At 60.6% G+C, this 57,671-nt stretch carries 40 protein-coding genes, 1 tRNA gene and 2 pseudogenes (2 of these 43 running past the window's edge); 21 read left to right on the top strand and 22 right to left on the bottom strand.

Going from position 1 to position 57,671, the window contains the following annotated elements:
- Nucleotides 1-443: the 3' portion of a hypothetical protein gene (locus AC56LV_RS17415; protein ID WP_499559457.1), read on the top strand. It extends 343 nt beyond the left edge of the window; only the last 443 of its 786 coding nucleotides appear in the window; its start codon lies beyond the left edge, outside the window; the stop codon is at nucleotides 441-443.
- 366 nt (nucleotides 444-809) lie between these two features.
- On the opposite strand, the gene AC56LV_RS17410 is transcribed toward AC56LV_RS17415, so the two are convergent.
- The 3 genes from AC56LV_RS17410 to pepN all read right to left on the bottom strand — a co-directional run bounded on the left by AC56LV_RS17410 (nucleotide 810) and on the right by pepN (nucleotide 4,733).
- Nucleotides 810-885, bottom strand: a tRNA-Thr gene (locus tag AC56LV_RS17410).
- A 161-nt stretch (nucleotides 886-1,046) separates the two neighbouring features.
- A complete protein-coding gene (locus AC56LV_RS17405; protein ID WP_499559456.1) occupies nucleotides 1,047-2,048 on the bottom strand; it encodes a class 1 fructose-bisphosphatase in 1,002 nt (333 codons plus the stop codon).
- A 27-nt stretch (nucleotides 2,049-2,075) separates the two neighbouring features.
- Entirely contained in the window at nucleotides 2,076-4,733 is a 2,658-nt protein-coding gene (gene pepN / locus AC56LV_RS17400) for an aminopeptidase N (RefSeq protein WP_499559454.1), read from the bottom strand.
- A gap of 188 nt (nucleotides 4,734-4,921) precedes the next feature.
- On the opposite strand from pepN, the gene AC56LV_RS17395 reads away from it, so the two are divergent.
- Nucleotides 4,922-5,575, top strand: a complete 654-nt coding sequence (locus AC56LV_RS17395; protein ID WP_499559452.1) for a DUF4136 domain-containing protein — start codon at nucleotides 4,922-4,924, stop codon at nucleotides 5,573-5,575.
- Nucleotides 5,576-5,645: 70 nt separating this feature from the next.
- On the opposite strand, the gene AC56LV_RS17390 is transcribed toward AC56LV_RS17395, so the two are convergent.
- Together AC56LV_RS17390 and AC56LV_RS17385 are read right to left on the bottom strand one after the other, a co-directional pair.
- Nucleotides 5,646-5,798, bottom strand: a complete 153-nt coding sequence (locus AC56LV_RS17390; RefSeq protein ID WP_499559450.1) for a hypothetical protein — start codon at nucleotides 5,796-5,798, stop codon at nucleotides 5,646-5,648.
- A complete protein-coding gene (locus AC56LV_RS17385) occupies nucleotides 5,795-6,772 on the bottom strand; it encodes a quinone oxidoreductase family protein (protein WP_499559448.1) in 978 nt (325 codons plus the stop codon). Before AC56LV_RS17385 ends, AC56LV_RS17390 begins: the two co-directional genes overlap by 4 nt.
- A 187-nt stretch (nucleotides 6,773-6,959) precedes the next feature.
- Here AC56LV_RS17385 and AC56LV_RS17380 point away from each other — a divergent pair, with 187 nt between their 5' ends.
- From AC56LV_RS17380 to rng, 8 genes are all read left to right on the top strand, one after another.
- Entirely contained in the window at nucleotides 6,960-7,685 is a 726-nt protein-coding gene (locus AC56LV_RS17380) for a YebC/PmpR family DNA-binding transcriptional regulator (RefSeq protein ID WP_183556443.1), read from the top strand.
- Nucleotides 7,686-7,698: 13 nt separating this feature from the next.
- Entirely contained in the window at nucleotides 7,699-8,964 is a 1,266-nt protein-coding gene (gene purD / locus AC56LV_RS17375) for a phosphoribosylamine--glycine ligase (RefSeq protein ID WP_183556442.1), read from the top strand.
- Nucleotides 8,965-9,045: 81 nt separating this feature from the next.
- Nucleotides 9,046-9,957 (top strand): oxygen-dependent coproporphyrinogen oxidase, encoded by a 912-nt coding sequence (gene hemF, locus AC56LV_RS17370; protein WP_499559446.1) that lies wholly within the window; start codon nucleotides 9,046-9,048, stop codon nucleotides 9,955-9,957.
- The gene (locus tag AC56LV_RS17365) at nucleotides 9,954-10,619 is read left to right on the top strand and encodes a nicotinate-nucleotide adenylyltransferase (RefSeq protein ID WP_499559444.1); all 666 of its coding nucleotides are present in this window, start codon (nucleotides 9,954-9,956) and stop codon (nucleotides 10,617-10,619) included. Before hemF ends, AC56LV_RS17365 begins: the two co-directional genes overlap by 4 nt.
- The gene (rsfS, locus tag AC56LV_RS17360) at nucleotides 10,619-11,347 is read left to right on the top strand and encodes a ribosome silencing factor (RefSeq protein ID WP_183556439.1); all 729 of its coding nucleotides are present in this window, start codon (nucleotides 10,619-10,621) and stop codon (nucleotides 11,345-11,347) included. The genes AC56LV_RS17365 and rsfS overlap by 1 nt, the downstream gene beginning before the upstream one ends.
- Nucleotides 11,348-11,353: 6 nt before the next feature.
- Nucleotides 11,354-11,824: a 23S rRNA (pseudouridine(1915)-N(3))-methyltransferase RlmH gene (rlmH, locus tag AC56LV_RS17355; protein ID WP_183556438.1), complete on the top strand. Its 471-nt coding sequence runs from the start codon at nucleotides 11,354-11,356 to the stop codon at nucleotides 11,822-11,824.
- Between the two features lie 59 nt (nucleotides 11,825-11,883).
- Nucleotides 11,884-12,501, top strand: coding sequence for a Maf family protein (locus AC56LV_RS17350; protein ID WP_499559442.1), 618 nt, complete (start codon nucleotides 11,884-11,886; stop codon nucleotides 12,499-12,501).
- A gap of 78 nt (nucleotides 12,502-12,579) precedes the next feature.
- The gene (rng, locus tag AC56LV_RS17345) at nucleotides 12,580-14,043 is read left to right on the top strand and encodes a ribonuclease G (protein WP_499559441.1); all 1,464 of its coding nucleotides are present in this window, start codon (nucleotides 12,580-12,582) and stop codon (nucleotides 14,041-14,043) included.
- Between the two features lie 226 nt (nucleotides 14,044-14,269).
- Here rng and AC56LV_RS17340 read toward each other — a convergent pair.
- Nucleotides 14,270-15,379, bottom strand: a pseudogene (locus AC56LV_RS17340) (IS3 family transposase).
- Nucleotides 15,380-15,947: 568 nt separating this feature from the next.
- On the opposite strand from AC56LV_RS17340, the gene AC56LV_RS17335 reads away from it, so the two are divergent.
- From AC56LV_RS17335 to AC56LV_RS17305, 7 genes and pseudogenes are all read left to right on the top strand, one after another.
- Nucleotides 15,948-17,396 (top strand): vanadium-dependent haloperoxidase, encoded by a 1,449-nt coding sequence (locus tag AC56LV_RS17335; RefSeq protein WP_499559439.1) that lies wholly within the window; start codon nucleotides 15,948-15,950, stop codon nucleotides 17,394-17,396.
- Between the two features lie 229 nt (nucleotides 17,397-17,625).
- Nucleotides 17,626-17,760 (top strand): annotated as a pseudogene (locus AC56LV_RS17330) (BPSL0067 family protein); the annotation flags it as partial.
- A 3-nt stretch (nucleotides 17,761-17,763) separates the two neighbouring features.
- Nucleotides 17,764-18,195, top strand: coding sequence for an STY0301 family protein (locus AC56LV_RS17325; protein WP_499559437.1), 432 nt, complete (start codon nucleotides 17,764-17,766; stop codon nucleotides 18,193-18,195).
- 50 nt (nucleotides 18,196-18,245) lie between these two features.
- Entirely contained in the window at nucleotides 18,246-18,866 is a 621-nt protein-coding gene (locus tag AC56LV_RS17320) for an HD domain-containing protein (protein WP_499559435.1), read from the top strand.
- A gap of 272 nt (nucleotides 18,867-19,138) precedes the next feature.
- A complete protein-coding gene (locus AC56LV_RS17315) occupies nucleotides 19,139-20,038 on the top strand; it encodes a sensor histidine kinase (RefSeq protein ID WP_499559433.1) in 900 nt (299 codons plus the stop codon).
- A 228-nt stretch (nucleotides 20,039-20,266) separates the two neighbouring features.
- A complete protein-coding gene (locus AC56LV_RS17310) occupies nucleotides 20,267-22,678 on the top strand; it encodes a catalase (protein WP_499559431.1) in 2,412 nt (803 codons plus the stop codon).
- 264 nt (nucleotides 22,679-22,942) lie between these two features.
- A complete protein-coding gene (locus tag AC56LV_RS17305) occupies nucleotides 22,943-23,893 on the top strand; it encodes a zinc ribbon domain-containing protein (RefSeq protein WP_499559429.1) in 951 nt (316 codons plus the stop codon).
- On the opposite strand, the gene AC56LV_RS17300 is transcribed toward AC56LV_RS17305, so the two are convergent.
- Complete coding sequence (locus tag AC56LV_RS17300; RefSeq protein WP_499559427.1) at nucleotides 23,890-24,126, bottom strand: hypothetical protein; 237 nt, start codon at nucleotides 24,124-24,126, stop codon at nucleotides 23,890-23,892. The two genes, AC56LV_RS17305 and AC56LV_RS17300, sit on opposite strands and share 4 nt — an antisense overlap.
- A gap of 196 nt (nucleotides 24,127-24,322) precedes the next feature.
- Between AC56LV_RS17300 and AC56LV_RS17295 the strand changes: the two genes are divergently transcribed.
- Nucleotides 24,323-26,575, top strand: a complete 2,253-nt coding sequence (locus AC56LV_RS17295) for a family 1 glycosylhydrolase (protein ID WP_499559426.1) — start codon at nucleotides 24,323-24,325, stop codon at nucleotides 26,573-26,575.
- 148 nt (nucleotides 26,576-26,723) lie between these two features.
- On the opposite strand, the gene msbA is transcribed toward AC56LV_RS17295, so the two are convergent.
- The 9 genes from msbA to AC56LV_RS17250 all read right to left on the bottom strand — a co-directional run bounded on the left by msbA (nucleotide 26,724) and on the right by AC56LV_RS17250 (nucleotide 42,832).
- Nucleotides 26,724-28,457, bottom strand: a complete 1,734-nt coding sequence (gene msbA / locus AC56LV_RS17290; RefSeq protein WP_499559424.1) for a lipid A export permease/ATP-binding protein MsbA — start codon at nucleotides 28,455-28,457, stop codon at nucleotides 26,724-26,726.
- 18 nt (nucleotides 28,458-28,475) lie between these two features.
- Nucleotides 28,476-29,483, bottom strand: coding sequence for a glycosyltransferase family 9 protein (locus AC56LV_RS17285; protein ID WP_499559422.1), 1,008 nt, complete (start codon nucleotides 29,481-29,483; stop codon nucleotides 28,476-28,478).
- Nucleotides 29,467-30,699, bottom strand: coding sequence for an O-antigen ligase family protein (locus AC56LV_RS17280; protein WP_499559420.1), 1,233 nt, complete (start codon nucleotides 30,697-30,699; stop codon nucleotides 29,467-29,469). The genes AC56LV_RS17285 and AC56LV_RS17280 overlap by 17 nt, the downstream gene beginning before the upstream one ends.
- A gap of 255 nt (nucleotides 30,700-30,954) precedes the next feature.
- Nucleotides 30,955-32,559, bottom strand: a complete 1,605-nt coding sequence (locus AC56LV_RS17275) for an alkaline phosphatase D family protein (protein WP_499559418.1) — start codon at nucleotides 32,557-32,559, stop codon at nucleotides 30,955-30,957.
- 126 nt (nucleotides 32,560-32,685) lie between these two features.
- Complete coding sequence (locus AC56LV_RS17270) at nucleotides 32,686-34,704, bottom strand: PAS domain-containing hybrid sensor histidine kinase/response regulator (protein ID WP_499559416.1); 2,019 nt, start codon at nucleotides 34,702-34,704, stop codon at nucleotides 32,686-32,688.
- On the bottom strand, nucleotides 34,673-35,203 hold the full coding sequence (locus AC56LV_RS17265) for a methanogen output domain 1-containing protein (protein WP_499559414.1): 531 nt from the start codon (nucleotides 35,201-35,203) through the stop codon (nucleotides 34,673-34,675). The genes AC56LV_RS17270 and AC56LV_RS17265 overlap by 32 nt, the downstream gene beginning before the upstream one ends.
- Nucleotides 35,204-35,965: 762 nt before the next feature.
- On the bottom strand, nucleotides 35,966-38,137 hold the full coding sequence (locus AC56LV_RS17260; RefSeq protein WP_499559413.1) for an NHL repeat-containing protein: 2,172 nt from the start codon (nucleotides 38,135-38,137) through the stop codon (nucleotides 35,966-35,968).
- A gap of 280 nt (nucleotides 38,138-38,417) precedes the next feature.
- Nucleotides 38,418-41,912: a DNA polymerase III subunit alpha gene (gene dnaE, locus AC56LV_RS17255; protein WP_499559411.1), complete on the bottom strand. Its 3,495-nt coding sequence runs from the start codon at nucleotides 41,910-41,912 to the stop codon at nucleotides 38,418-38,420.
- 233 nt (nucleotides 41,913-42,145) lie between these two features.
- Nucleotides 42,146-42,832 (bottom strand): PEP-CTERM sorting domain-containing protein, encoded by a 687-nt coding sequence (locus tag AC56LV_RS17250; RefSeq protein WP_499559409.1) that lies wholly within the window; start codon nucleotides 42,830-42,832, stop codon nucleotides 42,146-42,148.
- Between the two features lie 229 nt (nucleotides 42,833-43,061).
- Here AC56LV_RS17250 and AC56LV_RS17245 point away from each other — a divergent pair, with 229 nt between their 5' ends.
- Entirely contained in the window at nucleotides 43,062-43,955 is an 894-nt protein-coding gene (locus AC56LV_RS17245) for a sulfurtransferase (protein WP_499559407.1), read from the top strand.
- 80 nt (nucleotides 43,956-44,035) lie between these two features.
- Here AC56LV_RS17245 and AC56LV_RS17240 read toward each other — a convergent pair whose 3' ends face one another.
- The 6 genes from AC56LV_RS17240 to AC56LV_RS17215 form a co-directional block, all read right to left on the bottom strand.
- Complete coding sequence (locus AC56LV_RS17240) at nucleotides 44,036-45,364, bottom strand: TolC family outer membrane protein (RefSeq protein ID WP_499559405.1); 1,329 nt, start codon at nucleotides 45,362-45,364, stop codon at nucleotides 44,036-44,038.
- A complete protein-coding gene (locus AC56LV_RS17235; RefSeq protein ID WP_499559404.1) occupies nucleotides 45,364-46,728 on the bottom strand; it encodes an HlyD family type I secretion periplasmic adaptor subunit in 1,365 nt (454 codons plus the stop codon). Before AC56LV_RS17235 ends, AC56LV_RS17240 begins: the two co-directional genes overlap by 1 nt.
- Nucleotides 46,725-48,599, bottom strand: coding sequence for a type I secretion system permease/ATPase (locus tag AC56LV_RS17230; RefSeq protein ID WP_499559402.1), 1,875 nt, complete (start codon nucleotides 48,597-48,599; stop codon nucleotides 46,725-46,727). Before AC56LV_RS17230 ends, AC56LV_RS17235 begins: the two co-directional genes overlap by 4 nt.
- Nucleotides 48,600-48,859: 260 nt before the next feature.
- Complete coding sequence (locus tag AC56LV_RS17225; RefSeq protein ID WP_499559401.1) at nucleotides 48,860-50,395, bottom strand: class I SAM-dependent methyltransferase; 1,536 nt, start codon at nucleotides 50,393-50,395, stop codon at nucleotides 48,860-48,862.
- A gap of 228 nt (nucleotides 50,396-50,623) precedes the next feature.
- Entirely contained in the window at nucleotides 50,624-53,209 is a 2,586-nt protein-coding gene (locus AC56LV_RS17220) for a DUF4214 domain-containing protein (protein ID WP_499559399.1), read from the bottom strand.
- Nucleotides 53,210-53,621: 412 nt separating this feature from the next.
- Complete coding sequence (locus tag AC56LV_RS17215; RefSeq protein WP_499559397.1) at nucleotides 53,622-54,980, bottom strand: FecR family protein; 1,359 nt, start codon at nucleotides 54,978-54,980, stop codon at nucleotides 53,622-53,624.
- Between the two features lie 184 nt (nucleotides 54,981-55,164).
- On the opposite strand from AC56LV_RS17215, the gene AC56LV_RS17210 reads away from it, so the two are divergent.
- Together AC56LV_RS17210 and AC56LV_RS17205 are read left to right on the top strand one after the other, a co-directional pair.
- Complete coding sequence (locus AC56LV_RS17210; RefSeq protein WP_499559395.1) at nucleotides 55,165-56,997, top strand: CHASE2 domain-containing protein; 1,833 nt, start codon at nucleotides 55,165-55,167, stop codon at nucleotides 56,995-56,997.
- Nucleotides 56,994-57,671, top strand: the 5' portion of a protein-coding gene (locus AC56LV_RS17205; protein WP_499559393.1) for a tetratricopeptide repeat protein. It continues 606 nt past the right edge of the window; only the first 678 of its 1,284 coding nucleotides appear in the window; its start codon is at nucleotides 56,994-56,996; its stop codon lies beyond the right edge, outside the window. The genes AC56LV_RS17210 and AC56LV_RS17205 overlap by 4 nt, the downstream gene beginning before the upstream one ends.

Genomic DNA, 57,671 nt, shown 5'->3' with positions numbered 1-57,671 from the left:
CCAGCGGCGGTGAACGGCCGTTCCAGCTGATCGTAAATAGTGCCGGCGGCGGCAGCGCCATGTTTGGCGAGGGTGGACATGTAGCCCAATGCACCAATGTATCGTCGGCATCAAACCTTGCGGCCAAACCGCTGTATCCGGCGGTGGCGCAATACTTCACCGGCGCTGGCGCCACCATGTCATGCGTCGAGGGCGGCGCCCTGCGCAAAATGGTGGTCAAGCCAGCTTCGGCAGGTGTCGCTTTTGGAGAGCATCAGCTTGGGTTCGATGCCAACGTGGTCCAGGAATCGATCAGCGTCGAGGCGGATGACAGCTCCTTGCAATATGGTGCCAAATATGCCGACCAGAGCCATGTCGAACTGAGCGTGGATGCCGCAGGCAAACTGGTCATGGCTTCCTACACCATCAGTAGCGGCGTAGCGGTCATGTGCAGTCCCGGCTGAAGAATTGCCACCATTCTCGCCGTTGAGAGCGGTACGGATTGCCTGCGACGTGCCAGTCCAGAAAAATGCAAAGGCGGCAAGCGAGCTGACGACGAACAGGATGAGCGCCTGCCGCTGCGTCAATACCGGCATACGGTGATAAAGCCAGACACCAGGCAGCCAGAACGCTCACATTCCAGGGATTCGCCGTGCATCGTCTTTCCAGGGACTGGGCTCGACATGGCGGGGGTGCGGATGCTCAGGCTCAACGGGGAAGTTGACGAGGCAAGCCACTGGGGCAGCGGTCACATCGGGCAACGGTCACGCCAAAAAGAAAAAAGGGTTACCGGCCGAAGCCTGTAACCCTTTGATCTGACTAACTAATTTTGGTGCCGCTGACCGGAATCGAACTGGTGACCTTCGCATTACGAATGCGCTGCTCTACCGACTGAGCTACAGCGGCGAAACCTGTGCTTCGCCTTCCATCATGCCCGACAAACAAGCCGTCGCTCACGAAAGAGCCGTATTCTAGCAAACAAACCGGCAACCTTGCTAGTGTGTATCGCGTCACTTTCGCAAGATTTCCGGTTTGCCTAATTTATACGCAGGCGAGCAGGCGCGCCATCAGCCCGCGTGATAGCCCGTAACGACTTCCACTTCTTCCTTCGAACCCAAAAACACCGGCACGCGCTGATGCAGCTTGGTCGGTTGAATATCGAGGATGCGGCCCTGGCCGTCGGTCGCCGCGCCGCCGGCCTGCTCGACGATCATCGCCATTGGATTGGCTTCGTACATCAGGCGCAGCTTGCCTGGCATGCTGGTGTCGCGCAGGTCGGCCGGGTACATGAAGACGCCGCCGCGGGTCAGGATGCGGTGCACGTCGGCCACCATCGAGGCGACCCAGCGCATATTGAAGTCCTTGCCGCGCGGGCCAGTGGACCCTGCCAGCAGCTCGTCGACGTAACGCTGAACCGGCGGATGCCAGTGGCGCTGGTTCGACATATTGATCGCGAATTCCTTGGTTGCCGCCGGAATCTGCATATCGCTCTGGGTCAGCACCCACGAACCCTGCTCGCGGTCGAGCGTGAAGCAATGCACGCCGTTACCCGTGGTGAGCACCAGCATCGTCTGCGGGCCGTACACGGCGTAGCCGGCTGCCACCTGCGTGCTGCCGGCCTGCAGGAAGTCCTGCTCGGTCGGATCCTGCATGCCTTCCGGCGCCTTCAGCACCGAGAAGATCGTGCCGATCGACACGTTGACGTCGATGTTCGACGAGCCGTCCAGTGGATCGAACAGCAGCAGGAACTCGCCCTTCGGATAGCGGCTTGGGATCTGGCGGATGGTTTCCATTTCTTCGGACGCCATCGCGGCCAGGTGGCCGCCCCACTCGTTCGCTTCGAGCAGGATTTCGTTGGAGATCACGTCGAGCTTTTTCTGCACTTCGCCCTGGATGTTTTCGGTGTCGGCACTGCCGAGCACTTCGCCCAGCGCGCCCTTGCTCACCGAATAGCTGATGCGCTTGCAGGCGCGGGCCACGACTTCGATCAGCAGGCGCAACTCCGCATTGATGCTCTGGTGCTGGCGTTGCTCTTCCACCAGGTACTGCGTCAGACTTACGCGTTTCATGGGTTCCTCAGGTTGTGTTGAATGTGTTTAGTTGGCCAGCGCCTTGCCGACGATCTCGCGCACGTCGTTCGACAGCTTGACCTGCCCCGCCACCTTCTGCAAGGCTTCGCGCATCTGCCACTGCAGCGCTGGCGCGTAACGGCGCCAGCGGTCCATGGCGCGCGCCAGGCGGCTGGCCACTTGCGGGTTCAGTGCGTCGAGTGCGATGACCTGCTCGGCCCAGAAGGCGTAGCCGCTGCCGTCCGGCGCGTGGAACTGTACCGGATTGTTCACGCAGAACATCGCCACCAGGCTGCGCGCGCGGTTCGGGTTGCGCAGTGTGAAGGCCGGGTGCGTCATCAGCGCGCGCACGGCCGCCAGGTCGGTGGTGGGGCTTGACGCCTGCATCGCGAACCACTTGTCCACGACCAGCGCCTCGTTCTGGAATTCGTCATAGAACACGGCCAGCGCGTCGGCCGCCTGCGGCACGCACGCGGCGACCAGGGCAGAAAGCGCTGCGGCGCGGTCGGTCATGTTGTCGGCTTCGTCGAACTGGCGCTGGGCGAGCGCGACGCTGGCGGCGTCCGGCGCGGCGTTCAGGTAGGCCAGCGCCAGGTTCTTCAGTGCGCGCTTGCCGGCCGAGGCGGCGTCCGGGCTGTAGGGGCCGGGCGTGGCGTTGGCTTCGTACTGCGCCAGCAGCTCGCTGCGCAGGCGCGCGCCGAGGTCGGCGCGCACGAACTGGCGCGCGATGTGCACGGCCAGCGGATCGACGCACTCGAGCTGCTCGGCCACCATCGATTCGGACGGCAGCGTCAGGCACTGCTCGCGGAAGGCCGGATCGAGCGTGTCGTCGACCAGGATCTTGCGCAGCGCCTCGATGAAAGTTTCGTCCAGGTTCAGGCTGGCGGCGGCATCGTCTTGCGCGCCCGCTTCGCCGGTGAGTTTCAGCAGGCGTTCCATGGCCAGGCGCTGGCCCGCTTCCCAGCGGTTGACGGGGTCGCTGTCGTGGCTGAACAGGTGCAGCAGATCGGCATCGGTGTAGCCGCCCTGCAGGATGACCGGCGCCGAAAAATCGCGCAGCACCGAGGCCACCGGTTGCCCGGTCACGCCCGTGAAGACGAAGGTCTGCTCGGCTTCGGTCAGTTCGAGCACGGCGGTCGTGCCGCGCTGCTGGCCATCGACGACGAGCGGCATGTCGGCGCCGGCGGCGTCGAGCAGGCCAACGGCCACCGGAATATGGAACGGCAGCTTTTCGGACTGGCCGGGCGTTGCCGGGCACGACTGGAACAGCGTGAGCGTGTAGGTCTGCGCCGCTTCGTCCCAGCGGCCTTCGAAGCGCAGCACCGGCGTGCCGGCCTGGCTGTACCAGCGCTCGAACTGGGCCAGTTCGCGGTTGTTGGCGTCGGCCATCGCGCGGCGGAAGTCGTCGCACTCGACGGCTTGCTCGTCATGGCGCGCGAAATACAGGTCCATGCCCTTGCGGAAACCGTCGACGCCAAACAGCGTCTGGTACATGCGCACGACTTCGGCGCCCTTTTCGTACACCGTCACGGTATAGAAATTGTTGATCTCGACAAACGAGTCGGGCCGCACCGGATGCGCCATCGGGCCGGCGTCTTCCGGGAACTGGGCCTGGCGCAGCGTGCGCACCTGGTCGATGCGGGTGACGGCGCGCCCGGTGGCGGTGCCGATCATGTCGGCCGTGAATTCCTGGTCACGGAACACCGTCAGGCCTTCTTTCAGCGACAGCTGGAACCAGTCGCGGCACGTCACGCGGTTGCCGGTCCAGTTGTGGAAGTATTCGTGCGCCACCACCGCTTCGATGCCCTGGAAGTCGATGTCGGTGGCCACGCGCGGGTTGGCCAGCACGAACTTGGTGTTGAAGATGTTCAGGCCCTTGTTTTCCATCGCGCCCATATTGAAGTCGCTGGTGGCGACGATCATGAAGCGGTCCAGGTCGAGTTCGAGCCCGTATTTTTCTTCGTCCCAGCGGATGCTGTGCTTGAGCGACTGCATCGCGTAGTCAGTCTTGTCCAGGTTGCCGTCCTCGACCCACACCTGCAGCAGCGCGTCGCGGCCGTCGGCCAGGCGGAAGGTTTCTTCCTGGCAGACCAGTTGCGCGGCGACCAGGGCGAACAGGTACGACGGCTTCTTGAACGGGTCTTCCCACAGTGCATAGTGGCGGCCATCGTCCAGGTCGCCTTCTTCGATCAGATTGCCGTTGGACAGCAGCACCGGATAGCGGGCCTTGTCGGCGCGCAGCATCACGGTGAACTTGGCCATCACGTCCGGGCGGTCCGGGAAGAACGTGATGCGGCGGAAGCCCTCGGCTTCGCACTGCGTGAAGAAGTTGCCGTTGGACACGTACAAGCCGCTCAGCGTCGTGTTCTTGTCGGGTGCGCACAGCGTTTCGATCTCGAGCACCACGTCGTCGGGCGCCGAGCGGATCGTCAGCAGGTTGTTGGCCAGCGTGTAGTCGCGCTTGCCCAGCGGCTTGCCATTGAGGCGCAGCGCCACCAGCTCGATGTCTTCGCCGTGCAGTTCGATGCCACGCGTGGTGGCGGCCGGGTTGCGCCGCAGCGTCATGCGGCTGGCCACAACGGTGCGCGCCGGGTCCAGGTCGAAGCCCAGTTCGACGGTATCCACCAGATAGCTGGGCGGGGTATAGTCCTTGCGGAAGATGGTCTGGGGCGTATCGGTGCGCATGGTGGGCTCGGGCTGACACAGTGGATGAGGGGCTTATTTTACCAACAAGCTTTTGGATCGCCGCCGACGAATTGCCATGTATCGCTTTGTAGGCACGGTAACCGGGTGTAAAAGTGGCTCCCCTGAATCTGAACAAGGGGTAATCTTGAAGATCGGGGAAAGACCGACAAGACAAACGGGAGATTTGCATGAAACGCTTCATCACCATCGCTCTGGGTACCGCGTTCGCGTTGCTGCTGGGCGGCTGCGCGACGAGCATCCGCAGCGATGTCACCACGTTCCACCAATGGCCGGCGCAGATTGCCGACAAGACCTATGTGTTTGAAGTGCCGTCGCCGCAGGATGATACCCTCGAGTGGCGCAGCTACCAGGACCTGGTACGCGGCCAGTTGGCGCGCCAGGGCTTCCGCGATGCCAACGGCGCCACGCCGGCGCTGACCGTGGCGATGCGCTTTACCACCACCGACGTGCCGGTGCGCGTGATCGAACCCATGATGACGCCGTATTTCTATCCGAGCGCGCGCTTCGGCTACGGCGGCTACCGCGGCGGCTTCAACCGCCGCTACTGGGGCGGCTGGTACAGCCCGTTCTACGATCCGTTCTGGGGCCCGTACCCGTCGTACCAGACGTCGATCGAGCACCAGTACCGGCGCGAGCTGCAGGTGGCGATCAAATCGTCGCGCGACGGCAAGCGCCTGTTCGAAGTGACCGTGCACAACACGAGCCGCAATATGTCGACGCCTGAAGTCATGCCGGCGCTGGTGCAAAGCGCGTTCGAGGGCTTCCCTGGCCAGTCGGGCGTGGCGCGCCGCGTGGTGGTAACAAAAGAACCGGGCGCTTGACCATGTCTTGAAGACGGCCCCGAAAGCCAGGCAATGCTGCCTGGCTTTTTTTACGTCCGTCTATTGATCGCTAGCTGAAATACGCCTCCGACCCGAACGTGATGGCCACGACCAGCAGCAAGGCCAGCACCAGCACGATCAGCAGCCGCCCGAACTTCGGCGCGCCATCGCCCGTCGGCCGCGATGGCGGCGTGAACGGCGGCTCGTCCCGGGTATCCCTCATGGCAGCAGCACCGTCGAGCCGGTGGTGCGGCGCGATTCCAATGCCCGGTGCGCGTCGGCCGCCTGCGCCAGCGGGAAGGTCTGGTTGACGTTGATGGTCACCTTGCCGCTCGTGACCATCTCGAACAGCTCGGCCGACATTGCCTCGGCTTCCTGCTGGTTGGTCATGTAGTCGAACAGCGTCGGGCGCGTGATGTACAGCGAACCGCGCTTGGCCAGCTCGCTCGGGGTAAACGGTTCCACGGCGCCGGACGCATTGCCGAAGCTGACCATCAGGCCGCGCCGCTGCAGGCAGTCGAGCGACGCGGCAAACGTGTCCTTGCCCACCGAGTCGTAGACCACCGGCACGCCGGCCCCACCCGTGATCTCTTTGACACGCGCGACGATGTCTTCGTCGTTGTAGTTGATGACGTGCGCCGCGCCATGCGCCAGCGCCAGTTCGCCCTTTTCCTTCGAGCCGACGGTGCCGATCAACTGCACGCCAAGGGCGCGCGCCCACTGGCAGGCAATCAGGCCCACGCCGCCGGCCGCAGCGTGGAACAGGATCGTCTGGCCGGCCTGCAGCGGGTAGGTCGAGCGAAACAGATATTGCACCGTCAGGCCCTGCAGCATCATGGCGGCTGCCGTCTCGAACGAGATCGCGTCGGGCAGCTTGACGACAACTGCAGCCGGCATCACGCGCAGGTCGGCGTAGGCGCCGTTGGGCCCGCCCGCATACGCGACGCGGTCGCCCGGCTGCACATTGGTCACGCCCTCGCCCACCGCCTCGACCACGCCCGCGCCTTCCTTGCCCAGCCCGCCGGGCAGCGGCTGCGGATACAGGCCGGTGCGAAAGTACACGTCGATGAAGTTCAGGCCGATCGCGTGCTGACGCAGCAGGATCTCACCCGGGCCGGGCGCACCCACGTCGACATCGACATATTCCATCACCTCGGGGCCGCCATTGGCGGCGATGCGGATTGCTTTGGCGTGCATGCAGTTCTCCTTTATGTTCACCAAGAATACCGTATTCGTGCTCGCCGCCGGCGAACGCACTGGCGCGCAAGACTGTTGTTTCCATGCCGATTCGCGCCCCCGGCTTGATGGCCCTTGGACCTTTTTGCAAGGGGGCGCTATGCTAGAATGTCGGCCACTCTTGCATACCGTCTAAGGAATTCTCGACATGGCTGGACACAGCAAATGGGCCAATATCAAGCACAAAAAGGCCGCAACTGACGCCAAGCGCGGCAAGATCTGGACGCGCCTGATCAAGGAAATCACCGTCGCCGCGCGCATGGGCGGCAGCGACATCCCGTCCAATCCGCGCCTGCGCCTGGCAGTCGAGAAGGCGGCCGATGCGAACATGCCGAAAGATAACGTCACGCGCGCCATCCAGCGCGGTTCGGGCGAGCTCGAAGGCGTGAACTACGAAGAAGTGCGCTACGAAGGCTATGGCATCGGCGGCGCGGCGATCATCGTCGAATGCCTGACCGACAACCGCGTGCGGACCGTGGCCGAAGTGCGCCACGCGTTCAGCAAGAACGGCGGCAATATGGGCACCGAAGGTTCGGTCGCGTTCATGTTCCAGCACACAGGCCAGTTCCTGTTCGCACCGGGCGTCGACGAAGACAAGCTGATGGAAGCGGCGCTCGAAGCCGGCGCCGACGATGTCGCGGCCGACGACGAAGGCGGCTTCGAAGTGCTGTGCGATCCGCACGCCTTCGCGTCGGTGAAAGAAGCGCTCGAAGCGGCCGGCTTCAAGGCCGAAGTGGCCGAAGTCATCATGAAACCCGCCACCGAAACGGTGTTCACGGGCGACGACGCGATCAAGATGCAAAAGCTGCTCGATGCACTGGAAAACCTGGACGACGTCCAGGAAGTGTTCACCAACGCCGTGATCGACGAATAACCTGGTAGGCAATATGAAAATTCTCGTAGTCGGCTCGGGCGGCCGCGAACACGCTCTGGCGTGGAAACTGGCCCAATCGGAACGCGTGCAAACGGTCTTCGTCGCTCCCGGCAACGGCGGCACCGAGCTCGACACGCGCCTGGTGACGGTCGACCTGCACGAGCCGCAGGCGCTGGCCGACTTCGTCGTGGCCGAACACATCGCGCTGACGCTGGTCGGCCCCGAAGTACCGCTGGCCGCCGGCATCGTCAACCTGTTCCGCTCGCGCGGCCTGAAGATCTTCGGCCCCACCCGCGAAGCCGCGCAGCTCGAGAGCTCGAAGGATTTCGCCAAGTCGTTCATGCAGCGTCACGGCATCCCGACCGCGAAGTACGAAACCTTCTCGGACGCTGCTGCCGCCCACGCCTACATCGACGCCAACGGCGCCCCGATCGTCATCAAGGCTGACGGCCTGGCGGCCGGCAAGGGCGTCGTCGTGGCCATGACGCTGGAAGAAGCACACGGCGCCGTTGACCACATGCTGGCCGATAACGCCTTTGGCGACGCCGGTGCGCGCATCGTCATCGAAGAATTCCTGGCCGGCGAAGAAGCCAGCTTCATCGTCATGTGCGACGGCAAAAACGTGCTGGCACTGGCCACGAGCCAAGACCACAAGCGCCTGAAAGACCACGACCAGGGCCCGAACACGGGCGGCATGGGCGCGTACTCGCCGGCGCCGATCGTGACGCCATCGATGCATGCACGCGTGATGCGCGAAATCATCAACCCGACCATCCAGGGCATGGCGCGCGACGGCATTCCGTTCACGGGCTTCCTGTACGCCGGCCTGATGATCGATGCCGACGGCAATCCGCGCACACTGGAATTCAATTGCCGCATGGGCGACCCGGAAACCCAGCCGATCATGGCGCGCCTGAAAAGCGACTTCGCCACCGTGCTCGAACACGCCTGCAACGGCACGCTCGACACGGTCGAACTCGAATGGGACCGCCGCACCGCCGTGGGCGTCGTGATGGCCGCCGCCGGCTATCCCGACAGTCCGCGCAAGGGCGACGTGATTGACGGCATCCCGCCGGAAGCGCCGGAATGCGTCACCTTCCACGCCGGCACGCGCGTCGTGGGCGGCACGCTGCAAGCCAGTGGCGGCCGCGTGCTATGCGTCGTGGGTCTGGGCGACAGCGTCAAGATGGCGCAGAAGCGCGCCTACGAAACGGTCGAGAAGATCCACTTCAATGGCGCGCAGTACCGGCGCGACATCGGCTGGCGCGGCATTAAATAAGCACCACCGTCACAACGAGTGACCACCACGTGCGCAGGTGTACAATCTGCGCTCTTTTCATTTCCCGACCGCGATCGTTCCATGCCATCCCTTCATAGCGCAGCCATCAAGGCCTGGTTGCTCGACCTCCAGGCGCGTATTGTCCAGGACCTCGAACAGGTCGATGGCAAGCCATTCCTGCGCGACGCGTGGGAACGGCCCGAAGGCGGCGGCGGCATTTCGCGCCTGATCGAAGAAGGCAATGTATTCGAGCGCGGCGGCGTGAACTTCTCGCACGTGATGGGCGCCGCCCTGCCCCCGTCGGCCAGCGCCGTACGCCCTGAACTGGCGGGCCGCGCCTGGGAAGCAATGGGCGTGTCGCTGGTGCTGCATCCGCGCAATCCGTATGCGCCGACGGTGCACATGAACGTGCGGTTTTTCGAAGCGACCGCAGCCGGCGAAGAGCCGGTCTGGTGGTTCGGCGGCGGCATGGACCTCACGCCGTACTACGGCGACGAAGCCGACGCGCGCCACTTCCACCAGAGCTGCCACGACGCGCTGGCGCCGTTTGGCCCAACGCTGCATCCGCGCTTCAAGAACTGGTGCGACGAGTATTTTTATCTGAAGCACCGCAAGGAAGCGCGCGGCGTGGGCGGCATCTTTTTCGATGACCTGAACGAACTGGGGTTCGAGCAGTCGTGCGCGCTGATGCAAAGCGTCGGCAACAGCCTCACTACTGCCTACCTGCCGATCCTGGCGCGCCACAAGGACCGCCCGTACGGCGAGCGCGAGCGCGATTTCCAGGCCTACCGGCGCGGCCGCTATGTCGAGTTCAACCTGGTGTGGGACCGCGGCACGCTGTTCGGCCTGCAGTCGGGCGGGCGCACCGAGGCGATCCTGATGTCGATGCCACCGATCGTGAAGTGGCGCTACGACTGGCACCCCGAGCCGGGCAGCCCGGAAGCGCGCCTGGCGACCGACTTTTTGCCGCACCGGGACTGGCTCGCGCCGTGACGGCCTGCATCGCCGTGCTGGGCGGCAGCTTCGATCCGGTGCACCGGGGCCACGTCGCGCTGGGCCAATTGTTTTGCGGCTTGCTGCAGGCGGACGAATTGCGCATCCTGCCGGCCGGCCGGCCCTGGCAAAAGAATGGCATGGAAGCCGGTGACGCGCATCGCATCGCGATGCTCGAACTGGCGTTCAGGCCACTGAACAACGACCAGTTGCACGTCGTGTTCGACCTGCAGGAAATTGAACGCACGACACCAACCTACACGGTCGAGACCCTGCGCGCGCTGCGCCGGGAACTCGGCCCGCAGGCATCGATCGTATTCCTGATGGGCGCTGACCAGCTGCGCAATCTGGATACCTGGAATGAATGGCGCGAACTGTTCGCGCTGGCCAACCTGGGTGTGGCCACGCGCCCGGGGTACGACCTGGCGCAAGAAACCTTGCCGCCACCGGTGGCACAAGAATTGTCGACGCGCCTTGCGACGCCCGACACCGTGCGCGCAAGCAGCCACGGAAAAGTTTGCCTCGCACCGACGCTGGACGTCGACATTTCGTCAAGCCGCATTCGTGCGGCCTTGCACGCGGGCCTCGAAGCGGACGCAAACGCGCTCGCGATGGCGCAAGTGCTAGACTATATTCAACAACATAACCTGTACAAAAACTAATGGATCTCAAGAAACTTCAAACCCTCGTCGTTGACGCCTTGGAAGATGTCAAGGGCCAGGACATCGTCATGTTCGACACGACGCACCTGACCAGCTTGTTCGACCGCATCGCCGTCGTCTCGGGCACCTCGAATCGCCAGACCAAGTCGCTGGCCGCATCGGTGCGCGACAAGGTCAAGGCTGCCGGCGGCGACGTCATCGGCATGGAAGGCGAGGACACCGGTGAATGGGTGCTGGTCGACCTGGGCGACATCATCGTCCACATCATGCAGCCGGCCATTCGCCAGTACTATCGTCTCGAAGAAATCTGGGGCGAAAAGCCGGTCAAGCTGGGCGCCGCCAAGCGCAAGTCGACCGCCGAAGGCGCAGAAGCCGACGAAGCCAAGCCAAAGTCGAAGCACCTTGCCGCCAACCAGGACAAGGTCGAGGCCAAGCCGGTCAACGAACGCAAACCGGCCGCCAAGCGCGCCGCCACGGTCGCCAAGACCATCGCTGCCGAAGGTCCTGCTGCTGCCAAGAAGCCGGCTGCCAAGAAGGTTGCCGCCAAGGCCGTCCCAACCGGCAAGACCGTGAAGGTCAACCCGAGCAAGACCGAGACCGCCGCTGTTGAAGCGACCAAGGCCAAGCCGCCGAAGCGCGCCGTGAAAGCTGCCGCGCCGAAAGAAGCGCCAGCGGTCGAAGCGCCGGCCAAGAAAGTAATCCGTCGTATCAAGAAGGATGCCGAGTAAGCGTTCATGCAACTGATCATTGCCGCGGTCGGTCACAAGATGCCGGCCTGGATCGAGTCGGGTTTCACCGAGTACACGAAGCGCATGCCGCCCGAGCTGCGCATCGTGCTCAAGGAAATCAAGCCGGTCGAACGGTCGGGCAGCAAGACCGCTGCCACGGCGATGGCGCTCGAACGCGAGCGCATCGAAGCGGTCTTGCCCAAGGGCGTACGCATCATCGCGCTCGACGAGCGCGGCCGCGACCTGACGAGCGTCGGCCTGTCGCAGCAGCTGGAAACCTGGCAACGCGACGGGCGCGACACCGCGTTCCTGATCGGTGGCGCCGATGGCCTCGATCCCGAGCTCAAGGCGCGCGCCGAGGGCCTGATCCGTATTTCCAGCATGACGCTGCCGCACGGTATGGTGCGGGTGATGCTGGCCGAGCAGCTGTATCGTGCCTGGTCGATCACCCAGAACCACCCTTACCACCGGGTCTGAATTTTGCTTGTTCAGTAATTCTTTACCTGCCTGACTGCTTTGCCAGATCGTCCGAGTCGATGAGAAATAACCAGAACAAGATTTACCTCGCTTCGAAAAGCCCGCGCCGACGCGAATTGCTGCGCCAGATCGGCGTCGACTTCGAGCTGATGCTGCTGCGCAGTGATCCGGCCCGTGCGGTGGACATCAGCGAAGACGTGCTGGCGAATGAAGACGTGCACCATTATGTTGCGCGCGTTGCCAAGGAAAAAGGCGCGTTTGCCTTCAACCTGCTGCTGCAACGGCGCCAGCCGCTGCGCCCCGTACTCACGGCCGACACCACCGTCACGATCGATGGCGAGATTCTCGGCAAGCCGGCGGATAACCGAGAGGCGATCGCCATGCTCGAGCGCCTGTCGGGCCGCACGCACCAGGTGCTGACCTCGGTTGCCGTGCACGCCGAACGCGTGGCCGAGCAGGTCACGCAGGTATCGAACGTGCGCTTTGCGAAGCTCACCCCGGAACAGATCCGCGCCTATTGCGCCACGCCCGAACCGTACGACAAGGCCGGCGGCTACGGCATCCAGGGTCCGGCGGCGCTGTTCATCGAGCACATCGAAGGCAGCCACTCCGGCATCATGGGCCTGCCCCTGTTCGAGACCGCCAGTTTGCTACGCAAGGCGGGCCTGACGGTCTGAATTGATCGCCTTCCCGCCCCGGCGATGCCCCGTGAGCGTGTATCATGATCACCCTGAACAATACGTGCGGCTGGGTCCATGAACGAAGATATTCTCATCAACATCACGCCGCAGGAAACACGCGTCGCGCTGGTCTTGCAAGGCGCGGTGCAGGAACTGCACATCGAGCGCACGCTCACGCGTGGGTTGGCGGGAAATGTCTATCTGGGCAAGGTCGTGCGCGTGCTGCCAGGCATGCAGTCGGCCTTCATCGACATCGGCCTGGAGCGCGCCGCGTTCCTGCATGTGGCCGATATCTGGGAAGCGCGCAGCCACGACGGCGCCAACGTTCCCCCGACCGCGATTGAAAAGCTGCTGTTCGACGGCCAGGTACTGACCGTCCAGGTCATCAAGGATCCGATCGGCACCAAGGGTGCACGCCTGTCGACCCAGATTTCCATCGCCGGCCGCATGCTGGTCTACCTGCCGCAAGACCAGCACATCGGCATCTCGCAAAAAATCGAAAAGGAAAGCGAGCGCGAACGCCTGCGCACGCGCCTGCAAAACTTGCTGCCGCCCGACGAAAAAGGCGGCTACATCGTGCGCACGATGGCCGAAGAAGCGCCGGACGACGATCTGGCTGCCGACGTCGACTACCTGCGCAAGACCTGGGGCGCCATCAATCAGGGCGCCCGCACCCGGCCGCCGACCACCCTGCTCTATCAAGACCTCTCGCTGGCCCAGCGCGTGCTGCGCGACTTCGTGCACGACGAAACCGCCACCATCCAGGTCGACTCGCGCGAGAACTACCTGAAACTCGTCGAATTCGCGCAGGTCTACACGCCGAGCGTGCTGTCGCGCATGGCGCACTACACGGGCGAGCGGCCGCTGTTCGACCTGTATGGCGTCGAAGAAGAAATCCTGCGCGCACTCGGGCGCCGCGTCGATTTGAAGTCCGGCGGCTACCTGATCGTCGACCAGACCGAGGCCATGACGACCATCGACGTCAACACGGGCGGCTACGTCGGCGGGCGCAATTTCGCCGATACCATCTTCAAGACGAATCTGGAATCGGCGCACGCCATCGCGCGCCAGCTGCGCCTGCGCAACCTGGGCGGTATCATCATCCTCGACTTCATCGACATGGAGAACAACGAGCACCGCAACCAGGTGCTCGCCGAGCTGAAGAAAACACTGGCGCGCGACCGCACCAAGGTCTCCGTGAGCAACTTCTCGGCGCTGGGCCTGGTCGAAATGACGCGCAAGCGCACGCGCGAATCGCTGGCCCACATCCTGTGCGAACCCTGCCCGGCCTGCTCGGGCAAGGGCCAAGTGAAAACCAGCCGCACGATCTGCTATGAAATCTTGCGCGAACTGCTGCGCGAAGCCAAGCAGTTCAACCCGCGCGAGTTCCGCATCGTCGCTTCACAGGAAGTGATCGATTTGTTCCTGGAAGAAGAATCGCAGCACCTGGCCATGCTGGGCGACTTCATCGGCAAGCGCATTTCGCTGCAGGTCGAGAAGGGGTATCACCAGGAACAGTACGATGTGATTTTGATGTAGCCAAATAACCTTTAAGAATCAATCATTTTAGATTGCATTTCTGCATTATATAAACGTAGCTATACAGCTAGCCACGCGGAAAATCGGAGCTTTCAGTAGACAATTCGACGCCTCCACCTGATTAAAACAGATCAGCTATCATAATCCGAGTTTTTCTACGAAGCCGGCACCTTTGTACTCGTCATATGGTAATCCCCCCATTTTTAGAGCACGCTAAAAGTAGAGGTTAAGCGGCGAGCACCAGTTTCTGTTTTAGCGTAATTCCACCGAGCGCCACGTTGGGCCGGTCGTGATTGTAGGTCCCCAACCAGTTGGTGACAAATTCCTGGATTTCGTCGAGCGTCTCGAACAAGTGATAGGCGAGCCAGTCGTAACGAACCGTCATGTTGTAGCGCTCAACGTAGGCATTCTGTTGGGCTAGCCGGGCTGGATGGAATCGATGCGGATGCCGCGTTTTTGCAGCCCATGCCAAGATCACTGCGCGGATGTATTCAGGCCCGTTGTTGCATCGAACGGACCCCGGCTTGCCGAGCTATTCGATGATTCTGTCGAGTGACCGGATCACCCGCTCGGGCGACAGCGAGAAATCGACCTCGATCCCCAAGCCCTCGCGGTTGAAGTCATCCCCTCGTGGTTGAAGTCATCAATCACATTGAACAAATGGATGCTGCGCCCATCGGCAAGCTGGCCATGCATGAAGTCCATCGACCAGCCCTGATAGATCGCACTCGGCACTGCCAACGGCAGCGGTTTCTCCCGCGCCAGACGATGACACGGTTTGATCCGCAGGTTCAGTTCTATTTCGCATTTGCTTCTGTAGACACGCTTGTGGCGTATTTGAATCCTCTCACGTTGCGCAGGCTACATGACGCACAGGCCAAAGCCTCAGTTGCGCCGGTTGTTCGTCAGCCGTACCAGCCAGTCGGCAATGAAGTTGTTTTCCGCGTCCAGCTTCGCTTTGTATCGGTAGCAGGTCTGGCTAGTGCCAAATGCCTGGCACGCCAGCTTGACCGTGGCTGACCGCTCCAACACGGCCCACTGCGCCATCTCCCGCCGTTTGAGATGGCGCTACCATTTTTTTGTGAGTGCCTCCGCGACGATCTCGGCCTTGAGGCGCTCCTCGACATACATCGTCTTGAGGCGACGGTTTTCCTCTTCTAGCTCCTTCGTGCGTGCCATCAGCGATGGCATCCATCCCGCCGAATTTGGAGGGCCACTTGTAGAACGTAGCGTTGCTGATGCCATGCTCGCGGTACAGCTCTGATACAGGGCTGCCGGCTTCGGCTTGCTTGAGAATGGCGACGATCTGGCTGTCGGTAAAGCGGGAGGTCTTCATGCAGAGCTTTCTGTGTGTCAAGTAGAAAAGTCTATTTCTGATCGCGCTCTTTTCTGGGGGGACTACCGGAAGTCAGCTAGGCAAATCGCTCATCGAAAACGCTTACCGAGCGGCAGGATTGCTAGTCAGCGGTGAGATCAACTGCCGACTACATATCAGCGGCGCAATTTTACTTATACCGCGCAGAGAGACGACAGCGTCTGCATTGGCTGGCAAAGAGGTTCCACGATTTGTAAACTTACGGAGAAGTGGTAACAATCGCGGATGCTCCTTTGACTAGAAACAGAGAAAGTAGATGATTTTACGCAATAGTGTCGCAGAATTGCTCCATCCATCGCGTAAATACAGGATTAATTGGACAACTGAGAATAACAAACTTAGTCTTAATCCTGCGGTTACCCGCAACAGACCTCTATTTCCCTTATGAAAAATCGATTGGCCTTGGAGAATAAATTGATCGCGGCAGCCTCTTTAGGGTTACCGATAAGGTGAAAGCTGGTTAGATGAACTGCGGGCGAGGTGATCGATAATTTTTCCTTCACAAGTGCAATTCACCCTAGGAGATGTCATGACTGAGCCAGTACTATATTGGAATAACATAGCCCTTGAGGCAAATCGCCGCGATCACAGCGGTCAGATGAAAGCAGTCCACCACGGAGGACCCACACGCAGCGCACGAGCGTTAGCAATAGCTCATATCGCAATGCATGATGCGTGCGTAAGATACTACAGTAACCCGTCATACCAGCCATGGTTAGAAACTGTGGATCTACCCGACAGTGCTACTAAAGCTCACGAAGAAGTGATAATGGCTATCTCCGGCGCTGCTTATATGGCGTTGAAAAAAATGTATCCTTCCCATACAGATCTTTTCGATGCAAATTTATTAGCCATGTCTACCGGGATTGACGAATCCATGGCCAATAAGGAAGCGCTCGCGTTTGGAAAGAGTGTAGGCGAGCGTGTATTCGAAAAGCGAAAAAGCGACATGAATAATCCGATCCCCAGTCTTTCAGATGAAATTTATAATGGAAACCACAAGGACGATCCGTTTAATTCTCCTCAACCTTTAGTGGGAAAAGACTTCGGCAGAACAGATCATTTCGCGCTGAAAAAACGTACCGCTCTTGATGTCCCACCTGGATACAAACAGGTCCAAGAGCCAAATCTGGCATATACATTGGATACATCAGCCTCAACTTACTCGGACTATATTTCACACTTCAGACAAGTGAAAGAGAAAGGCAGGCGAGACAATAATGAGCGAAAAATCGACGAGAAATTGATAGGATTATACTGGGCCTACGACGGAGTCAATGAAATAGGGACGCCACCTAGGCTGTATAATCAGATTGCTGTAGAAATTTTAAGTAAAAAGGTAACAGAGATTGAAACTACAAAAAGAACGGTCCATCTGGCCCGATGGTTAATGTTAATTAACGTTGCGATGGCAGATGCAGCAACAGAAGCATGGTTTCATAAGTTTAACTATAATGTCTGGCGTCCAGTCGTAGGCATTAGAGAGCACGGAGAAGAGCTTTCTTCGCTGGCCAGATCAAGGCTTAACGTCGACCCAGATGCTGATCCTTTTTGGGAACCTCTTGGAGCTCCAAACTCGAATAGCATTGGCAAAGACTTTACGCCCCCGTTTCCAGCCTATCCGTCTGGGCATGCCACCTTTGGCGCAGCGGCATTCGAAATGATTAGGCTTATTCATGGCTTTAAGTCAGGCGAAATGGACAATGTTGGGTTTGATTACGTTTCTGATGAGCTAAACGGTCAATCAAAAGACTCCTCAGGTACTGTGCGCCCAAGGCATAATCGCAGATTTGACAGCATGATAGAGGCCATGTATTGGAATGGCATCAGCCGCGTTTATCTAGGAGTGCATTGGAGGTTTGATGCAACAACCGCTGAAAAACCGTCGGAGCTATTGAACCTCGAAAATCAAACTGGAGGCATCCCGCTAGGTCGCAATATTGCAGCAGACGTTTTTACTAATCTTGGACAAATCTGATTATCAAAAGACTGACGGCGCGATTCGACTGCGTATCCTTGCGAGTTGAGTCGCGCACCGAAATTCGACATCTGGCTTTAAGCTGTGACTGACTAACGATAATGGTGAATTTCACTAGCCAGCGTCACTCCGCATACTGAATCTCTACATACTAACCTTTATCAACGGAAAATCTGCGAATCAGTCTCGTGGCAACCATACTGCCTTTATATAGGGGCAATTATCTGACGGCATTTACGTAATAGATCAGTGGCGCCCGAAGGCTGCGATCGACAAGCGCCTTATCCGTAGAAAAGGGAAAGATAGCAATGGCAACTTTATCGACCCTTCCAACAATGCCGATGCATTTTTCGTGATCGGGTAAACCATGAAAATCCATTGTGCAGTCGCGGCCCTAGCTATCGTCTCGGCCCACTTCGTGGCCCATGCGGCGCCACAAAACTTTGTGTGCCCCCAATCGATACCAAAAGCATCTCTTCACCCGGTCGCGCCTGATCAGGATTGGACACCGTTTGTCTCTTCACCGCTGTACTTGAGCAGCGCTGCGCCGGCTGATGGTCCGCCGGAACGTCTCGGCGTGCTTCGTGAACGCGACGCCACAAAAACCAAAACAGGGTGGAGACGGACATACGCACTGGATGGTCAGTACCCTGACGGTAAATGGCTCAGGTGCGACTACGGTGTGTTCGGCGAGGTGTCGTTGGCGAAACGGCTGCCTGATGAGATCACTACATGCACAGTGACAGGCACGAAAGGCGCCCATGCCGGAGAGACTCAGGTCGATGTCAGATGTCGATAGCGTCGCGCACTTCCCAGGAACAACGTGTTTAACTGACGTTTTCGCCATTGATGCCCGATCAAGATAACCTGACGCACTGGCAAGCAACCTGGGCATCCCTGAACCTGGCCCCGCCCGCCGGCTTGTGCGAGCAATTGCTGCGCGCATGGGACGACCCCCAGCGCCACTACCACACGCTGCAACACCTCACGGAATGCCTGACACTGTTCGACACGTTGCGGGCACAAGCCGAACAGCCTGCCGACATCGAGCTGGCCCTGTGGTTCCACGACGCTATCTACGACGTGCAGGGCCACGACAACGAAGCACGCTCGGCGCACTGGGCTGTCCAGGCCCTGGCGGCTGGCGGCGTCGATACGGCCCGCTGCCAGCGCGTGCATGACCTGATCATGGCCACCTGCCACACCGCCCTGCCCGCCTCGCCGGATCAGGCTTTGCTGGTCGACATCGACCTGGCCATCCTGGGTGCACCCGCCGCACGCTTTGCCGGGTACACGCGCCAGATCGCGGCCGAATATGCGTGGGTGCCGCCAGAGGTCTACGCGGTCAAGCGCCGCGCCGTGCTGCAGGGCTTTCTCGACCGCGAACAGATTTACACGACGCCCGCCGTCGCGCAACGCCTGGAGCAGCACGCCAGAAACAATCTGGCCAAGGCCATTTTGTCGCTCTGAACAACGATCCATCAACAGGCAGCAAGATTGATCCAGATCGATTGCAGCCTGCTTGACGAACGCGCCTGCAAACCTATTGAGATTCAGTCCATCCAAGTTGCATGGTGCGCCGTTGCTCCCACCCGCGAACAAACACGCAGCCAACATGCGCGCGTGATTTTGCGTGCGTTCCCATCGGTTCCGCTTGACTTGCGTCAGCAAAATACTTAGCGTCTCACAACAGGCAGCAGGAAACTCATCCCTTTTTCGCGCGTGAACCACAGGTGATTGCCATGCGAACCCGACTCCGCAATCGTCACAGCAAAGCACCGGACCAACTGCGCGATGCATTGGCACCGTCGCGCTATGCCGATGTGGTTGCCGATGACGGACTCGAAGCGTCCATGCGACAGCTGACCGAAGGGCAAATGCTCGTCAACCAGGCGCTGGTCGAAAAGATCATCGCCTGCCAGCATTCCGAAGCATCGTTACGCGCATCCGAGCAGCAACTGCACTCGTTACTGGCCCACCAGCGCGCCAGCAGTGAGGCCGAGCGCAAGCGGATCTCGCGCGAGATCCACGATTGCCTTGGCCAGAACCTGCTGGCATTGCGGCTCGACATCGTCACCCTGCACCAGCAAACGAACGACCACCATGGCCGCCTGCATGACTGGGTAAGCGCGGCGCTGGGCAATGTCGATGAGACGCTGCGCACCGTCAAGCACCTGCTGAGCGAACTACGGCCTGCCGGCCTCGAGCTGGGCGTCGTGGCCACGCTGGAAATCGAGGCGCGCAAGTTCACCCGTGCGAGTGGCATAGCCTGCGACGTGCAGGCTGACGGGCGTCTCGACGATCTGCAGATCGACGAAGACATCCTGATGAGCTTACACCGCGTGTTGCGCGAGTCGCTCGACAATGTGTGTCGTCATTCGCTTGCCAGCCGGGTTCAGCTGCACCTGGTCAGCGTGGACGGCATGCTCGAACTGGGCATCAGCGACAACGGCGTCGGGTTCAACCCGCAGGCGCCACGCAAGTCCGGCAGCTTTGGCCTGGCGACGCAGCAGGAACAAGTGGCTGCGCATGGCGGCACGCTGGTCATCGACAGTGCCCACACGCAAGGCGCGCGCCTCGTCGTGCGCCTGCCACTGATGGCGCAGCAAGCGGGTTTGAAGCGAGTTGATCGGCTAACGTAGGAGCCTGCTGACACCTTGTTGCGATGCTGCACTGCCCCGCGATACACATCAATGCCGTACGACTATCTTGTTTATTTTAGAGCAAACCAACGATTGAAAATCCTGATCGATATCATAGGAATAATTAAATACTGATCTTCCTGTGTGTGTGTGACCTCACAGTGGAGGTTTGACGTGCTGCGCTATGTTATTGGGAGTTAATTATCTCTACAACAAACAAGGAACAGCATGCCAACATCAAAGCACCCCAGCTCATTCGATGGCGCCGGATCGGTCCTGAGCACGGTAGCCGGTCCATCCGATGCCAAGCCGCCACAAAGCCTTGGCGTCAGCAACCCGATCGCGGATCGTTTGCTCGATAAAATCCCTGCAGAGCAAGAGCTCGCAGCGGCACGTCCCTTCAATGCCAACAAGGCTGGCGAGTATGGCGACGCGTCGCGTACGCCAGCAGTCGGCGAAAGCTTCAAGCCATCGACCCACGCCGCCACCGGCAGCACGTCGAGCGAAATCGTTGCCAATGACAAGGTCGGCGACGGCAATCCGCCAAAAGGCGAAAACGCCACCGTCGATCCGCTCGACCGCGTGCGCGTCGACCCGGCGGACCGTCACCTGACGACCAACCAGGGCGTCCCGGTCTCGGACAACCAGCATTCGCTGAAGGCCGGCCTGCGTGGTCCGACCCTGCTCGAAGACTTCGTCCTGCGCGAAAAGATCAGTCACTTCGACCATGAGCGCATCCCTGAGCGCGTCGTGCACGCACGCGGCTCGGCTGCGCACGGTTATTTCGAGTCCTACGACAACTTCAGCGCGCTGACCCGCGCCATCCCGTTCGCCAAGAAGAGCAAGCGCACGCCAGTGTTCCTGCGCTTCTCGACCGTGGCCGGCGAACGTGGTTCGACCGACACCGCACGCGACGTGCGCGGTTTCGCGGTCAAGTTCTATACCGAAGAAGGCAACTGGGATCTGGTGGGTAACAACATCCCGGTGTTCTTCATCCAGGACGCCATGAAGTTCCCTGACCTGGTGCACGCTGCCAAGCCGGAACCGCATCACGCGATGCCGCAGGCGGCCACTGCCCATGACACGTTCTGGGACTTCGCCTCGCTGTCGCCGGAAATTGCGCACATGCTGATGTGGACGATGTCGGACCGCGCCATCCCGCGCAGCTACCGCACGATGCAGGGTTTTGGCGTGCACACGTTCCGCCTGATCAACGCACAGGGCGAAGCGCGCTTCGTGAAATTCCACTGGACGCCAATGCAGGGTACACACTCGCTGGTGTGGGACGAAGCTGTCCGCATCTCGGGCGCCGATCCTGACTTCCACCGCCGCGACCTGTGGGAAGCGATTGAAGCGGGCAATTTCCCTGAATGGGAACTGGGTCTGCAGATCTTTACCGAAGAACAGGCTGCCAGCTTCGCCTTCGACGTGCTCGATTCGACCAAGCTGATTCCGGAAGAGCTGGTGCCACTGACCCCAGTTGGCAAGATGGTGCTGGACCGCAATCCGGACAACTTCTTTGCCGAAACCGAGCAAGTCGCGTTCTGCACGTCGCACGTCGTGCCGGGCATCGACTTCTCGAACGATCCGCTGCTGCAAGGCCGTAATTTCTCGTACCAGGATACCCAGCTGACCCGTCTGGGCGGCCCGAACTTCCACGAGATCCCGATCAACTCGCCGATCGTCCAGATCCAGAACAACCAGCGCGACGGTTTCCATCGCCAGGCCATCAACCGCGGCCGCGTGAACTACGAACCGAATTCGCTGGGCGGCGGTGTGCCATACCAGGCTGGTCCTGCAGGCTTCACCAGCTTCCCGGAGACCATCGCAGCGGACAAAGTGCGCGGCAATCCGGAACTGTTTGCTGACCACTATTCGCAGGCACGCCTGTTCTGGCAGAGCCAGAGCTCGGCCGAGAAGAACCACATCGTCAACGCATTCCGTTTCGAGCTGACCCGCGTGCAGACGCCGGCAGTGCGCGAGCGTGTGCTGGCGCTGCTGGCCAACGTCGATGACGTGCTGGTGTCCCGCGTGGCCGAAGGTCTGGGTATGGACGTGCCGGCACCGCTGCCACTGGCGACTGATGCGCCGATTCCAACCTATCCGCCATCGCCAGCGCTGTCGCTGCTGAGCCGTCCGGGCGTCACCGGCATCAAGGGCCGCCGCGTCGCGGTGCTGATCGCGTCGGGCGTCGATGACAAGGCAGTCAAGGGCCAGTATGGCAGCCTGCTCAAGGATGGCGCCGTGCCACGCATGGTCGGCAATATGCTGGGCAAGGTCAAGGCGCTTGACGGCGACCCGATCGACGTCGAGATCTCGGTCGAAGCTGGTCCATCGGTCATGTACGACGCAGTGATCGTGCCGGACGGCGACCAGGCAGTGGCCACGCTGGCCAAGAACGCACAGGTGCTGGAATTCCTGCGCGAGCAATACCGTCACGGCAAGCCGATCCTCGTGTTCGGCGCCGGTTCGGACCTGCTGACCAAGGCCATGATCCCGACCACGCTGCCGGATGGTTCGGATGATCCGGGCCTGATCATGGGTGATGCAGCCAATGCCGATGCGGCCCTGGCAGCGTTCAAGACGGCACTGGCCGGCTTCCGCGTGTTTGCCCGCGAAACCGATCCGCCGTCGGTGTAAGTCAGCCCAGCCCGCTTGTCAGCGATCACCCCTGTGATTGCCGACAGGCGGGATAGGCAAAAAATTTAGTAAGAAGTAAGAAAAAAGACACCGGCTGGTGTCTTTTTTTTTGCTCGCTCCACCATCACAGTGGGAGACTGCATGGACGGCCGCCAGTATTGATGCGTGGAATTGGGTGAGACTTCCGCAGGGCCACGATCGCTATAATCGTGCTGCGGCATTGCAGGGCGCAGCGTTGCGCCCCCACTTTCAGGAAAGTCTCTCATGTTCTGTTCTCATTGCGGCGCCCCGATGGCACCGGATGCTGCTGCGTGCGCAGTCTGCGGCAAGTCGGCGGCCGTCCTCGCAGCGTCGGCAGTCAACCTCGACAAAACATCGCTTCGCGGCGCCAGCGGTGAGATTCCCGATGGCGTGAAAGGCTGGAGCTGGGGCGCATTTTTCCTGAACTGGATCTGGGCCATCGGCAACCGCTCCTGGATCGGCCTGCTGGCACTGGTGCCGTACGTGGGCTGGATCATGGCATTCTGGCTGGGATTCAAGGGCCGCGAAATGGCCTGGAAAAACAAGCAGTGGGACAGCCTCGAGCACTTCAACCGCGTCCAGCGTAAGTGGTCGCAATGGGGTGTCGGCCTCACGGTGGTCGCAGTGATCATCGGTGTCCTGGCGGCCATCGCCGCCCCTGCATATCAGGACTACACGACACGAGAGCGCGACGAGCAGCGCGCTGCCGCCCAGGCCGCAGATGCCGCGCCGCTTGCTGGTGGCAGCGTCCTCGACAGCAATGCCGACAACCTGCCGGCGTCGCTGCGCACGGTGGCCGGCCTGCTGGAACGCAAGACCGGCGCTAATGATGCCGGCATGCTGCTGCTCGATGGCCAGGCGCTGTTCACGGGCGAAGATGCGCGTTGGCAGTTCCCGCTGCGCAGCTTCAAGCTTTCCGGCGGCAAGGAAGCCATCCTGGTCGCCAGTAGCGGCGGACGCGGCAACAGTTGCGAGACGCTGTTCTACTTTTTGCTCGCCGATGCATCCGGCGTCACACCCACGCCGCTGTTCGGCACCTGCGCTGCACAAGGCAGTATCGCCCAGCGTGGCGACACCATCACCATCAAGCTGCCGGACGTAAACCGCGCCTCGACGATCGTGTTCGAGAACGGCATCGTGCGCGCCGACGGCCAGGTCGTGAGCCTGACCGGCATGAACGATCCATCGCGCTAACTGCGCCGCTTTTTCCAGTTGTAATCGGCGCCTGTGACGTCCACGCCGGGATGGCCCACGACGTCCGGATGCTCCGAGCACATGGTGATGAAGCGTATGCCTTCGCCGTCACGCTGGCGCTTGCGCAGTGCCTCCATGAACCCCATTGCCGGGACCATGTCAGCCGTGTCGAAGCCCTGCGCGTGCGCGTGTGTGGCCGCGCCGTCCACCACTGTCCAGTAGACCATGTACATGGGATTTCCTCCTGCGTTGTGAAGAAACACATTGTCGCTTGAATGGATCTACTCTGCAGAATTGCCACGCTACCCAAAAAACCATCGGCAGAAGGTAGGACTGGTCCGAAAAACGCCCACTATGTGAACCACTTAACATAGTGACTGCCCGGTGACCGTTAGTCTATTGTCATGTTCACTACGCAGGTAAGCCTTCATGACTCTTCGCACCGATTCCCAGCCCGACCTCGCCCTGTGGGGCGGGCTCGAATGCACGGTTAACCGCGTACGCGACGACTATTTCAGCCAGATGGACCGCAACGGCCATGCTGGCCGCCTGCAAGATATTGAACGCTTTGCATCGCTCGGCATCCAGGCGATCCGTTACCCGGTGCTGTGGGAGCGCACGGCGCCTGACGGCATCGACAAGGCCGACTGGTCATGGGCCGACGAACGGCTGCCGGCGCTGCGCGACCTCGGAGTCAACCCGATTGTCGGCCTGATCCACCACGGCAGCGGCCCCCGTCACACGAGCCTCGTCGATCCCGCCTTCCCCGACCAGCTGGCCGAGTACGCCGGCGCCGTGGCTGCCCGCTATCCGTGGGTCGAGCACTACACGCCCGTCAACGAGATCTGCACCACCGCGCGCTTCTCGGGTCTGGCCGGTGTCTGGTACCCGCATGGCGGCGACGAAGCCACGTTCATCCGCGCGCTGCTGATCCAGTGCCGTGCGACGGTGCTGTCGATGCGCGCAATCCGCGCCGTCAATCCGCGCGCAAAACTGGTCCAGACCGACGACCTGTCCAAGACCTACGGCACGCCCGAGATGCAGGACATCGCGAACTATTTCAACGAGCGCCGCTGGCTGGCCTGGGACCTGCTGTGCGGGATGGTCGACACGGGCCACAAGCTGTGGGACTACCTGCTCGACTCGGGCGCCACGGCCGATGAATTGCGCTGGTTCCGCGACAACCCGTGCCCGCCTGACGTGATCGGCGTGAACTATTACGTCACCAGCGAGCGCTGGCTTGACCATCGCCCTGAACGCTATCCCGAAAGCCACCGCCACATGTACCGGGGCGTGGCCCACGCCGACATCGAGGCGCCGCGCGCGCTGGCCACGCCCACGCCCGGCATCGCCCCGCTGTTGATGGAAACCTGGGAACGCTACGGCTTGCCGATCGCGATTACCGAAGCGCACATCGACGCCAACCGCGAAGACCAGTTGCGCTGGCTCGTCGAAATCTGGAACGCCGCCCTCAAGGCGCGCCAGCAGGGCGCCGACATCCGCGCGGTCACGGTCTGGGCGCTGCTGGGCTCGTTCGACTGGAACAGCCTGGTGACCGCTTGCCACGGCTACTACGAGCCGGGCCCGTTCGACGTACGTTCGCCCACGCCCCGCCCTACCGCGCTGGCAACCCTGATGCGCGAACTGGCCAGCAAGCGCGCGCTGTCCAATCCCGTCCTGCAGGGCGAAGGCTGGTGGCGCCGGCCGGGCCGCTTCTGGTGCAAACCCGTCGCCACCCGCACGGCAGTGGCCGACATCGCCGTACGCAGCCAGTTCAAGTCGGCGCCCGTGCAACCGATCCTGATCACGGGCGCGACCGGCACGCTTGGCGCGGCCTTCAAGCGCATCTGCGAGGCGCGCAACCTGGCCTGCCACGCACTCACACGGCAAGAAATGGACATTACCGATCCGGCCTCGGTCGACGCGGCGATCGTGCGTTTCAAGCCGTGGGCGATCATCAATGCGGGCGGCTTCGTGCGCGTTGACGAGGCCGAAACCGACAGCGAGCGCTGCATGCGTGAAAACACGCTGGGCCCGACGGTGCTGGCGCTGGCCTGCATGCGCCACGCGCTGCGCTTCATGACGTTCTCGAGTGATCTCGTGTTCGACGGCGCCAAGGGCGCGCCGTATGTCGAATCCGATGCGACCAATCCGCTGGGCGTCTACGGACGCAGCAAGCTGGACGCCGAAGCCCGCGTGCTCGATGCCGATCCGCAGGCACTCGTGATCCGCACCAGCGCGTTCTTCGGCCCGTGGGACCGGCACAACTTCGTGACCCAGGCGCTGGGCGCGCTGGCCAATGGCGAGCCGTTCCAGGCCGCGAACGACATGATCGTCTCGCCAACCTATGTGCCGGACCTGGTGAAGGTGGCGCTCGACCTCATGATCGACCGCGAGCGCGGCATCTGGCACCTGACCAACGGCGACGCCGTGAGCTGGGCCGAACTGGCGCGGCGCGCCTGCGCGGCAGCGGGCATGTCAGCCGATGGCTTGCAGGAGGTCACGGCCGAAGCCGTGGCTTATCCGGCGCAGCGGCCGGCATTCAGCGCGCTGGGCAGCGAACGAGCGCGGCTGCTGCCGTCGCTGGACGATGCGCTGCGGCGGTATGCGCATGCGGTGCAGGAAGCTGCCGGCGGCGCGGGGATCCGGCAGGCCGGAGAAGCGGCGCATTACGCGCGTTGAGGATGTCGGCTTGATGCCGCTGCCAACCATCACCGCGTGGACGGCGTAGGGTGGACGGGTCCCCCGTCCACGCGGCGATCGTTACCGGTGCCGCTTTCGTGCCGGATGATCTGGCTGCCAACCATCACCGCGTGGACGGCGTAGCAGGCTAGACTGCCTGTTTCTTCTCGGCCGTGAACTGCAGATAGTACAGATTCGCGTACATGCCCTTCATGGCCAGCAGCTCGTCGTGCGTGCCCTGCTCCACGATGCGCCCTGCTTCCATTACCACGATGCGGTCGGCCCGCTCGACCGTCGACAGGCGGTGCGCGATCACGATCGTCGTGCGCCCGGCCATCAGCGTGTCGAGGGCCGACTGCACCGCGCGTTCGCTCTCGTTGTCCAGCGCCGACGTGGCTTCATCCAGGATCAAGAGCGGCGCATCCTTGTAGATCGCGCGCGCGATCGCCACGCGCTGGCGCTGGCCGCCCGACAGGCGCGAACCGTTTTCGCCGATGCGCGTGTCGATGCCGTCCGGCAGGCGCGCCACGACGTCCGTCAGGTGCGCCGCGCGGATCGCGCCAGCCAGGCGTTCTTGGTCGATGTGCTCGGCCCCGTAGGCGATGTTGGCGGCCAGCGTGTCGTCGAACAGCACGACGTTCTGGCTCACCATCGCCAGCTGGCTGCGCAGCGACGCCAGCTTGATGTCGGTATACGGCACGCCATCGAGCAGCACGCGCCCTACTTGCGGATCATAAAAACGCGTGACCAGGTTCACGAACGTCGACTTGCCACCGCCCGAGACGCCCACCAGCGCCACGGTCTGCCCCGGCAACACCTCGAGCGAGACATCGTCGAGCGCGGGACCGGCTGCATTCGGGTACTGGAACGCGACCCGTTCGAACACCAGGTGGCCGTTGGCGCGGCCCAGTTCACGGCTGCCGGTATCGACTTCCGGCTCGGCGTCGATGATGCCGAATACCGTCTCGGCGGCCGACATCCCGCGCTGCATCGGGCCATTTACTTCGGCCAGCGACTTGAGCGGCGTGAGCAGCATCAGCATCATGGTGACGAACTGCGTGAATTCGCCGACCGTCATGTCGGCCTGCATCGCCAGCACGACCACCAGCGACAGCGCCAGCGAAGTCGCGATCTGGGTCACCGGCGTGGTGGCGGCAAAGGCCACCGTCATGCGCTGCGAAAAACCGCGCAGCGCGACACTGCGCTGCTGAAAGCGGCGGCGCTCGTAGACTTCACCGGCGAACACGCGGATCACCTGGTGGCCGCGCGCGGCTTCTTCGACCACGCCGGTCATCTCGGCGGTCACGCGCTGGCTTTCGCGGTTCAGGTTGCGCAGGCGCTTGGTGGTCGTGCGCACGATGACGGCGGTCAGCGGAATCACGACGATGGCGATCAGCGTGAGCTGCCAGTTCAGGTAAAGCAGGCTGCCCAATAGGCCGATCACGACCAGCACGTCACGCACGCAGGCGACGAACACCGACTGGATCATGTCGACCACCTGGCGCACGTCGTTGACGACCGTGTTGATGATCTTGCCGGTGCTCTCGTCCTGGTAGCGCGCGACCGGCAGGCGCAGCACGCGCTCGAAGGCCATCGCGCGCATGTCGTTGAGCACGCGCGAGAGCACCCAGTTGTTGAAGTAGGCGGTGCCGAAGGTGCCAATCCCGCGCAGCACGAAGATCGATACCAGCACGGCGGGAATCAGCCACAGGCTGAACGAGATGCGCTCTTCGAAGCCGCGGTCGAACAGCAGCTGCATCGCCTTGGCCAGCAGCGGCTGCGTCGCGGCGGTGATCGCCATCGACAGCAGCGCCAGCGCCGCGCGCGATTTGTACGGTTTGACGAGCGCCAGCAGGCGTTTGACGATGACGTTGGTTTCCACGTTGTAGCCTGATTATCTTTAGGTTCGTACCCAGGCACGCAGGCGTGCGGCCACTTGTGACGGCGTAATGGACGCCATGCAGGTGCAGGTCGCCGCGTCCTTGCAGCCGGCACAGGGACGGTCGGCGCACAGCACTTCAGCGCGCGTTCCGAGCGGACCCCAGCGGCCAGGGTCGAGCGGCTTGATCGGCGGGAACAAGCCGAGCGCACGACTGCCCACCGCAGCCGACAGGTGCAGCGGCCCGGTGCTGCTGGCCACCAGGCCATCGCAGCGCCCAATCAGCGCCAGCAGGCCATCCAGGTCAAGCCGGCCGCAGACGCTCTCCACGTTGGGCAGGGCCAGCAGGTCCGGCGCCTGCTGCGCGATCAGGGCGCCCTCTGCTGCGCTGCCGGTGACGAACAGGCGAATCTCAGGGTCCGCCGATAATTCGCGCGCCAATGCCGTGAAGTGACCGAGCGGCCATTCACGCCCGCTGCCGTTGGACTTCGGATGCAGGATGATGTGGCGCCGCCCGCTCTCGAACAGCGCATCGACTGCAGGCCGTTGCGGTGCCTCGAGACCGTATAGCGCCGGGATCTCGTCAAGTGTCGGCACGTGGTCGATTCCGAGCGGACGCAGCAGCAAAAAATTCAGCTGCGCTTCGTGCAGATCCGATTTGACGCGGCTGAAATGGGCCAGCCGGTTGCAGGTGAACCAGTGGTACAGGCGGTGGCTGGTGCCGATCCGCTGCGGCACCCGCGCGCGCCTGGCTGCCGTTGCCAGACGGCGATCGGGGAAGGCGAACAGTACTGCGTCGTATCCGCCCTGTTTGAAGAACGCTTCCGGCTCGCCCACTTCTTCGATGGTGATCACGCGGTCGAGGAAGCGCGAGTGACGCATCGCCGGCGCCACGTAGGCGCGACACAGCAGGTCGACGCGCGCTTGCGGGAAGCGCGTTTTCAGGTAGCCGGCCAGCGGCAGGGTCAGGACAACGTCGCCGATGTTGTCGGTGCGGCAGATCAGGATGCGGTCAAGTGATGGACGCATGACGATCATGGGAAGAAATGCGCGTTACCGGCGCTGGCGCCGACCTGGCGACGAGGCAGAAGCCAACCAGTACAGCGACCATGGTGGCATAGAAGACCTTGGTCAGCATCAGCCAGAACATGACGTCAGTCAGCCCGAACACGATGAAGCAGATCACCAGCAGCAGGCCGGCCAGCGCCGGGGCAGCGGCCGCAGGTGGACCATTGCGCAGGGTACGCATGAAAAAAGTGAACGGGGCAACGTAGATCAGGAGCAGGAAGCTCAGGTCGAGCAAACCGCCAGTGACCAGTGTATTGAGCACGTCGTTGTGCGGCGTGCTGTACGTGAGGGCGAGCGACTTCTGCAACCGCCCTTCGCGCTCGAGCGCCTGCAGCTCGCCATGGAAGGCATCGCGGCCAACGCCGATCAACGGATGCTCGGCAATCAGCATTGCCGATGCCTTCCACAATTCGAGGCGGATGCCGACGTTTGTGCCAGCGTCGTTCAGGGTGTTGTAGCGCTCGATGTCGGACACAGCGTCGTTCATCCTGCCCGCCACACCTGTCTGTGGCGTCATGTAGGCCCCAACGCAGGCTACCAGGATCAGGCCGACAGTGTAGCGGATGGTCTTGCCATGCAGGTGGCTGCCGTATTTGAGCATCGGCCACAGCACCACCAGCAGTCCGAGCCAGGCGCCGCGCGAACCCGAAAACAATGCCGCCAGCGCCCCGCACAGCAGCCCCACCGCCGGCAGCCAGGCCACACGCGTGTTGCGCAGGTCGTTGAGCGCGCAGAACGACATCACGCCCATGGCCACGGCAATGTCACCGAAGCTGATCGCATGATGGGTAGCGCCGACCGCGCGCGCTTCGCCGAGCGCAAACCACTGGTAGCCGCCGATCAGCGCGGCCCCGATGGTACCGATGCCCATGCCGATCCAGAACATGCGGATATTCGGACGCAGGATGCCGACGAAGCCGATGCAGCCCAGCGCCAGCAGCAGCCGCGAGGGACCGTCGAGCGTGCCGACGGAATCGCTGAACCAGATCATGCGCAGCAGGGTCACCAGAAAATAGCCGCCGAAGGCCAACGCGATCCATCTGATGTCGCGTACATGGGCGGCGTAGAACTCTGCCAGGCCACGCCGCGCCAGGAAGGCGAGCGAAAGCACCACGATCAACAGAGTCAGGTGTACGCCAAAGCTGGTCGTCAGAACCGACGCGGGGAACAGCAACATGAGCCAGCTCGCCGCATTGCGGGCGCGACCGCCAGCAGGTTCGGGCGTAATGTTTTTTTCTGTCATCATTGAACAAGCACGCGAACCGCGTGTGGAAGAGAGCGCATTATAGACGAAAGCATCCTCAGGTCTGGACGAAGCCCTGGCGGTGCCATGCCCATCCCTGCCCTGCGCTCACTACGGGTTCAATACTGACCGCCACGGCCTGCGTGAACATGCTGCCGTCAGCCGGTCGGGCCGGCTGACGGCCAGACGTTACACGCCCGCCGCCGGCAGCGTCTGCGCAAACTGCGAGACGCCGTCAAGATTGAACAGCTCGACCTTCATCGCCTTGCTGCGCGGGTCGATATTGACTTCACCAAAGAACTGGTAGCCGGCAAACGGCGAAGAGTTCTGGATCAGCGGGCTTTTCGAGAAGACCGCCGTGGGGCCGAAGGTTTTGTCGAGCACGCCCGGACCGAACGCACCGGCATTCATCGGGCCGGCAACGAATTCCCAGAATGGCGAGAAATTCGTGAACCGGGCCTGTGCCGGATCGTAATAGTGCGCGGCGCAGTAATGCACGTCGGTGGTGATCCAGACCACGTTGGGGATTGCCTTGATACTGCTGAGCAGACGCGCCATTTCGAGTTCGCGCCCCAGCGGCACGCCGTCGTTGCCGTTGGCGATCGCCTCCCAGACGTCTTCCCCGCGGGCGTTCTTGCCGTCGCCGACGTTCAGGCCGATGGGCATGTCAGCGGAGATGACCTTCCAGGTTGCGGTTGAGGCTTTCAAGCCAGCGATCAGCCACTCCACCTGTGCGCTGCCCAGAAACGCCGAACTGGCATCTTCCCCGGTTTGCAGATTCGCGCTGTTCGGACCACGGTAGCTGCGCATGTCCAGCACGAAGACGTCGAGCAGCGGGCCGTGCGAGATCGTGCGATAAATGCGCTGCGGCTCGCTCTGCTTGTAGTAGCGCATGGGCGCATATTCGAGGAAGGCGCGCCGGCCGCGCGTGGTGAGCGTGGCAATGCTTTTTTCGGTATAGCGTGCGTCGCCCGATAAATCCTTGGCGGCGCTGTAGTTGTTCGTGACTTCGTGATCGTCCCATTGCCAGATCTGCGGCACCTGGGCAGCGAACTTGCGAAAGTTCGCATCCAGCATATTGTAGGCGTGACGGCCGCGGTATTCCTTCAGTGTTTCAGCGACCTTGCTGACTTCCTCCGTAACGACATTGCGCCAGACCTGGCCGTTTTCCGCCGTCACCTGGGCCAGGATCGGCCCATCGGCATAAATCGTGTCGCCGTTGTGGATGAAAAAGTCCGGGTCGCGCAACCGCATCGCTTCATAGATTTTCATGCCGCCAAAATCGGTATTGATGCCCCAGCCCTGGCCGCACTGGTCGCCGCTCCAGTGAAACCGCACGGCCCGGGTGCCATCGGCCGCCGGGGTGGTCCTGAATTGGCCCGAGATGGTTTCGCTTTCGATCTTCGAATTATTGGGATCAACATAGCGCACGCGCACGAACACCGTCTGGCCGACCGGCAAGCCGCCCAGGTCGACACGGGTCGTGAAATCGGTCGCGTCGCTGGCCGTGGGGCCGACAATGCGGCTGGCATTGTTGAAACGCTCGCTGGTATCGTATTCGACGATCATCTGTGCAGGGCGGTCGCTGCGGCTCCAGATGATCGCCCGCTGATCGGTAATGTCACCGAACTGTATCCCTGACGGCATCTTCGGCCGCTCGTTGTCACTGACGCCGATTGCCGCATGGCTGCTGCCGCCGCAGCCCCCGAGCAGCAGGGTGCCGCCCAAGGCCGAACTGCCCACCAATGCCCCGCCCTGGGTCAGGAAAGTACGACGCGATTGCGATGAAGTCATGCCAGCTCCGTTCATGTAAGAGCAGGCAAGCTTATTTTTTTTGTATGACGTGGCGATGAAACCGTCAATCGAATCGCGCGGCATTTGCTTCTTGAACGCCGCGACACAACCAGCACGGGCAGCTGGTCAGTTCAGCACTTGCGTATCCGCGGTCGTGGCAAGAATGTCGAGCAACTTGCTGATGTCCAGGGGCTTGGTGAGGTGATGATCAAATCCCGCATCGTAAGACTTGCGGATATCTTCTGGTTGACCGTAGCCAGTCAACGCAATCAGGGTGAAATTTCTCAAAGCAGCGTTGGCGCACAGGATGCGTGCAACCGCGTACCCGTCCATGCCGGGCAAGCCGATATCCAGCAGGACGACGCTTGGCAGCACCTGATGAAAACAAGATATCGCTTCCTGCCCATCAAAAGCGACCGATACCTCATTGCCGAACGCCCGAAGCAACTCGGCCACCATGGTTGCGGCATCCTGATTATCGTCAACCACCAAGATCTTTCTGACACCAGGCATGGCGGGAGACGAATGCGGCATTGACGGTTGCCCGGAACCTAGCTGCACCAACGGAAGAAGAATACGGAATTCACTGCCAGTACCAGGCCCGTCGCTATGGACGGCAACCGTGCCGCCGTGCTGTTCTACCAGTCGATGGACGACGGTGAGACCCACGCCCAATCCCCCTTCGGAACGGGCCAGTGTCCGTTCGGATTGCGTGAAGATGTCGAAAACACGGGGCAATAATGTGAGCGGAATACCCATGCCGTTGTCCCGAACAGAAATTTCGACAGCCTCGTCGATTTTCCTGGCAGCCAGATGAATCGTGCCGCCATGCGGCGTGTATTTCGCCGCATTGTTTAACAGGTTACCAATCACCTGTATCAATCGGTGAAGATCGCCGTTGACCCGTAAACTCTCCGTCGCAAGGTCAGTGAAAAGGACATGGCGTTTTTCATGCAACATCGGCTCAACCAGTTCCAGTGCGCTGTGAATCGCCAGGGAAATATCGAGCACTTCGCGATGCAAAGTTATTTTACCGCTGGAGATCCGGGACATATCCAGTAGTTCGTCCACCAGTCGTGTCAGGTGCTTGACCTGCCGATTCAGCACACCGCCGGCACGTTGGAGCGCCTCGTTGCTTGCGTTTGGTAGTCGCTGCAGTTCAAGGGCGGTCTTGATGGCCGACATCGGATTTCGGAGCTCGTGACCAAGCATGGCCAGGAATTCGTCCTTGCGTCGGTGCTCATCCTCGAGCTCAACCTTCCGGGCCCTGACCTGTTGCTCAAGTCGCCAACGTTCGGTGATATCGTGAAACACGAGCACGACGCCGATGAGTGTTCCGTGTGCATCGCGAATGGGTGCGCCCGAATCATCGATATGCAGTTCTGAGTGGTCTTTCCGGATCAGGATGGTATGGTTCGCCAGCCCGACAATGACCCCCTCCGCAAGTACCCTTCTCACCGGATTCTCAACCGCTGTTCTTGTCTCCTCATTGACAATACGGAAGACTTCTTCAACGGGCCGACCAAGGGCGTCTGCGAGGGTCCAGCCGGTCTGGGATTCCGCAACGGGGTTCAGGAAGCTGATGGCCCCATGGATATCGGTGACGATCACGCCATCACCGATACCTGCAAGAGTGACCCTGAACCACTCGCGCTGCTCGATCAATTCGAGTTCAGCGCGGCGCCGCAGATCGATTTCATGCGCGAGTTTCTCGATCTGCCGATTCATGGCCAAAAAACGGCTTTCGGCCGCGTGTTTTGGAATGAGTCGCAATAGCACCCAGCACGATGTCGGCTGTGCGCCCGGGGCGAAGCGCGCCCCTTGGGCACGCAGGGGAAGCGCAGTGCCGCAAGGTAAGCGGAAGGTCAGCGTTGCGGGCATGAGTGCGACAACCCGGCGGCAATTGCGCAGATACTCCGCCACCTGTTGCGGCGGCTCGATGCACAGCGCTGCCAGGGCTGTCAGTCCCGGTTCGATATCCAGCTTGCCCAGCTGCCGTCTTGCAGCCGCATTGGTCGCCTGAATCAACCCGTCCATGTCGACCAGCAGCATCGCTTCTGGCAAGAGATCAGCCAGGTATTCGAATTGCGAACGTGTATCCATCGGGGGCGACTCAGCCGGAAAAATATTCACGCCCGTCGACATGGTGCGCGTCCGGTTGCGGTTTCAGATACACCACCACGCGGCATTCAGGATCGCCTTCAGCAATCGTCTGCTCGAGCGCGACTTTGGCATAGCCCAGGTTTTCTGCTGCGATGGTACCGAAGACATTGGACGTCATCATGCACATCGACGGTCGCCCGATCACCTTCTCGGCGAAAGGGCAGACGCGATTGCCGAATACAATCTTCTCATCGGTTTGCTCTAAAATGAAAAAATCACCTTGAATTCTTCGTTTCAGATCCACCAATACTTGCGCCACTTGTTGCTTCGATAGTAGCTCGACGCCCAGCGCCGACCGGTAACTGAGATTGATTTGGTCGCCAATGCGCTGACCAACTGCACTGACAAAACCTGAAGCTTCCTCCAAGCCGACGACATCTTCCAGCGTACCGGCGAGCTCGCGTATCAGTGTTCTGAGGAATATATCGCGATCGAGTTCAACAGGCAGTTGGTGGATTGGTATCGTCCTGGTTCCCATCATGTCCTCAGCCTTACTTCAAATACTCAGAATTCCTGTTGTAACCGTCATCTTGACCAGCAGGAAAGTGGACATTGACCTGGTTTCAACCCAAGATTGGGCGCCCTTGCCCGTATGTGTGAAATCAGTCGCATTTCTCAGGCTGTTAATTATCCCACACGACAGCGACATAGTTTCATCAATTGGGAATTACAAACAGGCTGTGTCCGCAGAGTCGGGGGCTATCTCGACATCACGATACCCTGATGCAAAGGCGCGCCAGTTTCGTGACAAGCCTTATTGCTGGCCCACACCCAAGGCAACCCCGCGCCGCGCTGCCACCTCGCCCCAGGCTCGCACCCGCGCGGCCACGTCCTGCGCCCCAGCGGCCCGGATCCATCGGCTTGATCGGTGGGAACAGGCCCAGCGTCGGCCGCCCCCAGCGCTGCCGACAGGTGCACAGGGCCTGTGCGCATGATTGCATTCAATATGTATCGCCGATACCGGCCGCCCGTTGCAGTGGCTGTTCACGGACGACCAGGGACACCCCATCGAACGATGCACTGGGCTGCGTTGCCTGGGTCAATACGGGCGGGGGCTTGTAACAGACCTACCGGTTTGCGGCGATCGAGGCGAGAAGTTGGCATGAACAGGAACATGCTTCCTGCAGTCTTGCTGATGTTCAGGGCCTTGCTTACCAGTGCGCTCTTTGCCCCCGGTAAACAAGGCCCAGCCTTCTGCATGTTCACGACCGCTTGCCGGGCGCCCGAATCAATCACTACTTTTTTAGCGCGTACCCAGGTCAAGCTTGAGCACGGCCCCTGGACGCGTCAGGTACAGGGTATTCGCGCCCTGATAGGTGATGCTCTGCAGGCTATCCATGCTCCAGTCGTTCTGCTTCGAGGGCAGATCGAGCACGGTCGATACGATACCTTCTTTTGTGATCTTGCGGATCGCAGTATTGCCGCTATCGCTGATGAACAGGTTGCCGTTCGCATCGATCGTGATGCCAGTCGGATAGACAAAGCGTGCGGTCAGGCCCGGGCCGTCTACCAGGCCGCCCTCGTGCTGCTTTCCAGCGATCGTCACCACCTCGCCGGCTGGACTGATCTTGCGCACCGTGTAGTTATAGATATCGACCACGTAGAGGTTGCCAGCGCTGTCGATGGTAATCCCATTCGGTTTGCTGAAGGTGGCTTGCGCCCCAACGCCATCCCGATCGTTGCTGTCGTCACCGTCACGCTGTTGCCGACCGGCGATTGTCGATACGGCGCCAGCGGGCGATATCTTGCGGATGGTCGGGCCATCGGTCACGAAAAGATTACCGGCGCTGTCCCGCGTGATGGCGGCAGGGAGGATGAAACTCGCCTTGCTTCCAACCCCATCGACCAGATCGAAGGTGCCGACGGTGCCAGCGATGGTGGTTACCTCGCCGTTGACGGCAATCTTGCGAATCAGTTTATTGCCTGAATCTGCGACGAACAGGTTGCCAGCGGCATCAGCCACGATGCCCTCAGGACCGGAAAAGCGTGCGGCAGTCCCCATGCCATCGGCGCTGCCGCGCTGTCCAGCCTGGCCTGCGATGGTGGTGACCAGCCCATCGGGCGTGATCTTCCGGACAGTATTCGCATTACTGTCGGTGATATACACATTGCCCGCGCTATCCGTCGTGGATCCGTTCATGAGCGCGCCGAGTGTTGCCGCCGAGCCGGTACCATCGGTATTTCCCTGGCGCCGCGCGGCGCCGGCGATGGTCGTGACTTCAGCCTGGGGCGAGGCTTTTCTGATGGTGAAATTGCCGTAATCTGCAATATACAAGTTGCCGCCAGCGTCGACAGCCAGCCCCTCTGGCCCTTTGAATTGTGCCGCCAGGCCCACGCCATCGGCGCTGCCCGGACTAGTGACAATCAATATGCCATGGGTATCGAACAGCAGCTGTCCTGGCGACCCGGCAAACACGCCGATCTGGCCAGTCGCCGCTGAATAGGCGTAAACCCTGTGATATTGACGATCTGAAAAATAGACATTCCCCGAACGATCAACCGCGCCCCCCGCGTAAGACGCTTCTGACGGTACATCGCCCAGGGCCGTCACTATGCCGGCAGGTGACAATTTCAGGAGTTTCGGCGTCCGCACTGGCACCACTGCGGCAGGCGATCCGGCAACCGGCCGGCTTTCAGTCGTATCGCCGCCAACCAGGCCAATCAACAGCAGGTTGCCCGATCCATCCATGGCAATACCGCTGCCACGGACGGCAAAGCCGGCATCATTGCTCTTGATCGTTGTGACGGTGCCATCCGGGGTGACTTTTCGGAGCGTGTTGGCTGTGTCGTAGCTGCCGGTCGGTTGGTCGACAACGTACAAAGTACCAGCAGGGTCGCTGACCATACCCACGGGCCGCTGGAATCTTGCGGCGTTACCTTGTCCATCAGCATCACCGGACGTGCCCGCCGCGCCTGCCAATGTCGTTACTGCCCCACCGGGGCTGATCTTGCGAATGACGTAATTGAACGAATCGGCGACGTAGACATTCTGCGCAGCATCGACCGCAACCGCGTCGGGCGAGTTGAAACGCGCCGCAGCACCCTGGCCATCGACATATCCAGTCGCGCCAGGTGAACCTGCCAGCGTGCTGACTTGCCCATTGGACATCTTGCGGATCGTATTGTTATAGCTGTCGGCGATATACAAGGTACCGTCGCTCGCAATCGCAACGTCGCGTGGGAGACTGAACCTGGCAGCACTGGCGGCGCCATCGTCGACGCCGGGCCCGCCGGTATTTCCTGCAAATATGGTCAGGGATTGCGGGATTGGCACTGGCGCGGACGGTTGCTGGCTGACCGGGGGCGTTGCCGTTGAAGGTGCGTCGCTCGAACCACCGCATGCAGAAAGCAGCATGGCAACGAGAACAAACGGTGTGAGGAATCCGGGCTTTCTTGAAACACGGTGATTTTTCATGACGGTTACCGATGTGATTTGGTCTGCATGCACTATAGGCGACTTTGCAACCAATCGGTCTCTCGCACAAATGATAGACGACGTTTTACCCTGGTCGCATGCGAATCACCCGATCGAGATGAGGGCTGTGGCGCATGGCCGGGCCACGCAGGCACGGCACAACAGGTCGCTGCGCCTGCGGAAAGCGCTGCCTGAGGTAGCCGGCCAGCGGCAGCGGCAGCGGCAGGACGACGTCGCCGATATTGTCGGTGAGGCCGATCTGCCGTTACCCGAATGCGCGCTAGTACTCGACTGCGACGTCCTTCGCGCCCAGCGACAGCTCCAGCGCCGCCTTGAGCGTATCGGATGGCGCCACGCGCCAGTCGTCGCCCAGCTGCACGGTGAACGGAATATCCTGCGTCTGCAGCCGCAGGCTCACCGGCATCCCGTCATGCACCCGGTGCGGCTGCAGGATCTCGGCCAGGCGGGCCGCGCTGACCGACTTGTCCAGATCCATCTCGAGCTTGTGCCCGTACTGGATGCGCGCCGTGGCCAGGTCGTACACCTTCTCGGCCGTGATGCGCAGACCGCCGTTGAAGCGGTCTTCGGATACCTTGCCCACCACGAGCAAAAATTCGTCTTCCTTGAACGCGTTCTTGTTGGCCTCGAACACTTCGCTGTAGACCGTCACCTCATGCACGGCGGTCTTGTCGTCCAGCGCCACGATCAGGATCTTGCCGCGCTGCGTCATCTGCGTGCGGATGCCCGAGATCACGCCGCACATCATGCGCGGGTCACGCGACGGCTCCAGGTCTTTCATGCGCGTCTTGGCAAAACGCCGCACCTCTTGCGCGTACGAGTCGAACATATGGCCCGACAGGTAGTAGCCCAGTGCGATCTTTTCTTCGGACAGCTTCTGGCGGTCGGTCCACGGCAACGCCTTCACGTACTCGGGCGGCGCGACCAGGTCGGCATCGTCACCACCGAACAGGCTGACCTGGTTGATGGCGGCAGCGGCCTGGCCGGCCGCTTCCATCGCGAACGACACCGACGCCAGCAGCACCGAGCGATCGACCCCGAATGCGTCCATCGCGCCGGCGCGGATCAGCGACTCGATCGTGCGGCGGTTGATCTGCTTGCGGTCGACCCGGTTGCAGAAATCGAACAGGTCCTTGAACTTGCCGCCCGCCGTGCGCGCGGCGATGATCGCCTCGATCGCGCCCTGCCCTGCGCCCTTCACGCCGCCCAGGCCGTAGCGGATATTGGTGACCTGCTTGCCCGTTTTCGAGCGCGCCTCGCCCTCCGGCGTGAAGCGGAACTGCGATTCGTTGACGTCCGGCGGCAGGATCGTGAGCTTGCAGACTTCTTTCGCATCCTCGACCAGGATCTTGATCTTCTCGGTGTCTTCCATCGCCAGCGACATGTTGGCTGCCATGAACGCGGCGGTGTGGTGCACCTTCAGGTACGCCGTGTGGTACGACAGCAGCGCGTAGGCGGCAGCGTGCGACTTGTTGAAGCCGTAGCCCGCAAACTTTTCCATCAAGTCGAAGATCTCGTCGGCCTTGGCGGTGGTGAGGCCATCCTTGGCCGCACCGGCGCGGAAGATCTCGCGGTGCTCGGCCATTTCTTCGGCTTTTTTCTTGCCCATCGCGCGGCGCAGCATGTCGGCGCCGCCCAGCGAGTAGCCGCCGACGATCTGCGCCATCTGCATCACCTGCTCCTGGTAGACCATGATGCCGTAGGTCTCGGACAGGATCGACTCGGTGCGCGGATCGGGGTAATCGAATTTTTCGCCGTGCTTGCGCTTGCAGAAGTCGGGGATCAGGTCCATCGGACCCGGGCGGTACAGCGCGACGAGCGCGATGATGTCCTCGAAGCGGTCGGGCCGCGCATCCTTGAGCATGCCCTGCATGCCGCGCGATTCCAGCTGGAAGATCGCGACGGTCTTGGCGTCGGATAGCAGCTTGTACGATGCGCGGTCGTCCAGCGCCAGCTTGGCGAGATCAAATTCGCTCTCGGCCGGGTCAAGCTGCTTGATGTACTTGACCGCACGGTCGAGGATCGTCAGCGTGGTCAGGCCCAAAAAGTCGAACTTGACCAGGCCCACGGCCTCCACGTCGTCCTTGTCGTACTGCGAGACCACGCCGGTATCGCCGCCCTGCGTGTACAGCGGGCAGAAGTCGGTGAGTTTACCCGGCGCGATCAGCACGCCACCGGCGTGCATGCCGATATTACGCGTGATGCCTTCAACCTTCTGCGCCAGTTCGAGCAGCGTCTTGACCTCTTCTTCGTTCTCGAGGCGCTCCTTGAGCATCGGTTCTTCTTCGATCGCCTCGGCAATCGACACCTGCTTGCCCGGCTTGAACGGAATCAGCTTGGAGATGCCGTCGCAGAAGTTGTAGCCAAAGTCGAGCACACGGCCCACGTCGCGGATCGCGCCCTTGGCGGCCATCGTGCCGAAGGTCGCGATCTGCGAGACCGCATCGCGCCCGTACAGGTCTTTCACGTGCTGGATCACCAGCTCGCGCTTTTCCTGGCAAAAGTCGATGTCGAAGTCGGGCATCGAGACGCGTTCGGGATTCAGGAAACGCTCGAACAGCAGGTTGTACTTGAGCGGATCAAGGTCGGTGATCTTGAGCGCATACGCCACCAGCGAGCCCGCGCCCGAACCGCGGCCCGGGCCAATCGGCACGTCGTTGTTCTTGCCCCACTGGATGAACTCGGCCACGATCAGGAAGTAGCCGGGGAACTTCATGTTGATGATCGTTTGATTCTCGAAGTCCAGGCGCGCCTCGTAGCGCGGGCGCTCGCGCTCGCGCTCGGCCTCGTTCGGGTACAGCTGCAGCAGGCGGTCTTCCAGGCCTTTTTTGGTTTCGGCGATCAAAAACTCGTCGATCGTCATGCCCGGCGTCGGGAAGTTCGGCAGCTGCGGCTTGCCCAGCGTGAGCGTGACGTTGCAGCGCTTGGCGATCTCGACGGAGTTGGCCAGCGCCCCCGGCAAATCCTTGAACAGCTCGGCCATCTCGGCCTGCGACTTGAAGCACATGTTCTCGTTGAAGCGGCGCACGCGCTTGGCGTTGGCCAGCATCTCGCCTTCGGCAATACAGACGCGCGCTTCGTGGGCGATGTATTCGTCCTTGTCGAGGAACTGCACCGGGTGCGTGGCCACGACCGGCAAGCCGAGGCGCCCGGCCAGCGCCACCGAATGGCGCACCTGCTGCTCCTGATTGAGCTGGCCGGCGCGCTGGATCTCGATATAGAAGTGGCCCGGGAACACGCGCGCCCAGCGCGCGGCATTGGCTTCGGCGCGGGCGATGTCGCCGTTCTCGATGGCCTGGCCGACGTCGCCGAAATGCGCGCCCGACAGCACGATCAGGCCATTGGCCTGCGACTGCTCGGGATGCAGGGTCGACGTGGACGTGGCCAGCGCTTCGAGCCATTCGGCGCGCAGTTCGGCGCGGCCCTTGTGCTGGTTGGTGAGCCAGGCACGCGCCAGCAGGTCGCACAGCTGCAGGTAGCCGGTGTGGTTCTTGGCCAAAATGAGCAGGCGGTGCGGCTTGTCGCGGTTGTCGTCGTTGGTGATCCACGCATCGACCCCGACGATCGGCTTGACGCCCTTGCCGCGCGCCTCTTTGTAGAAGCGCACCAGGCAAAAGGTATTGGCCAGGTCGGTCACGGCCAGCGCCGGCTGCCCGTCCTTGACCGCCGCCTTGACCAGCTCGTCAATACGGACCAGGCCGTCGACGATGGAGTATTCGGAGTGGATGCGCAGATGGGTAAAAGTCGGGGAAGTCATCCCCGCATTTTACCGCGCCCCGGGCAGTCGCATGGGGTAGACCAACGAGAATGGGGTTGCTGAAATATCTCCCGGCATCGGTTGACCCGGGCGTGTGAATCTGCGCTGTGACTCTGGGCCATGACTCGGCCTCGTTGTCTGGTAAACGCAAAACGTCGTTCCCGCTTGCGCAGGGAACGACGTTTTCAGACTGACGCTGGCGAGCAGACTGACGCCTGCGCGCGCTTGCGTAATCAGCCGCGCTTGTTGCGACGGGTGAATGCCAGGCCAGCCAGCGCCAGACCCATCAGGGCAACGCTGCTTGGCTCAGGCACTTCAGCCGCGAATCCGCTGACGCGCAGGTTATTCACGTTCACGCTCAGGCCTTTGTCCAGACCCAGGGTACGAACGCCGATCGTGTTGAACGACGTCAGGCTCGAGTTACCGGTTGCTTTCAGGTCGGCGCCGGTCAGCGACGCCTTTTCGGCAGCCGTTGCATTGAGCCACATGTCGAAGCGGTTGTAGGTGGTCGAGCCAGCGGCCTTGTACAGGTTCGCGAAGATGTTGTAGGTGGTGCCTGCAATCAGATTGCTGTTGTTCATGAAAGGGCCGCTCTCGCCGCCCAGGCGTGCGAACAGGTCGTTGGTGCAGCTGCCACCCGTGCCGCAATTTGCCTTGAAGCCGACGTTCGGGCCTTTGTAGGCCTGGGACATGTTGTTCGAATTGCCGAACCACAGGGCCAGGAAATCGTTGTTGTCGACCGTGGCACCCGTGTAGGTGAAGTTGAAGTCGATCAGCACGCTGCCGCTCTGCGCTGCCGGCAACACATTCGTGTAGGCAGTGTTGCTATCCGAGTTGAAGGTCAGGGTAGCAGGAATGGTAGCGGCCGAAGCAGCACCAGCAGTCAGCGAGAGGGCCAGCAGAGCGATATTACGGATCATTGTTGTTTTCCTAGTAGATCAAAGTTTGACAGCACAGCCCTCCTATAAGCAAGCTTGATGCCAGCTAAGTGCTTACCATAAAAATCAATGACTTATTTGATCAGAGTCAATGCTCTGATGCAATGGTGTAAATCTATTCGACAAGCATATGGCGCTTGCCTGCTGGTTGGCGCGGCCGACTGACTTATAATATCGGCCTGTCCGTTCACCGCTTTTCTTCTCTATCGCCATGTCTTCCGCTCAACAGTACGTCAACATCGCCGCCTACAAATTTGTCACGCTCGACGATCTGGAAACCTTGCGCCCGCAGTACCAGGCGCTGTGCAACGAGCTTGCCCTGAAGGGCACGGTGCTGCTCACGCCGGAAGGCATCAATATGTTCTTGTCGGGTACACGCGAGCACATCGACACGTACCTGGACTGGGTGCGCAGCGACGCCCGCCTGGCCGACCTGACTTGGAAAGAAAGCCTGTCGACCGAACAGTCGCACAAGCGCATGCTGGTCAAGATCAAGAAAGAGATCATCACGATGCGCATGCCGCTGATCAAGCCCGAACTGGGCCGTGCGCCAGCGGTCGATCCCGTCACGCTCAAGCGCTGGCTCGACCAGGGCCACGATGACGACGGCGTCGAGGTCGTGATGATGGAAACGCGCAATGCCTTCGAAGTCGACGTCGGCACGTTCGAGAACACGCTCGACTACCGCATCGACAAGTTCACCGAATTTCCCGAGGTCGCGGCGCAGCACCGGGATGAACTGGCCGGCAAGACGGTCGTGACCTTCTGCACCGGCGGCATCCGCTGCGAGAAGGCAGCGATCCACATGAAGGAAATCGGCTACGAGCGCGTGTACCAGCTCGAGGGCGGCATCCTGAAGTACTTCGAGGACGTCGGCGGCGCGCACTACACGGGCGACTGCTTCGTGTTCGACTACCGCACCGCGCTCAATCCGAAGCTCGAGCCGACCGAAACCGTGCAGTGCTTCGCCTGCCGCGCGATCGTGACGCCGCGCCAGCAGTTGTCGCCTGATTATGTGTATGAGGTGTCTTGTCCGCATTGCGTGGGCAAACATGCCACCACGAGCGCAGTGGCCGCCGGCAACGCCAGCAACGCGCCTGGCTGACCCCACGCAGCACCATTGAAAAAGGCCTACGCGCTAGTTGCTCGTAGGCCTTTTTTACGTGCGGCAATGGCGCCGCCGGATTACTGGAAGTACGCGGCCAGCAGCCTGACGTCATCGCGGCCAAGCGTGCCGGCGGCAGCCTTCAAGCGCAGGGACGCCAGCATGTAGCCGTAGCGCGCCTGAGCCAGGTCGCGCTGCGCGATCGACAGCTGGCGCTGCGCATTGAGCAGATCCAGGTTGATGCGCACGCCGCCCTTGATGCTTTGCTCGGTGGCGGTAACCAGCAACTGCGCCGAATCAACCGCCTTGATCAATGCATCGATGCGCGGCACGCTGCTTTCAGTGAGCGTGTACTGGCGACGCAACTCAACCAGTGTACGGCTGATCTGGGTTTCGAGCTCGGCCAGTGTCCTGCCCTTGTTGGCCGCCGCCTGGCGTGTCGATGCGCTGATCGCGCCACCCGAATAAATCGGAATATTCAGCTGAAAGCCGATACTCTGCGTCTTGATATCCTGGTTGACGGTGTTCGTGGTATCGGAAATACCACGGTTATAGCTCGCCACCGCATCCAGGCGTGGATAGTGCGCGGCGCGCTGTCGCTTGATTTCCTCGGTAGAAATTTGCACATTGAATTGCAGCGCCTGGATATCCGGATTGCGCGCCAGCGCAGTTTCTTTCCAGCGGTCGTAGCCGAGCACATCCTTTTGCTCGACGCGGAAGCCTGGCTGGAGCTGGGTCAGCGTGTCAACCTGACCACCGACAATACCAGCCAGCGTATCAAGCGCCGACCCCAGCGTGTTCTGGGCTTCAATCAGCGCAGCCTCTGCCAGATCCAGGCGCGACTGCGTTTCGAGCATGTCAGTCTTGGTGCCTTCGCCTTTTTCGAACAGGCGGTTATTGACGCTGCGCTGCTCGGCGAATACTTCACGCTCGGCACGTGCCAGCGCGACCTGATCGGCCTGGAACAAGGCATCGAAGTAGGCCTCGGCCACGCGCAGGATGACGGTCTGCTCCTGGCTTTGGAACTGCGCAGCTGCATAGCTCGTCTGAGCGACGCCCTGGCGATAGCGCGCCAGCGCGTCCATGGCGAATAGGGGCTGGCGCACCTGTACCGTGGTCGAGCGTGAAATATAGCGCTCATCACGCAGGGTACGGCCAGCACTTTCAGTCAGGTTGTCCACCTTGTTGGCGCCATGGCTCGCACTTACGCTTGGCAGCAGCCCGGCGCGGCCAAGAATGCGGTTTTCCTTGCCTGCCTCATTGGCAAACTGCGCGGCCCGGAATGCCGGGTCGTGCTGCAATGCCAGGTCATACGCCTCTAGCAAGTTGACCGCTGACGCCTGGGCGCTGAGCGCGACCAGCGCGGCCCCCAACAGGCCGGGCAACAGTTTCATCGAAAAAATGCGCATCAGTCCTCCGACATCGATGTCTGGGCGCGATCGATGATCGGCTTGAGCAGGTAACTCATCATCGAACGCTCGCCAGTCTTGACGAAGACCTCGACCGGCATACCAGCCTGGATTTCCATTTTCTTCTGGGCGATGATGCGCGCGCCTTCCGGCGTGACGCGGGCTTTGACCTTGTAGTAAGGCACGCCGGTATGTTCGTTGATGGCGCGGTCGGCTGACACTTGCGTAACCTCACCCGGAATGTGCGGCGTGCGGTTTGTGTTGAACGCCGAGAAGATGAGCTCGACCGGCAAGCCGACATGCACCTTGTCGACCATGTTCACCGGCAGTTCACCTTCGGCAATCAGCGCGCTGTCGGACGGCACGATGTCCATCATCTTGGCGCCCGGACCGACGACGCCACCGCGCGTGAAGATCGACGAGCCGACGACGACACCGTCAGCCGGCGCGCGCACTTCCGCATTCTTCAAGTCGTAATCCTGCGCCTGCAAGCGCGCGCCCTGCGCTTCGGCTTCGCGCTGCACTTCCACCAGTTGGGTGCGTACTTCTTTCTGGAAATCCTGGACGCGCTGGACCTTGCGCAGGTTCAGTTCCATCACCTGGCGCTGCGCACGGCCGATATTGCCGATGTCTTCCGACATCTCGCCGCTCAGTTGCGCATACGTGCGCTCGACGTCGAGCAGCCGATTGCGAGCGATATAGCCGTCCTTGGCCAGGTCGCGCATGCCGCCCAGTTGCTCTTTAAGGAACGTGGCCTGTTCGCGCTTGCTCGCCCGTGCCTCTTCCAGACCCTTGATCTGCATGCGCAGACCGGCGACGTTCTCGTCAACAGCATCCAGTTCGCTGTCGAGCGAGATGCGACGCGACGCGAACAGCTGATTTTGCAGCGCCATCGCGGCGCTCACCTGCGGATCGGCTTTGAACGGTTCGAGTGCCGGCGGGAACGCGATCGTCTTTGCCCCGCTACCCTCGGCCTGCAGGCGCGCGATGGTGGCCCACGCCGCAATGAACTGCGCGCGGGTGGACTCGACATTCGACGATGCCAGCACATTATTCAGACGCACGACGACCTGGCCCTGGCGCACGGTGTCGCCATCCTTGACCAGGATGTCCTGTACCGTACCGCCGGTCAGGTGCTGCACCGACTTGCGGTTGCCTTCGGCGACCACGGTGCCCGACATCGGGACGCCGCGATCCAGTGGTGCGGTGGTGGCCCACAACAGGGAGCCGCCAAAGCCAACGATGATAACCAACCACCCGAATCGGCTGTAGCTGCGAGCATCTGTTTTTACTTCTACTGGCGTCACTTCATGAGAAATGACTTCAGCCACATCTTCATTCTTATTCACTTTAGTGAGTTTCATTTTTCCTGCTCCGTACGTGCTGCTGCGGCCTGTTGTGCTGTGAGCGCATCCGCTTCGGCCTGGGCCGCAACTTGCTGCTGCGCAGCAGCTTGTGCTTTTGCCTGAGCCGCTTGTGCCTGGGCCTCGGCGGCTTGAGCCTGAGCCTGAGCCTGAGCCGCATTTGCCTGCGCAGCTTGTAATTGCTTCTGATTTTGTTCTTGCAATGCATTGAGTACGTCGCGCGTCGGACCGAACATTCCTATTGACCCATCACGCAGGAGTAGCAACTTGTTGGTGACGGAAATTACCGAAGTCCTGTGGGTAATCATCACGATTGTTTTACCGCGTTGACGCAAGTCAGTGACAGCGTCAGTCAACGCCTTCTCACCAAATTCATCTAGATTTGAATTTGGTTCGTCCAGGACCAACAACGCAGGATCGCCATACATTGCCCGCGCAAGTCCCAGACGCTGCTTTTGGCCGCCAGAAAGACCTGCGCCGCCATCACCGAGCACAGTGTCATAGCCTTTTGGCAGATGCAGGATCATTTCGTGTACGCCAGCGCGCTTGGCTGCTAATACGACTTGTTCTGAGTCGATTTCACCGAAGCGACCAATATTTTCACTCACGGTGCCTGCGAACAGTTCGATGTCTTGCGGCAGGTAACCAATATGCGGACCCAGTTCAGCCTTATTCCACTGGTATATATCAGCACCGTCCAAGCGAACCTTACCTGCTGTGGCCGGCCAAACGCCCACCATCAAGCGTGCCAAGGTCGATTTTCCTGACCCACTAGGGCCAATGACGCCAAGTACGTCGCCGGGCTGAATCGCGAAGTTCAGTGAACGCAGGACTGGAACGGTCGATCCTGGTGCGATGGCGGATACCGATTCAACGCTTAGCTGGCCAGTTGGTTTCGGCAATGCCATTCCGGAATGACGCTCTGGATTTTCCTCCAGTAATTTAGTCAACCGCTCGTGCGCGCTGCGGGTTGAAGCAAAATTTTTCCATACTGCGATCACCTGCTGTACAGGACCCAGTGTCTTTCCTAATAGAATCGATGCAGCGATCATCATACCTGGCGAAATCTCACCTTCGATCACCAACAGGGCACCCAGACCGAGCACCAGCGACTGTAGCGAAGTCTGCACGAATTTGGTCACCGCACTAACCTTGCTCGCCTTCTCGCTGGCATCAGCCTGGAAATTCAAGAACCGTGAGTGCAGTTTGAACCAGCGAGCCATCAGATTTGGCAGCATGCCCATCGACTCGATGACCTCGGCATTACGCAAATTGTTCGTGGCATGTACATTGGCGGCAATAGCCGTTGTGCTTGCTTCGGCGAGTGGCTTGTGTGTCACACGTTCGTTAAAGAAGGCCAGAGCTATCAAAATAATCGTGCCACCCAGCGCGAACAGGCCCAGTTTCACATCGAACATGAAGATGACGGACAGGTAGATCGGAAACCATGGTGCGTCGAAGAAAGCAAAGACGCCGTTTCCGGTCAAAAACTGACGCAGGGTGGTTAGATCATTCAACGACTGTCCTGCAGCGCCACCAGAACGCTTCAGATTTTGCTCGAATGCTGCTGAGTACACCCGCTTGTTCAGCTTCAAGTCAAAATGCGCTCCTACGCGAACCAGCACAAAACTACGGGCTACGTCCAGGCCGGCAACAATCAAGTAAGCCAGAAGCATCATGAGTGTCAGCATCAATAACGTAAGCTCATTCCGGCTTTGGAGAACTCGATCGTATACTTGCAACATATACAACGATGGTGCCAGCATCAGCAGATTGCTGACTGCTGAGAAGGCTCCTACAGTAATGAACGCACTCTTGAACGAGGCCAAGATCTGCATGATCTCGTTCTTTTTATTCAGGGGATTCTTCATGGGGACTGACGTCAGCTTCCAGCGTTAATAGGTGTTTTCATGTGATCTACATCACAAAGTTTCGAGAGCGTAGCACACGGCTAAAAGCTTTGCCAGCGGATTCGTTGATTCGTTGTGGTAACGAAAAAAGGTCAGACAAAATGCCTGACCTTTTAACACTGCGATAGAAGGTGATCAAATTTTAGATAGACAATGACTATGTAAAAACGTTGTCAGTATGCCTTCAACCCAGTACTACGCCCGGTATGATAGCGGCATTGTCAGCATTGAACATGTAAGGCTTTGAGTATTGGCAGGCGCTGGGCCAAAAATTTCTCTGCAAGACCCACCGCAGCAAGATGCTCGGCTTCACTCGATTCAGGCACTTTGCCGTTGACGAGCATTCGCTGCCCTTGGGCTGCAAGAACTTGTAGCAAGTAAGCTGCCCAGCTATCTGTCTTTCCCGGCGCTTCCTTGTGGCCCAACAAGAAAATTTGTTCGAACCTGTTCACGGCGATGCCCCCGCCTGTCACCGGCGAGCTCAATGCCGACACTGCATCCGAATAGCGAGCTTGGCTGCACAATGCGTTATTCAGTCGCGTCGACTGCTTGGCTGCCGCTTTGATAGTAGCGTCATCTTGGGCGAGGTGCACACTACCATTTCCCGCCAGTATCATTAAAGCCTGAAGCACGCCGTCAAAGTCGACGAGACTCGACAGTGCACGTTCGATCTCATGTACCGTGTGAATTTTGTAGTCTGCCAGCAGATCGAACAGTGGCCGGTAAATCTTCTCCAGCAGGTCAGCCTCACCGAGCACCCCCGCCACCTTCAATTTGATATCTTCTCTCATTGCAACTAGCACCACACGCTGGTGACGCAACTGCTCGACACGCTCCAGCGTCGACAGTTGACGCGGCCCACGTACCCAATAATCGCGCCGAAATTGCTGATTGACCATGAAATCACGGACCGATTCACGGAATTCGGCGTCTGGAATTTCCTTGAGCATCTGTTGCTGTTCAGTTGTCAAATTGATGGGATCAACGTGATCAAGATACGAGGCCGAACAAGCGAATGTGAGCTTTGCATCGTCAAGCCAGTTCTTCATTTTGGAGAACGACATCGGCACCCAGTCGCGATTGAAGTATTCGTGGGCGACGTAATTGCGGTTCTGACCCTTGAGGGCTTTTATTCTCTCTGCAACCTGTGGATTGACGACGCCGTAGCGGGCTCCCATGCCCAGTAGTTTTTCGGCAAAATCGAGCGAAGCGTCAATACGCGGCACGATGCCATTTCCCGGCGCACCCATTAGCTCTGCATGCTCGACCAGCAGGTCACGCATGGGTGCCATCGCCGCCCAGCCTGGTTGTGTGTTGTAACTGACGTACAGTACGCCGCCGACTTTCAGTTTTCGGCGTACAAAGTCGGTAATCAGGCACCTGTTCTCGTCCGAGATCCAGCTCCAGATACCATGTAGTCCGATGAAATCAAATTGCGGCAAGTCGGGGCGACTACAAAAGTCCGCAAAGGCTTCGTCATACAAGTGGGCCGATGCACCCGACGATGCAGCCAATTGCTGGGCGAAACCGGCCTGGGAAGGGTTGAAGTCGGTACCGTACCAGCTCGTTACCGATCCTGCAGCATGAAGATTGCTACTCATGCCCTGACCGAAGCCGAGCTCACATGCATTTGCACACTCTGGAAAAGCCAGGCCAGCCCTGAGAAACGCCAGTTTGATACGTTGCGGGTTCAGTTCGACGTAATAACCATGCGTATATCCAATATCTGCAACATAACCACCGGTCCAGTCCGACATTTGTGCTCCAAACATAATAAGAATTACATAATGGTAGCACTATCAGTTATTGAAATTAACACTAAATGGTACAGAACTCGTGCCATCGCGTCCTGCTTGGACCTGATCACGTGTAGAAATACAACTATCTCACGCGTTCACCATGATGAAATGAAACCAACCCCTCACATACAAAAAGCCCCGCTGCCTTGCGGCAGCGGGGCTCTATTGCTAAATCAGACTAGCTGATTAAGGAACGATTGGCGTGTTCAGTTCCAGGATCAGTGCATCTTGATTGATCAGGCCAGTCAGCTTGACGACGATATCGTTTGCATCGATCAGGCCGTTCGAAACAGTGTCTTGCATGATGTAGGTATCGCCACCGAACGCGAACACCAGGGTGTTGTGCGCGGCGTCGGTGTTGTTGGCAGCAGCAGCTGCTTTCAGCACCAGGTCGATATCCGTTTCGGTCGAAGTGAACTTGGCAGCGGTCACAGAACCGGAGCCAATAACCAGCGAATCCGAAGCTGCGCTATCGATGGCAGTGCCAGCGGTATTCAGCACCAGGTTCAGGCCAGTGACGGTGTCCCATGCGTGGGCAGCACCGATGCCGCCGTAGGTCGATGCGCTCAGCGTGATGACGTCGATGCCAGCACCCAGCTTGATGGTTTCAGCAGCAGTGTTGGTCGAGGTGTAGTTCAGGCCAGCAGCAGCTTCGCCATCGACATCCACGCTTGCCAGACCGGACGCGTCAACGTTGATCAGCTTCGTGCCATTGACCACAGTTGCCGAACCGTTACCGGTCAGGGTCAGCGAGGTCAGACCACCCAGCGAGGTGTATGGACCAGTAGTTGCAGAGGTAGCAGTGGTCACCGACACGGTTGCGAGGGTTTGTGCATCATCAGCGTCAACACCATTTGCCAGTGCAACGGTTGCGGTTTTCACGTCGCCGGTCAGGATAGCAGCGGTAGCAGCTTCACCTGCGGTTACGGTCAGGGCAATGCTTGCAGCTTTTGCCGTCACGGTCGCATCGGCAGTTGCTTCGACTTTCAGGGCGCCAGTGGCGGTGTCGGTCGAGTACACGGTGGTGCTAGGTGCACCAGTGGTAGCAGCGGTATAACCTGCTGCTTGCACAGTCAGGTCACCACCGGTCCATACCGATTGGTCAGCTGCGACTTTGGTGATGAAGCCACCATCGTCAAAGGTGAATTCCTTGAAGGCTGCGACTTGCGACGCATCCAGTGCCGTGGTGGTGGCACCAGCAGTGGTCGAGAACTTGATCGCTTCAAAGTTTTTCAGGACTTTGGTGTAGACCAGGTAGTCATCGGCGACGTATGCAGCCTTGCCAGTCAGACCGATCGTGTCCTTGCCTTCGCCGCCGTCGATGACGTCGCCGGTTTTGACAGTGCCGACCAGGGTGATCAGGTCGTCGCCCGCGCCGCCGGTGACGTTGTATTTCACGCCGGTGACCAGGTTGACAGTGACCTTGTCATTGCCAGCGCCTGCATCAACAGTGACAGCGCCGTCGGTAACGCCGCCTGCAACTGCCGAAACGGTGATGACGTCATTACCAGCGCCGGTGTTCAGCGAAGCTGCTTTGACAGTGCTGCTGAACTCGGTTGCCAGAGTGACGGTATCAACGCCGGAGCCAGTGGTAATGGTCGCAACGTCTGCATCGCCAACGAACGTGATGTTGCCGGTCGAGGCAGCAGCAGCGATCGTGGTGATTTCTTTGGTAGCGTCAACGCCTTCGTTGACGACCAGCGTGGTGTTCAGCGCGGTGTTCAGCGTGAAGGTCTGTGCATCTTTGGCAAGCGTTGCGGTCAGTGCGACCGATGCTGCGTCGTCACCAGTGTAATCTTCGTTGTCAACCAGTGCGCCCGACAGGGTTACGCCGGTCAGTTTGGTACCAGCAACGGCCAGTGCAGCGACGTTGTTGGTATCGGTGCCGGACAGGTTGTCCAGAGCGACCGAGACGATCGAAGCCGAACCGGTTACCGACAGATCAGCAGCAGCGATTGCACGGAAGCCAGCGGTGGTCGAAGCACCGACATTGGTGACGTCAGCAGCACGGCCGATTTGCCACACAGCAGATGCGCCCGAGAATTTCGATGCATCGACCGAAGTGCCACCGAACAGCGTGCCGCTTTCAGCGTTGAAGATGTTGATGGTTTCAACGTTCTTCACGGTGCCGGTTTGGTCAACGTTCTTGATGCCATCAGTATAGATGTTCAGCGTGTCCTTGCCTGCGCCGCCGTCGATCGAGTCGAATGCGCCCAGGGTGTCGGTCGCGACGCCGGTTGCATTCAGAGGGATGGCGTTGAACACGTCATCGCCTGCGGTGCCGACCAGGGTGTCGACGCCAACAGTCAGCGCCGACGTGTTGCCTGGAACAGCAACGTTCACGATCGTGTTGATCGCGTCGTCGATGTTAGCTTGATACGCGGTCACGTCGGTGGTGTTGCTCACGCCTTGCAGCAGCGAACGACCGGTAGCGGCAGCAGCGTCGCCAGCGTAGGCGTTGAACTCGGTTGGGGTGTCCAGGGCAGCGGTGAAGGTGGTAGCAACGGTCAGCTTGTTAGCGACGGTGATTGCATCCTGCATGCCTTGAGCCGACGTGTTGGTCGAAGCAGCTGCGGTGATGGCAGCAGCGGCGTTAGCCTTCGACAGGGTGCCCGACGAGATGGCGTTGACCCAGAAATTGAAGCCAGCGGTGTCAGCTTCGCGACCCAGGACGTTTTGGTAGATGGCAGCGACGAATTTCGACACGCCGATCTGCGAATTGTCGTTGCCGTACAGAGCAACCGACTCAGCCGAATTGTTGAAGCTGTTCACCAGCTGCGCCAATGGCGAGGCACCGTTGGCGCCAACAGCAGCTTGCAGAGCAGCGAAGGTCTTCGGTGCGCCCATTGCATCGAGCTGAGCCGAGAAGTTCTGCAGGCCGAAGTAATCAGCTGGGCGGCCGAAGTACGAAACGTACAGTTGCTGCACTACTGCGGTGTAATCTTGTGCTGCCATGATGTTGAATCCTTTAAGAGTGGTTATAACCAAGTCTGCTGTTCACAACCGCATCAACGTTTGTGAACTCCTATTGCAGAACTGCGACGTATATTGCCAGATCAGGGATTTTTTGTTGTGATGGACGTCACAATTCCCAGTTTTTTAACGCGCAAATACGAATTTCTTACATTTTGTATCAATGACTGCTTAAATATACAGCAAATTTAATGCAAGAAGACTGATTTTATTAGCGATTCCACAACGTAGCACCTGTGACGGTAATCCCGGGCGTGCTGGTATTCCTGAAAATATATCCAGCTTGCTCAGCATTAGCCCCCCCTAGATAACCATAGATGAGGGTTTCTGAGCGACTATCGTGATAGAGCATCCCTTTATCGGTAATGATGCCACTGCCAACTACATTTGCGCGATCAAGTCCGGCCTTTACCGTCAGCACCGTATCGAAGGTATGCTTCGCAAAGTCCATACTCAGCTGCCCGTCTTCTACCGTGGCAAACCGGCTGCCGCCAACGTTCGTCATAATCGCTTCACTATTTGTCAGCCTGAAGGCAGCCATTCCTTCTTTTGGCATTACCAACGCTGAATTTTTCAAGCGAGTAATTGCATAAGAACCATAATACGTTGCCAATTCCACATCTGCGTCACCAACCCGGCCAAGCTTTACTCCTTTACCCGCAATTGCTTGCCAGCGCCCCCAAAATATTTCAGGAACAGCCGGTTTTACTGGCACTGGAATGACAGGCACTGCAGGAGTGACAGGTACCACTGGTTCGACGACCATCACCGGCGGCCCCACAACTACAGGCTCAGGCACAACGGGAGTCACCGTTTCTGGTAATGGCGCTGGGCGAGCTTTGTCAATTGACTGCGCACGTTTCGGATCCAGATTGACCTGTGTCATCGGCGTCGACGGTGCGGCCTGCTTGGCTGCCGGTTCATCCCCGCGTGGCTTTTCGGTCTGGTCCGGTGCCAGTGCCGGGTTTTGCATCACCTGTGGAATGTTGTTATTGCGGTCAACCTGCAACAGCAAGCCCCGCTGGCTTGCGAACAACTCCTTCGCGTTGCGCCCTTCACACGGTCCAGTGCCGGCAGCCAGGCAGTTGGCGCCAAAGCCGCTCATCACCACGCCGCCCGAGACAACCGACACACGGCTGGTCTGCTGGTCGGTGTACACGGTGAAGTCGGTGCCGCGCACGCCGATCGCAGCCACGGGCGTATTGAAACGGAAGTTCTGCTTGGCCTGCTGCACGCCCTGCCCTGAAATCGCGCGTGCAACGCCCTTGGTCAGTTCGAGTTTGACCTGGGTTTTGGAAGGATCGTTCTTGTCGATCGAATAGGCCACCACCCGCGCCGCGCTGTTGGGGCGCAGGATCAGGAAGCCGTTGTCGACCGTCTTGACGTAGACGTAGCCGTCGGCGCCCGTCGTGAGGCGATCGCCTTCCTGTACAGCGCCGTCCTGCATGGCCGCACGTCCGCCCACCTGGACTTCACCAGTGACGAAGACGACCTTGCCTGCCTCGGCCGCAACCGCGCTGTGGGCAAACAAACACAGCGAACCTGCAGCCAATGCGATCTTTAGTAGCATAAATTTCTCCTCACCTAGCATTGTCCGGGCACAGCTGCTAAAGTCTGTGACTCCCATCACATATTACAATTATTAAACAAACGGGGACACAAGCTAACATTTCTCTAGCGCACGACTAATCGTTATACTTCGCGCTCGACCGTCCTTACACTGCCAAGTGCGTCCAGCCTTGCCCATCCGATCCATGAGAATTTCCGCACCTGTGCGCACGTTCCTGCGCGATACCAGCGTCCTGCGCTGGCTGATTGCATCCGGCGCGCTCGTTCTGGCGGGGTGGCTGCAATGGCATGACGGTGCCGGCTCGGCGGCAGACGAGTGGATGCGCGACACACTCATTCAATTGCAGGCCAGCAGCGAGCCTGAACGGCGCGTGCTGGTGGTTGACATCGATGAGAGCAGCGTGGCCCAACTGCCATGGCCATGGCCTCGGGCGCGCATCGCCGACCTGGCCGAACTGGCGCTGGGCGACGGCGCGCGCGGCGTCGCGCTGGACATCCTGATGGAAAAACCGGCTGACGTCGATGGTGACGTGCGTTTGGCGATGCTGGCAAGCCACGGTCCGCTGGTGCTGGCCCAGATGTTCGATTACGTACATGCAGAAAGCCCATTATCTGGCGGCCAACTGATCGGCGGCACGCCCGTGGCCGGCAGCAGCAAGCAGGCGATGACTGCCCTTGGCTATCTGGCCAACCATCCGGGACTCGCGCAAGCCCGCTACGCGGGCAATATCGGCGTGCTGCCTGATGCGGACGGCACCTTGCGGCGCTTGCCGATGCAGACTGCGTTTGGCGGCCGCAACTATCCCACCTTGTCGCTGGCCCTGCTGCAGTGCTGCGGAACGGGTGTTGCGCCACTGCCGCCCTTGCGCAGCGTGGAACGGATTCCCTACGCCCGGGACTGGAATGCCTACGAGGTGATCAAAGCGACCGACGTGCTGACAGGGCGTATGCCCGTCGGCATGGCGCGCGACCGCTTGGTACTGATCGGCTCGTCGTCGCTGAGCATTGGCGACCGCATCGCAACCCCGCTCGGTGCGTCGAGTCCGGGCCTGCTGGTGCATGCCGCCATGCTGAGTACCTTGCTTGATCGGCAACAGAGCCTGGCGCCAACGCCGCTGCCGGGCAAATCGATTGCCTTTCTGTTTACGCTCGTGATGGTGGCAATTACCGGCGCCACCCTGCCCCGCTTGTCCGCTGCCAGCAACGCTCTGCTGCTGGGCGCCACCTCACTGCTGTGGTTGCCGATCGCCTGGCTGTTGGTACCGCGCGACCCTGCTTTCGCACCGGCCGGTCCGCTATTCTGCAGCCTATACCTGCTTGCGGTGGCAGTACCATTTCATTGGGAAATGTCGCAGCGCCGCTCACGCCAGCTGCTCGGCACGCTGCGTCAATACGTGGCTGGCGAAGTCGTCGACGAATTGCTGCGCAGTGGCCTGAACGACCCGCTGGCACCGCGCCGCCTCGATGTGACAACGCTGGTGGCCGACATGGAAGGCTACACGAGCCAGGTCGAAACGCTGACGCTGGAAGAAGCTGCGCGCCTGACGACCGACTTCCTTGAGTGCCTGACACGGCCGGTGCTGGCTCACCGAGGCACACTCGACAAGTACACCGGCGATGGTCTCGTGGCGTTCTGGGGCGCACCGCTGCCGAACCTGGACCACGCCGACCTGGCGCTGGACGCCGCCGCGCGCATCGTGCACGAGGTGGCCCAGTTCTCGGCCACGCGCGTGGCGCTCGGCAAGCCGCCGCTGCGGGTGCGCATCGGCATCGAGAGCGGCGCCGCGATGGCAGGCGACTACGGCACCGCCGCACGCAGCATTTATACGGCCGTCGGCGACAGCGTCAACACGGCTGCCCGTCTGGAGCAGGCGGCGCGCGACTATCCCCATGACGTCATCGTCGGCGAAGGTACGGCTGCATTGAGCCGCCGTCATCAGTTGCTGCTGCTGGGCGAACGCCAGTTGCGCGGCAAAGGCCGTCCGACACGCGTGTACACGCTGGAAGGTGCGGCATGATGTTTTTTCCTCGCAAGTTCGCAGCCCTGACCATCGCACTGGCGGGCACGGCCTTTACCGTGCCCTCCTATGCCCAGCAGACGCTGGGCACGCCGGCAACAGGCGCCGAAGCCGATCCGGAGGATGCGCTCTACCGCGAAGCGCTGCGCCTGCTCGATGAGGGCCACACCGAAGAAGCGTCACGCATGCTGCAGCAGTTTGTCGGCCAGCAGCCCAGGCACGCCGGCGCCTGGCTCGACCTGGCAATCAGCCAGTGCGAACTGGGCAATACGAGCGAAGCGGAGCGCCTGTTCAGCGAAGTCGAACGCCGGTTCCAGCCCCCAGCCGGGATTCTCGAAGCAATCGCTCACTACCGTCAGCGCGGGTGCCGCAAGCCGGCCGCGCGCGGTGGCGCCTGGCTGCTCGCGGCCACCCGCGGCTACGACGACAATGTCAATCAGGGCGCCAGCAATCCGCGCTTCGCCATCGGCACCGGCAGCGAACAGACAGATTACGAACTGTCGCCGGCCTTCCTGCCACGTTCTGATGGCTTCAACCAGCTATCGGCGTCATGGCTGCGCCCGGTGACCGCAGCCGGGGCCGGGTCCACCACGAATGCCATCGTGCAAGTGTATTCGCGCTGGCACGACCGCGAGCGCGACCTCGACACCACGTCGCTGCTCGGTGCGATTGAG

It is taken from the genome of Telluria sp. RB2R28 (assembly GCF_059685835.1).
The sequence above is the reverse complement of the archived record's forward strand: the minus strand, read 5'-3'. Positions and strand labels throughout refer to the sequence as shown.

Coding starts and splice junctions, on each gene's coding strand:
- AC56LV_RS17260 (WP_499559413.1), bottom strand. CDS start 38,137: ATGAAAAATCACCGTGTTTCAAGAAAGCCCGGATTCCTCACACCGTTT.
- AC56LV_RS17270 (WP_499559416.1), bottom strand. CDS start 34,704: ATGTCGACGGGCGTGAATATTTTTCCGGCTGAGTCGCCCCCGATGGAT.
- AC56LV_RS17310 (WP_499559431.1), top strand. CDS start 20,267: ATGCCAACATCAAAGCACCCCAGCTCATTCGATGGCGCCGGATCGGTC.
- AC56LV_RS17405 (WP_499559456.1), bottom strand. CDS start 2,048: ATGAAACGCGTAAGTCTGACGCAGTACCTGGTGGAAGAGCAACGCCAG.
- AC56LV_RS17275 (WP_499559418.1), bottom strand. CDS start 32,559: ATGACTTCATCGCAATCGCGTCGTACTTTCCTGACCCAGGGCGGGGCA.
- AC56LV_RS17245 (WP_499559407.1), top strand. CDS start 43,062: ATGTCTTCCGCTCAACAGTACGTCAACATCGCCGCCTACAAATTTGTC.
- AC56LV_RS17335 (WP_499559439.1), top strand. CDS start 15,948: ATGACTGAGCCAGTACTATATTGGAATAACATAGCCCTTGAGGCAAAT.
- AC56LV_RS17215 (WP_499559397.1), bottom strand. CDS start 54,980: ATGCTACTAAAGATCGCATTGGCTGCAGGTTCGCTGTGTTTGTTTGCC.
- AC56LV_RS17230 (WP_499559402.1), bottom strand. CDS start 48,599: ATGAAGAATCCCCTGAATAAAAAGAACGAGATCATGCAGATCTTGGCC.
- AC56LV_RS17390 (WP_499559450.1), bottom strand. CDS start 5,798: ATGAGGGATACCCGGGACGAGCCGCCGTTCACGCCGCCATCGCGGCCG.
- AC56LV_RS17265 (WP_499559414.1), bottom strand. CDS start 35,203: ATGATGGGAACCAGGACGATACCAATCCACCAACTGCCTGTTGAACTC.
- AC56LV_RS17320 (WP_499559435.1), top strand. CDS start 18,246: ATGCCCGATCAAGATAACCTGACGCACTGGCAAGCAACCTGGGCATCC.
- AC56LV_RS17210 (WP_499559395.1), top strand. CDS start 55,165: ATGAGAATTTCCGCACCTGTGCGCACGTTCCTGCGCGATACCAGCGTC.
- AC56LV_RS17395 (WP_499559452.1), top strand. CDS start 4,922: ATGAAACGCTTCATCACCATCGCTCTGGGTACCGCGTTCGCGTTGCTG.
- rsfS (WP_183556439.1), top strand. CDS start 10,619: ATGGATCTCAAGAAACTTCAAACCCTCGTCGTTGACGCCTTGGAAGAT.
- AC56LV_RS17300 (WP_499559427.1), bottom strand. CDS start 24,126: ATGTACATGGTCTACTGGACAGTGGTGGACGGCGCGGCCACACACGCG.
- dnaE (WP_499559411.1), bottom strand. CDS start 41,912: ATGACTTCCCCGACTTTTACCCATCTGCGCATCCACTCCGAATACTCC.
- AC56LV_RS17285 (WP_499559422.1), bottom strand. CDS start 29,483: ATGCGTCCATCACTTGACCGCATCCTGATCTGCCGCACCGACAACATC.
- AC56LV_RS17325 (WP_499559437.1), top strand. CDS start 17,764: ATGAAAATCCATTGTGCAGTCGCGGCCCTAGCTATCGTCTCGGCCCAC.
- pepN (WP_499559454.1), bottom strand. CDS start 4,733: ATGCGCACCGATACGCCCCAGACCATCTTCCGCAAGGACTATACCCCG.
- rlmH (WP_183556438.1), top strand. CDS start 11,354: ATGCAACTGATCATTGCCGCGGTCGGTCACAAGATGCCGGCCTGGATC.
- AC56LV_RS17380 (WP_183556443.1), top strand. CDS start 6,960: ATGGCTGGACACAGCAAATGGGCCAATATCAAGCACAAAAAGGCCGCA.
- purD (WP_183556442.1), top strand. CDS start 7,699: ATGAAAATTCTCGTAGTCGGCTCGGGCGGCCGCGAACACGCTCTGGCG.
- AC56LV_RS17240 (WP_499559405.1), bottom strand. CDS start 45,364: ATGCGCATTTTTTCGATGAAACTGTTGCCCGGCCTGTTGGGGGCCGCG.
- AC56LV_RS17225 (WP_499559401.1), bottom strand. CDS start 50,395: ATGTCGGACTGGACCGGTGGTTATGTTGCAGATATTGGATATACGCAT.
- AC56LV_RS17280 (WP_499559420.1), bottom strand. CDS start 30,699: ATGTTGCTGTTCCCCGCGTCGGTTCTGACGACCAGCTTTGGCGTACAC.
- AC56LV_RS17350 (WP_499559442.1), top strand. CDS start 11,884: ATGAGAAATAACCAGAACAAGATTTACCTCGCTTCGAAAAGCCCGCGC.
- AC56LV_RS17250 (WP_499559409.1), bottom strand. CDS start 42,832: ATGATCCGTAATATCGCTCTGCTGGCCCTCTCGCTGACTGCTGGTGCT.
- AC56LV_RS17235 (WP_499559404.1), bottom strand. CDS start 46,728: ATGAAACTCACTAAAGTGAATAAGAATGAAGATGTGGCTGAAGTCATT.
- AC56LV_RS17295 (WP_499559426.1), top strand. CDS start 24,323: ATGACTCTTCGCACCGATTCCCAGCCCGACCTCGCCCTGTGGGGCGGG.
- AC56LV_RS17305 (WP_499559429.1), top strand. CDS start 22,943: ATGTTCTGTTCTCATTGCGGCGCCCCGATGGCACCGGATGCTGCTGCG.
- AC56LV_RS17385 (WP_499559448.1), bottom strand. CDS start 6,772: ATGCACGCCAAAGCAATCCGCATCGCCGCCAATGGCGGCCCCGAGGTG.
- AC56LV_RS17315 (WP_499559433.1), top strand. CDS start 19,139: ATGCGAACCCGACTCCGCAATCGTCACAGCAAAGCACCGGACCAACTG.
- hemF (WP_499559446.1), top strand. CDS start 9,046: ATGCCATCCCTTCATAGCGCAGCCATCAAGGCCTGGTTGCTCGACCTC.
- rng (WP_499559441.1), top strand. CDS start 12,580: ATGAACGAAGATATTCTCATCAACATCACGCCGCAGGAAACACGCGTC.